The 57671-nt window shown below is 38.8% G+C and carries 46 protein-coding genes and 1 pseudogene (2 of these 47 cut by a window edge); 16 read left to right on the top strand and 31 right to left on the bottom strand.

The genetic code is table 11. The annotated features are described in order from the left end of the window. From mrcB to H5087_RS00510, 4 genes are all read right to left on the bottom strand, one after another. Nucleotides 1-1896, bottom strand: the 5' portion of a protein-coding gene (gene mrcB, locus H5087_RS00525; RefSeq protein ID WP_039486782.1) for a penicillin-binding protein 1B. It extends 447 nt beyond the left edge of the window; only the first 1896 of its 2343 coding nucleotides appear in the window; its start codon is at nucleotides 1894-1896; its stop codon lies beyond the left edge, outside the window. 150 nt (nucleotides 1897-2046) lie between these two features. Next, on the bottom strand, nucleotides 2047-3276 hold the full coding sequence (locus H5087_RS00520) for an ammonium transporter (RefSeq protein WP_182670816.1): 1230 nt from the start codon (nucleotides 3274-3276) through the stop codon (nucleotides 2047-2049). Between the two features lie 9 nt (nucleotides 3277-3285). Next, entirely contained in the window at nucleotides 3286-3624 is a 339-nt protein-coding gene (locus H5087_RS00515; protein ID WP_004587162.1) for a P-II family nitrogen regulator, read from the bottom strand. A 211-nt stretch (nucleotides 3625-3835) separates the two neighbouring features. Next, entirely contained in the window at nucleotides 3836-5059 is a 1224-nt protein-coding gene (locus H5087_RS00510) for a diguanylate cyclase domain-containing protein (protein ID WP_182670815.1), read from the bottom strand. 364 nt (nucleotides 5060-5423) lie between these two features. On the opposite strand from H5087_RS00510, the gene H5087_RS00505 reads away from it, so the two are divergent. After that, nucleotides 5424-6941 (top strand): S10 family peptidase, encoded by a 1518-nt coding sequence (locus H5087_RS00505; protein WP_182670814.1) that lies wholly within the window; start codon nucleotides 5424-5426, stop codon nucleotides 6939-6941. Between the two features lie 39 nt (nucleotides 6942-6980). Here the strand turns inward: H5087_RS00505 and H5087_RS00500 are convergent, their stop codons facing one another. The 4 genes from H5087_RS00500 to H5087_RS00485 all read right to left on the bottom strand — a co-directional run bounded on the left by H5087_RS00500 (nucleotide 6981) and on the right by H5087_RS00485 (nucleotide 12285). Beyond that, complete coding sequence (locus H5087_RS00500; protein WP_182670813.1) at nucleotides 6981-9212, bottom strand: ATP-binding protein; 2232 nt, start codon at nucleotides 9210-9212, stop codon at nucleotides 6981-6983. After that, nucleotides 9199-10008: a phosphate/phosphite/phosphonate ABC transporter substrate-binding protein gene (locus H5087_RS00495; RefSeq protein ID WP_182670812.1), complete on the bottom strand. Its 810-nt coding sequence runs from the start codon at nucleotides 10006-10008 to the stop codon at nucleotides 9199-9201. Before H5087_RS00495 ends, H5087_RS00500 begins: the two co-directional genes overlap by 14 nt. Before the next feature lie 87 nt (nucleotides 10009-10095). Beyond that, nucleotides 10096-10761 (bottom strand): START domain-containing protein, encoded by a 666-nt coding sequence (locus H5087_RS00490; protein ID WP_182670811.1) that lies wholly within the window; start codon nucleotides 10759-10761, stop codon nucleotides 10096-10098. Beyond that, complete coding sequence (locus tag H5087_RS00485; protein WP_182670810.1) at nucleotides 10762-12285, bottom strand: CYTH and CHAD domain-containing protein; 1524 nt, start codon at nucleotides 12283-12285, stop codon at nucleotides 10762-10764. It abuts the gene before it with no gap. A gap of 307 nt (nucleotides 12286-12592) precedes the next feature. Here H5087_RS00485 and H5087_RS00480 point away from each other — a divergent pair, with 307 nt between their 5' ends. After that, nucleotides 12593-13198, top strand: coding sequence for a TIGR04211 family SH3 domain-containing protein (locus tag H5087_RS00480; protein ID WP_002958928.1), 606 nt, complete (start codon nucleotides 12593-12595; stop codon nucleotides 13196-13198). 32 nt (nucleotides 13199-13230) lie between these two features. On the opposite strand, the gene H5087_RS00475 is transcribed toward H5087_RS00480, so the two are convergent. The 5 genes from H5087_RS00475 to H5087_RS00455 all read right to left on the bottom strand — a co-directional run bounded on the left by H5087_RS00475 (nucleotide 13231) and on the right by H5087_RS00455 (nucleotide 19188). Then, nucleotides 13231-14292, bottom strand: a complete 1062-nt coding sequence (locus tag H5087_RS00475; protein ID WP_182670809.1) for a DUF21 domain-containing protein — start codon at nucleotides 14290-14292, stop codon at nucleotides 13231-13233. A 55-nt stretch (nucleotides 14293-14347) separates the two neighbouring features. Next, on the bottom strand, nucleotides 14348-15700 hold the full coding sequence (locus H5087_RS00470) for a magnesium transporter (protein ID WP_101164203.1): 1353 nt from the start codon (nucleotides 15698-15700) through the stop codon (nucleotides 14348-14350). Nucleotides 15701-16015: 315 nt separating this feature from the next. Beyond that, nucleotides 16016-16765, bottom strand: a complete 750-nt coding sequence (locus tag H5087_RS00465; RefSeq protein ID WP_182670808.1) for an RIO1 family regulatory kinase/ATPase — start codon at nucleotides 16763-16765, stop codon at nucleotides 16016-16018. Between the two features lie 133 nt (nucleotides 16766-16898). Beyond that, nucleotides 16899-17414 (bottom strand): MarR family winged helix-turn-helix transcriptional regulator, encoded by a 516-nt coding sequence (locus H5087_RS00460; RefSeq protein ID WP_231388420.1) that lies wholly within the window; start codon nucleotides 17412-17414, stop codon nucleotides 16899-16901. A 106-nt stretch (nucleotides 17415-17520) separates the two neighbouring features. After that, the gene (locus H5087_RS00455) at nucleotides 17521-19188 is read right to left on the bottom strand and encodes a methyl-accepting chemotaxis protein (RefSeq protein WP_182670807.1); all 1668 of its coding nucleotides are present in this window, start codon (nucleotides 19186-19188) and stop codon (nucleotides 17521-17523) included. A gap of 485 nt (nucleotides 19189-19673) precedes the next feature. Between H5087_RS00455 and H5087_RS00450 the strand changes: the two genes are divergently transcribed. From H5087_RS00450 to pelG, 7 genes are read left to right on the top strand one after another with little or no spacing between them, the layout of a single operon-like run. Beyond that, nucleotides 19674-22382 carry an endo alpha-1,4 polygalactosaminidase gene (locus H5087_RS00450; RefSeq protein WP_182670806.1) on the top strand — a complete coding sequence of 903 codons (2709 nt, stop codon included), beginning with the start codon at nucleotides 19674-19676 and terminating at the stop codon, nucleotides 22380-22382. Beyond that, entirely contained in the window at nucleotides 22382-25669 is a 3288-nt protein-coding gene (locus tag H5087_RS00445) for a tetratricopeptide repeat protein (protein WP_182670805.1), read from the top strand. Before H5087_RS00450 ends, H5087_RS00445 begins: the two co-directional genes overlap by 1 nt. A gap of 14 nt (nucleotides 25670-25683) precedes the next feature. Beyond that, nucleotides 25684-26199 carry a hypothetical protein gene (locus H5087_RS00440; protein ID WP_002958938.1) on the top strand — a complete coding sequence of 172 codons (516 nt, stop codon included), beginning with the start codon at nucleotides 25684-25686 and terminating at the stop codon, nucleotides 26197-26199. Next, nucleotides 26196-27494, top strand: a complete 1299-nt coding sequence (locus H5087_RS00435; protein WP_182670804.1) for a PelD GGDEF domain-containing protein — start codon at nucleotides 26196-26198, stop codon at nucleotides 27492-27494. Before H5087_RS00440 ends, H5087_RS00435 begins: the two co-directional genes overlap by 4 nt. Continuing rightward, nucleotides 27491-28474: a HEAT repeat domain-containing protein gene (locus H5087_RS00430; protein WP_033020714.1), complete on the top strand. Its 984-nt coding sequence runs from the start codon at nucleotides 27491-27493 to the stop codon at nucleotides 28472-28474. Before H5087_RS00435 ends, H5087_RS00430 begins: the two co-directional genes overlap by 4 nt. After that, nucleotides 28467-29984, top strand: a complete 1518-nt coding sequence (pelF, locus tag H5087_RS00425; protein WP_182670803.1) for a GT4 family glycosyltransferase PelF — start codon at nucleotides 28467-28469, stop codon at nucleotides 29982-29984. Before H5087_RS00430 ends, pelF begins: the two co-directional genes overlap by 8 nt. Then, nucleotides 29972-31336 carry an exopolysaccharide Pel transporter PelG gene (pelG, locus tag H5087_RS00420; protein WP_182670802.1) on the top strand — a complete coding sequence of 455 codons (1365 nt, stop codon included), beginning with the start codon at nucleotides 29972-29974 and terminating at the stop codon, nucleotides 31334-31336. The genes pelF and pelG overlap by 13 nt, the downstream gene beginning before the upstream one ends. Nucleotides 31337-31611: 275 nt before the next feature. Here the strand turns inward: pelG and H5087_RS00415 are convergent, their stop codons facing one another. The 3 genes from H5087_RS00415 to H5087_RS00405 form a co-directional block, all read right to left on the bottom strand. Then, nucleotides 31612-32613, bottom strand: coding sequence for a D-Ala-D-Ala carboxypeptidase family metallohydrolase (locus H5087_RS00415; protein WP_182670801.1), 1002 nt, complete (start codon nucleotides 32611-32613; stop codon nucleotides 31612-31614). Nucleotides 32614-32624: 11 nt separating this feature from the next. Beyond that, complete coding sequence (locus H5087_RS00410) at nucleotides 32625-33950, bottom strand: murein L,D-transpeptidase (RefSeq protein WP_182670800.1); 1326 nt, start codon at nucleotides 33948-33950, stop codon at nucleotides 32625-32627. 210 nt (nucleotides 33951-34160) lie between these two features. Beyond that, the gene (locus H5087_RS00405) at nucleotides 34161-35138 is read right to left on the bottom strand and encodes a DNA topoisomerase IB (protein WP_002958945.1); all 978 of its coding nucleotides are present in this window, start codon (nucleotides 35136-35138) and stop codon (nucleotides 34161-34163) included. A gap of 313 nt (nucleotides 35139-35451) precedes the next feature. Here H5087_RS00405 and H5087_RS00400 point away from each other — a divergent pair, with 313 nt between their 5' ends. Together H5087_RS00400 and purU are read left to right on the top strand one after the other, a co-directional pair. After that, nucleotides 35452-37338, top strand: a complete 1887-nt coding sequence (locus H5087_RS00400; protein ID WP_182670799.1) for a hypothetical protein — start codon at nucleotides 35452-35454, stop codon at nucleotides 37336-37338. 205 nt (nucleotides 37339-37543) lie between these two features. Beyond that, nucleotides 37544-38374 carry a formyltetrahydrofolate deformylase gene (gene purU / locus H5087_RS00395; RefSeq protein WP_024597310.1) on the top strand — a complete coding sequence of 277 codons (831 nt, stop codon included), beginning with the start codon at nucleotides 37544-37546 and terminating at the stop codon, nucleotides 38372-38374. A 100-nt stretch (nucleotides 38375-38474) separates the two neighbouring features. Here purU and H5087_RS00390 read toward each other — a convergent pair whose 3' ends face one another. Next, nucleotides 38475-39125 (bottom strand): response regulator transcription factor, encoded by a 651-nt coding sequence (locus H5087_RS00390; RefSeq protein ID WP_002958948.1) that lies wholly within the window; start codon nucleotides 39123-39125, stop codon nucleotides 38475-38477. A 104-nt stretch (nucleotides 39126-39229) separates the two neighbouring features. Further along, nucleotides 39230-41170: an acetate--CoA ligase gene (acs, locus tag H5087_RS00385; RefSeq protein WP_182670798.1), complete on the bottom strand. Its 1941-nt coding sequence runs from the start codon at nucleotides 41168-41170 to the stop codon at nucleotides 39230-39232. Between the two features lie 442 nt (nucleotides 41171-41612). Between acs and H5087_RS00380 the strand changes: the two genes are divergently transcribed. Both H5087_RS00380 and H5087_RS00375 read left to right on the top strand, forming a co-directional pair. Continuing rightward, entirely contained in the window at nucleotides 41613-42779 is a 1167-nt protein-coding gene (locus H5087_RS00380; RefSeq protein ID WP_024600614.1) for a DcaP family trimeric outer membrane transporter, read from the top strand. Between the two features lie 219 nt (nucleotides 42780-42998). Next, nucleotides 42999-45122, top strand: a complete 2124-nt coding sequence (locus H5087_RS00375) for a TonB-dependent siderophore receptor (RefSeq protein WP_182670797.1) — start codon at nucleotides 42999-43001, stop codon at nucleotides 45120-45122. Between the two features lie 189 nt (nucleotides 45123-45311). Here the strand turns inward: H5087_RS00375 and recA are convergent, their stop codons facing one another. Together recA and H5087_RS00365 are read right to left on the bottom strand one after the other, a co-directional pair. Then, nucleotides 45312-46355, bottom strand: coding sequence for a recombinase RecA (recA, locus tag H5087_RS00370; protein WP_002958952.1), 1044 nt, complete (start codon nucleotides 46353-46355; stop codon nucleotides 45312-45314). A gap of 67 nt (nucleotides 46356-46422) precedes the next feature. Continuing rightward, the gene (locus H5087_RS00365; RefSeq protein ID WP_165743869.1) at nucleotides 46423-46911 is read right to left on the bottom strand and encodes a CinA family protein; all 489 of its coding nucleotides are present in this window, start codon (nucleotides 46909-46911) and stop codon (nucleotides 46423-46425) included. Between the two features lie 21 nt (nucleotides 46912-46932). Here H5087_RS00365 and mutS point away from each other — a divergent pair, with 21 nt between their 5' ends. Then, nucleotides 46933-49518 (top strand): DNA mismatch repair protein MutS, encoded by a 2586-nt coding sequence (mutS, locus tag H5087_RS00360; protein WP_182670796.1) that lies wholly within the window; start codon nucleotides 46933-46935, stop codon nucleotides 49516-49518. 91 nt (nucleotides 49519-49609) lie between these two features. On the opposite strand, the gene rpoS is transcribed toward mutS, so the two are convergent. The 11 genes and pseudogenes from rpoS to H5087_RS00305 all read right to left on the bottom strand — a co-directional run bounded on the left by rpoS (nucleotide 49610) and on the right by H5087_RS00305 (nucleotide 57196). Continuing rightward, a complete protein-coding gene (gene rpoS / locus H5087_RS00355; protein WP_002958955.1) occupies nucleotides 49610-50584 on the bottom strand; it encodes an RNA polymerase sigma factor RpoS in 975 nt (324 codons plus the stop codon). 35 nt (nucleotides 50585-50619) lie between these two features. Continuing rightward, nucleotides 50620-51444: a peptidoglycan DD-metalloendopeptidase family protein gene (locus H5087_RS00350; protein ID WP_182670795.1), complete on the bottom strand. Its 825-nt coding sequence runs from the start codon at nucleotides 51442-51444 to the stop codon at nucleotides 50620-50622. Nucleotides 51445-51485: 41 nt separating this feature from the next. After that, nucleotides 51486-52064 carry a YqaA family protein gene (locus H5087_RS00345; protein WP_002958957.1) on the bottom strand — a complete coding sequence of 193 codons (579 nt, stop codon included), beginning with the start codon at nucleotides 52062-52064 and terminating at the stop codon, nucleotides 51486-51488. A 9-nt stretch (nucleotides 52065-52073) separates the two neighbouring features. Beyond that, on the bottom strand, nucleotides 52074-52712 hold the full coding sequence (locus tag H5087_RS00340) for a protein-L-isoaspartate(D-aspartate) O-methyltransferase (RefSeq protein ID WP_182670794.1): 639 nt from the start codon (nucleotides 52710-52712) through the stop codon (nucleotides 52074-52076). Further along, the gene (gene surE / locus H5087_RS00335) at nucleotides 52702-53466 is read right to left on the bottom strand and encodes a 5'/3'-nucleotidase SurE (protein ID WP_024600608.1); all 765 of its coding nucleotides are present in this window, start codon (nucleotides 53464-53466) and stop codon (nucleotides 52702-52704) included. Before surE ends, H5087_RS00340 begins: the two co-directional genes overlap by 11 nt. Beyond that, nucleotides 53447-54499 (bottom strand): tRNA pseudouridine(13) synthase TruD, encoded by a 1053-nt coding sequence (gene truD / locus H5087_RS00330; protein WP_149594142.1) that lies wholly within the window; start codon nucleotides 54497-54499, stop codon nucleotides 53447-53449. The genes surE and truD overlap by 20 nt, the downstream gene beginning before the upstream one ends. Then, complete coding sequence (gene ispF / locus H5087_RS00325) at nucleotides 54496-54993, bottom strand: 2-C-methyl-D-erythritol 2,4-cyclodiphosphate synthase (RefSeq protein WP_024604077.1); 498 nt, start codon at nucleotides 54991-54993, stop codon at nucleotides 54496-54498. Before ispF ends, truD begins: the two co-directional genes overlap by 4 nt. Then, on the bottom strand, nucleotides 54990-55691 hold the full coding sequence (gene ispD / locus H5087_RS00320; protein ID WP_149603095.1) for a 2-C-methyl-D-erythritol 4-phosphate cytidylyltransferase: 702 nt from the start codon (nucleotides 55689-55691) through the stop codon (nucleotides 54990-54992). The genes ispF and ispD overlap by 4 nt, the downstream gene beginning before the upstream one ends. Continuing rightward, nucleotides 55681-55968, bottom strand: coding sequence for a cell division protein FtsB (gene ftsB, locus H5087_RS00315; RefSeq protein WP_002958963.1), 288 nt, complete (start codon nucleotides 55966-55968; stop codon nucleotides 55681-55683). Before ftsB ends, ispD begins: the two co-directional genes overlap by 11 nt. Before the next feature lie 37 nt (nucleotides 55969-56005). Continuing rightward, a pseudogene (locus H5087_RS00310) lies at nucleotides 56006-56641 on the bottom strand (hypothetical protein). A gap of 75 nt (nucleotides 56642-56716) precedes the next feature. Further along, nucleotides 56717-57196, bottom strand: a complete 480-nt coding sequence (locus H5087_RS00305; protein WP_182670793.1) for a DUF2947 domain-containing protein — start codon at nucleotides 57194-57196, stop codon at nucleotides 56717-56719. A gap of 60 nt (nucleotides 57197-57256) precedes the next feature. Between H5087_RS00305 and H5087_RS00300 the strand changes: the two genes are divergently transcribed. Together H5087_RS00300 and H5087_RS00295 are read left to right on the top strand one after the other, a co-directional pair. Beyond that, nucleotides 57257-57496: a DUF1653 domain-containing protein gene (locus H5087_RS00300; RefSeq protein ID WP_182670792.1), complete on the top strand. Its 240-nt coding sequence runs from the start codon at nucleotides 57257-57259 to the stop codon at nucleotides 57494-57496. Between the two features lie 52 nt (nucleotides 57497-57548). After that, nucleotides 57549-57671, top strand: partial view of a MoxR family ATPase gene (locus H5087_RS00295; protein WP_008135298.1) — the 5' portion only. 726 nt of this gene lie beyond the right edge of the window; only the first 123 of its 849 coding nucleotides appear in the window; its start codon is at nucleotides 57549-57551; the stop codon falls past the right edge of the window.

Here is a 57671-nt window from a genome sequence, read left to right as displayed (position 1 = left end):
CTTATAAAGTACTTTACCAACCGAGTCAGTTAATGCCGAAATTGCAGTGAGCTTTTTATATTCGCCATCTGCAGCAATTGTTGTATAAAGCTGAGCCACTTCAAAACTCGACATTTCAACAGCCCCTAGAAGCAGCGATGGGTATTCGTCTATCGCTCCTGTTGCGCCTAAACCTTTCAATGTATTTACTACTTTATCAACACCTACATCGAGGCCTAAATTAACCGCTGGGATATTTATACTGTTACTAAATGCTTTATAAAGAGGGATTGCACCACGGTATTGGTGGTCAAAATTTTCTGGTTGCCATACTTTACCTTGCTCATTTGTGACCTGTACTGGCGAGTCATCAAGCAAAGTAGCTAAATTATAATGTGGCAATTGCAGTGCGGTTAAATACACGGCAGGTTTTACAAGCGAGCCTATATTACGTTTTGTGTCTAAAACACGGTTAAATCCTGAATAGCGAACATCGCGACCAGCAATAAGTGCAGAAACACCGCCTTTTTCTACATTAACAGAGATCATGGCTGCTTCTAGTTTTTCAGTTCTAGGGCGATTTTCCAAGTACGGTAAACTCTTTTCAATCGACTCTTCCATTGCTGTTTGCTTTTGCAAGTCAAAATAAGTAAATACTCTTACGCCTGCATCAAGTGTTTGCTGATCAGGTAATAATTCATTTAACTCTCTGTTTACTAGCTCTAAATAGCCTGGGTATGATTTTTGTAAACTGGCTTTCATTGGCGCAATATCAATTGGGCGATTAAGCGATGCACGGTACTCTTTTGTGCTAAGTAACTTATTTTCGACCATTAGACGTAGCACTAAGTCCCTGCGCTCCATTGTGCGCTCTTTATAACGACGTGGGTTGTAATAAGACGGGCCTTTAACCATTGCCACCAGCAGAGCAATTTGATCGTACTCAAGCTCGTCTACAGGCTTTGAAAAGTAAAAGTCAGAAGCAAGCCCCATACCATGGATACCTTGGTTGTATGACTGCCCTAGGTATACCTCATTTAAGTAAGCTTCTAATATCTGATCTTTTGAATAGCGATAATCTAAAATAAGGGCAATAAAGGCCTCATTTATTTTTCGTACTAAAGAACGCTCACGCGTGAGGTATATATTTTTAGCTAATTGCTGAGTAAGCGTACTGCCACCTTGAACGGTGCGTCCCGCTTTAATATTTGAATAAAGCGCACGTAAAATAGAAAACACCGACACACCATGGTGATCATAAAAATCACGGTCTTCAACTACCAGTAGCGTATCTTTAAGCATGGCTGGGAACTTATCTAGCGGTACAAATTCTCTATCTTGTTTAGAGTCGTTGCCAATTCGCGCTATTTGCACAGGTTCTAGGCGAGCAGAGTTTAAACGTCTGCCGAACTTATCTTTAATGGTCGCAACTTTTTGCCCTGCAAAACGAAGTTCAATAATATGTGATTCTTCAAGGCCATCATAAAATTCAAAATCACGGCGATAAATCTTGATGCTATCTGCTGTTTTAACAAACTGCCCTGTTCTGCTTAATCTATTAACAGATGAATAATGTAAACGCTCTAATTCAAACACAACTTCTTGGCTTGATAAAAATTGCCCCGGATAAAACTCCATGGAACGAGCATACACTTGCGCTGGAAGTTGCCATTTATTACCTTCAAATATACGTGTAGTTTTTGAATCTAAATAAATGAAATACATTGCCATTGCAATAAAAACAGCCAAGCTGAATTTCCAAAACACTGACCATGTTTTTCTCATAAAAGAGCGTTTTACAGTGGGCTTCACTGTTTTTTTACTGCCCTTTGATGTGCTTTTTTTTGTCGTGCTTGACGATTTACTAGCACGTTTAGCTGCAGGCTTGCTGGTAGGTGTTTTTTTATTGTCGGCCATTTAAGTGTAATTTGTTCCAAGGGTTATTCACGAGTGTGAGCTTAGCATATTGGGCATATCCTAACATCCGAAAAGTTAACCCCCCCTGAAACAAAAAAAGCCCTACCGAAGTAGGGCTTTGTGTAAACACACTATTATTTAAATAAACTATTAGCTATTTCGAACAGAAACAAACTCTGGGTAGGCTTCAATACCACAATCGTGTTGATCCATACCGTTTAGTTCTTCCTCTTCAGTTACTCGTATACCCATTGTTTTGTTAAGCACAGTCCAAACAATAAATGATGCTACAAATACAAAGGCAAGAATACAAAGTAGGCCAATTAACTGATTAACAAAGCTTGCATCACCATTGGTTAGCGGTACTAACATAATACCTAATGCACCACACACACCGTGTACAGAGATAGCACCTACTGGATCGTCAATCTTAACTTTATCAAGTGCTATAATGCTAAACACAACTAATGAGCCACCAAGTAAACCTAGTAAACATGCCATTAATGGAGAAGGTGAAAGTGGGTCAGCAGTAATTACAACTAAACCTGCTAATGCACCGTTTAATACCATGGTTAAATCTGATTTGCCCCAAAGTATCTTACATACAAACAGTGCAGCAATAGCACCCATTGCAGCAGCTGCATTAGTATTAAGTAATATTTGACCTACCGCTGTTGCGTTTTCTTTATCCGAAAGTAGTAATTGAGAACCACCGTTAAAGCCAAACCAACCCATCCATAAAATAAATGTACCTAGTGTAGCAAGTGGTAAGTTTGAACCTGGAATTGGGTATATTTCACCGTTTTTACCATATTTTCCTTTACGAGCACCTAGGATTAACACACCCGCTAGTGCAGCAGCTGCACCTGCGCCATGTACAATTGCAGAACCTGCAAAATCTACAAAGCCCATTTCAGATAAGAAACCACCACCCCATGTCCAGTAACCTTCAATAGGGTAAATAAAACCAGTTAGTACTACAGCAAAGCCAAGGAAAGCCCATAGCTTCATACGCTCAGCAACTGCACCCGATACAATCGACATAGCCGTTGCAACAAATACTACTTGGAAGAAAAAATCAGATTCTAAAGAATGGTCAGCATCAGCAGCTTGTGTGCCAATTAAAGCGCCTATTGAAGGAATAAAACCACCTTCGGCATTGTCTACATACATAATGTTGTAGCCAACTAATAAAAACATCGTACATGCAATTGAATACAGCGCGACATTTTTAGTTAAAATTTCAGCTGTGTTTTTAGAACGAACTAAGCCCGCTTCTAACATGGCAAAACCTGCTGCCATCCACATTACTAATATACCTGATATTAAAAAATAGAAGGTATCGAGTGAAAACTTTAGTTCTATTATTGTATTTTCCATGAGACCCCCTTAAATTGCTTCTTCGTCAAGTTCGCCAGTACGGATACGAACAATTTGATCTAAGTCGTACACGAAAATTTTCCCGTCACCGATTTTACCTGTTGATGCAATTTTAGTAATTGCTTCAACAACGCGTTGACAATTTTCAGTACGAGTTGCAATTTCAAGTTTGATCTTAGGAATAAAATCTACTTGGTATTCTGCACCACGATATAACTCAGTATGACCTCGTTGACGTCCAAAACCTTTAACATCAACTACTGTCATCCCCTCAATTCCTAAATCAGCGAGTGCTTCACGCACGTCGTCTAATTTAAATGGTTTTATGATTGCACTAATCATTTTCATAGCGGCCCCCTCGGACTCTTTATTGTTATCCTGTTGGGTTAAACAATCCAACCTTTGTGCCACTATTTTTATATTTTTTAAAACAATAAGTTAGTGAAAAACAGAAACTAAATAACAAAAAAAACGCACCAATTAGGTGCGTTAATTTAACAAGTTATCTACATTGGTGCGTGCAATATATTAATTGCATGCTTAGCTTTATATAACAGAGCTATACCACGCAGTTTCTACCTTGGTTTTTAGCTTCGTATAATGCTTTGTCAGCAACACGCATTGCCTGCGTCAAGCTAGTGTCTTGAAAGTCTGCCAAGCCTATACTTGTAGTAATTTTAATTGATTTATCGCTGATAGAAAAATCGTAACTAGCCAGCTTTTTTCTAAATGCTTCAAGGTATTCACGACCACGTTCAAGCTCTATCTCAGGTAATATTATGGCAAACTCTTCTCCACCAACCCGTGCAACTGTAAACTTTGAAAACGTAGTACGGATTAATGAACCAACCTGCTTTAAAGCCTGATCGCCACCCTCATGGCCTAATGTATCGTTAATATTTTTGAAAAAATCGATATCTAACAATGCGAGAGTATTTTTCTGGTTTTTACTTTTAAGGAGCTTTTCTGCATATTGATAAAAATAGCGTCGATTATGAAGCCCTGTTAAATGATCCCTATGCGCGCTTTCTTTAATATCTGAAATTAACGATAGTTGCTCCATTGTTTGAAGTACTCGACAATGAAACTCCTCATTCATAAATGGCTTTGTTAAAAAGTCATTGGCGCCATATTTAATAAATCGCGCTGATAGGCCATGTTTCCCCGCGCCCGACAAGCCAATAATTGCTAAGTCGTCTCGGCCTCTAAAGTTACGTACCGCTTTTACAAGTTCAAAGCCATCCATAGAAGGCATAGCGTAGTCGGTCATAAGTAGCTTTATATCAGGATTAGCTTTTAATATTTCGAGTGCTTGTTGTCCATCGTGGGCATCTGTCACATCAAACAATTGCTTTTCAAGCATTTGCTTCATTAACGAGCGGCTCAGTAATGAATCATCTGCTACTAATGCTTTACAACCTTGGTTTCTTAGCAATTGCGCAACGAGTTTAACGGCGTAATGGTAAGAGTCGCGATTATCTTTAATAACATAATCAACTACACCTAATTCAAGCATTTGTTGGCGCTTGTACTCATCTATTTTTGAGGTTAAAACAACCGTAGGAATCTTTTTAGATAAAGTATATTTTGCGACTTCACCGTGAGGAGCATCTGGCAAGGTTAAATCAACTAACGCAAGCGTGTAGTCGTATTTTTCTACGTAAGTGGCACATTCAGCTAAAGACCAAGCAAAATCGATTGCCACATCAAGGTATTGTGCAGTTAAGTGGCGAAGTACCTGCTGCACTACTTTACTGTCTTCAACCACTAATACTCTTTGCATAAAGCTTCTCTTTACCTTTAATTAGTTTTACCACAAAACGACAAATACCACGCAATTACTGCAATAGCATTAGTCATAAACATCCGGTGTAGAGTGCACTTATGTGCTTGAAAGCGTAATCCGTTAGATTTTTTTGGTGATAGCCTGTATAAAAAATCAATACAAGTAGGCCGCAATATACCTGAATTTTGCAATTAACTAAATAAAGAAAGTAAATCCAAAATAACTATAAAAGCGATTAATACGCGTCTTTCAATATATTAATACCTTACTTAACCAGTATTATCGGCCACTAGTCTCAATACTTTTGTTATTTAACTCATTTTTATCTTTAATGATGTATCAACAATAATAAGGACACCTAATGAAGCTTAGTCGTATTATCAGTTTACCGATAACCGTTATTGCATTAATAATTAGTACAAGCACGCTTGCCGATAACCAACGTCGTATTGATGTAGACAGCAAAGTAGTTACCCAACATAAGGCTAAAATTAATGGCCAGCGTTTTAGTTATACCGTAGCTACAGGCACACAACCTGTATGGGATGATAAAGGTGACGCGGTTGCTACACTACAATACACCTACTACACACGCGACAAAGTTGACGACAGAACAACTCGCCCATTACTTATTTCATTTAATGGCGGGCCGGGTTCGGCTTCTGTATGGATGCATCTTGCTTATACTGGCCCTCGCGTATTAAAAATTGATGACGAAGGCTATCCAATTCAACCTTATGGCGTAAAAGACAATCCATATTCTGTACTTGATATTGCCGATATTGTTTACGTAAACCCGGTAAATACTGGCTACTCACGCGTACTTGAAAACGAAAAAGGCGAACTGCCTTCTAAAGCAAAACAAAAAGAGCTATTTTTTGGTGTTAATGCCGATATTAAATACCTTGCTGAGTGGTTAAATACTTTTGTAAATAGAGCCCAGCGCTGGCGCTCGCCTAAATTTTTAATTGGTGAAAGCTACGGTACAACACGTGTGTCTGGACTCGCTCATGAGCTTCAAAACAGTCAGTGGATGTACATAAACGGTGTTGTTCTCGTATCACCTACCGATATTGGTATTAAGCGCGACGGTCCGATTAAAGCCGCTAACCGCCTACCTTACTTTGCAGCGACTGCTTGGTATCACAAAGCACTTAACGCCGATTTACAAGTTAAAGATCTTGATGAGTTATTACCTGAAGTTGAAGAATTTACTGTAAACGAGTTAATCCCTGCGCTTGCTAAGGGTGGCTTTATTAATGCTGATGAAAAGCGACGCATAATTACAAAAATGGCGCACTACGCTGGCTTATCAGAAAAATTTGTTGAGCAAAATAACTTAGATATTCCAACTCAGTTTTTCTGGAAAGAGCTACTACGTGAACGTGGTCAAACTGTGGGTCGCTTAGATTCTCGTTATTTAGGAATAGATAAACGCGACGCAGGTGAGTCCCCAGACTACTGGGCTGAACTTACCTCTTGGTTACACTCTTTCACTCCTGCAATTAATCACTACTTACGTGAAGAGTTAAACTATAAAACTGATGTAAAATATAACTTATTTGGTAATGTCCATCCATGGGATAGAACCGGTAATAATACAGGCGAAAATCTACGTTTAGCAATGGCGCAAAACCCTTACTTAAACGTGATGATCCAATCAGGATACTTTGATGGCGCAACCAATTACTTTGACGCTAAATATACGTTATGGCAATTAGACCCAAGCGGTAAAATGAAAGACCGTTTGAGCTTTAAAGGCTACAGAAGCGGACACATGATGTACCTTCGCCACGCTGATTTAGAAAGCTCTAATAACGATTTACGTGACTTTATACAGCACGCTTTACCCAAAAAAGGGCAAGCGGCTAAATACTAATATACCTAAAACAAAAAATGGCTCTTTAAGAGCCATTTTTTATGTGCGTTTTTCATATCGTAAACAATAGCTTTTAAGTTGTGTGACTACATCGTTAAAGCGCTCTTCCAGCTGCTGTATATATTCATTTTTGACTGTTTCGTTTTCTGCCTGTGTTTCTATCTGCTGGCATATATTTGCCAACTCAATAGCCCCCACAGACTTTGAAGACGACTTTAATGCATGAGCCTGAAAAGCCAAATCAACATAATTTTTACTCTTAGCATACGCATTAGCTAATTTAATTTGCTCCCCTGCCGTTTGTAAAAACGCATTAAACACCATACAGTGCACAGTAGGATCATCACCAAGCATTGCTTTTAATAATGTGATATCTAGTTGATCAAAACTATCTGAAGCTATATTTTCACCATCTGATTTTTCTGAACGTGTATTGACCATAGTTTGAGAATGCTCCATCAATAACGACTTTAATTTAACAAGCTCAATGGGCTTTGTTAAAAAGCCATTCATTCCACAAGCATAACAATTATCTATGTTGTTTTTGGTAATGTTGGCCGTAATTGCAATTATAATCAGTTCATCAAAATGAGTGTTTTCGCGTATTTTTTTGGCTAACCCTAACCCATCGAGTAAGGGCATTTGAATGTCGGTTAGTAAAATATCAAAGCGTTTATTTTGTATGGCCTCCCAAGCTTGCTCACCGTTACTTACAAAAGTAGAGCACACTCCAAGCATAGTTAATTGCTGTTTTAACACTTGCTGATTTGTAACTTGATCTTCTGCCACTAAAACCTCAAGCGTAGGAAGCGTTACCGCATTTAAGCTTTGCTGTGTTATTTGAGGGGCTTGCACTTGTGCTGGCAAGTCAGTTTGATCAAAACTGTAAAAGTTTAGCGTAAAACAAGAACCTTTGTGCTGCTCGCTTTGTGCGCTCAAAGACCCTTGCATACGCTCTACCAGCTGCTTAGTTATCACTAAACCAATACCGGTTCCATTTACTTTACTGGTTTCAGCGCCTAAGCGGTCAAAAGGTTTAAATAGGCGAGAAATGTCATCTGGAGAAAATCCACATCCGGTATCTATTACATCTATTTCGCATTGTTTATTACTTAACACCCGACAATTAATATTAATGCTGCCATTTGGTTTGTTGTATTTAATCGCATTTGAAAGCAAGTTAAGCATCACTTGTTTAAAGCGGCGCTGATCAATATAAATACTCAACCCTTCTAAGGACTCAAAACCGTGAGTTTGCAGTGTTATTGATTGCCCTTTAATAAGCTCAGTGACAAGCTCTACTGACTCTTCTAATATGCTTTTAATAGGCACATAAGAAAAACTAAACTGCATATTACCTGACTCAATAGCCGTTAAATCAAGCACATCGTCTATGAGTAATAGTAAATGCTCTCCAGCTTGATAAATGCTTTTCGCGTTTTCTTTTTGTACTTTATTAGCACTCTCATCATATCCATACAGCTGGGCTAAGCCTAAAATTGCATTTAATGGAGTTCTTAATTCGTGGCTCATACTAGCCATAAAATCTGACTTTGCTTTACTTGCAGACTCAGCTTGAATTCGTAATGCATTTAATTTTTGATGGTTATTCGCAACCTCATCAACCATATTATTAAATGCATTTATTACACTGCCCACTTCATTTTGTTGTTGTTTATCTATATGGCAATCAAAGTCGCCTTTGGCTAAACGTGAAAACCCAAGTTTTAGCGTCCTCAAAGGCGATGTAACCCTGTAATCCACCAGCCAAGCTAAACCTATAAAAACGATAACTAAAATAATAAATTGTATATATATTAAGGTGTAATGAAGTTTTGAAGATTCGTTAATTTCATTCGTAAAATTAACAACCAAGCTAATATTAGCCAGCGGTTTGTCTAAAAATACCACCTGTTGAGATAACAGCATGTCGCCGTTTTCATTTGCTCCAACCCAATTATCAAGCGGATACAATTGGTTTTTTGAATCAACATCAACAATTTTAATACTTTTCCAATTAGGGCGAGTTTGAAGTTGACTGTCTATCTCTTCATATAGCTCTGCATATTGCCTAGTTAATAACGGAGTCGTTATAGAAGTCGATAACTGCGCTAAAGAACGCTGAGCAGCCTTTGAAAGGCCATCGTTTACCCAACGCGCTTGTTCCGGTAAGGCGTAAAACATAAAAAGACAGGCCATAAGCAAGCCACAAAGCAATACCACAATAAAGCTTTGCGCCCTTAGGCTACGAAACCCTCTAATTTTCAACATAAAAAGAGCGTAAGCCCCACTGAGTTAACTGCTGATACTCAGCTAAAGTTGCAATACTAGGTTTAATAATTGGGATACCTGCAAGTAAATGTTTATGCTCTGCGCTTTGCCCTATATCTAAAATAGCTTGTTGCACTTTTAACTGTATTGCAGCATCAACCCTTGGGTGGGCGACAATTGGGTGGCGACTAATTTCACGCGTTTTATAAAGAATTTTGAGTTTGTTTTGTAAGCTTTCTGGTTGTTGTTTAAATGTGCCCATTACACCACCGCCCGCCATTGTTGAGTGCAGTGCAACATTTAAATACACCGATGGATGAGTTTGGACATATACAGGCTTTATTGTTAGCCCGTATAACAATGCTAAATCAGCTCTCATTAATAATGACGCACCTAATGCGTTAGGTGCAGGGAATGCTATTTCAGCGCCCTCTAGTTGGCTTAAATTATCAATATCACTGTCTTTGTTTACGAGTAAAATACCTTGCAGCTTTCGCCCTGCATCTTTTATTAGTGGTAAATATCCCTGTTTTTCGTATGCTACAACACTATGCCATGGGTTCATGTATGCAAAGTCGTACTCGCCATTAGCAAAGGCTTTTTCAAATACAGGAATAGACTCAACTGTAATTAGCTTTATTGTTACTCCTGTTTGCTTACTTACTTGCTTTAACAAAGGTTGCCAAATAGTATTTAGCTTTTGCGGCTCGTATTGCGGCACTACACCAAAGGTATATTCTTGAGCTAATAAGAATGAGCTGTGTATCAAACATAATATAGCCACTAAATACTTCATCAATTCTCCAAATAATAGCGTGTCATTATTGCTTAAGCGTAGTTAAAGACTACTCAACACACCATTAAATTATTATATATTCGATATTTAGCATTGACCTGCTTTGATTACAGGTAGTTTTGGAGTGTATTTCTTATCTGTGAGCATATGATGCAAGTTTATAAATGTGGTGTAAGTACTTTTCAATCCGACCTTATTGCTTAGCCAAGTAGGTATTGCCCCATCAAGCAAAGCATATACTTGGTACTCAATATCAAGGCGGCCTTTGTCCTCGCTCAGTAGCCAGCGTGCATTTAAAGTAGTAATTCTTATAACGCCATTATTTTTGGGCTGCTTATTAGGGCGAGCACTAATAAGCAATTGGCTTGTATTTGCAGTTAACTGTGAATAACAAGAATAAGTAATGCTATCTCTATCTCTAATAGGCCAAGGAGAATTAAAATAACTGTACACTAAATTTTCTGATGGGCTTATGTGCTTAATAACCTTTACCTGAGATATATTTTCGAGCCATTGGGGTGCGGCATCGGTATCACTAAGTAATTCTAAAAACTCATTGGTGGATACGCCTTTCACGCTCATCTGCGCTTTTACTTCAAAGGTATTATCACTGTGGCTTTGATAATACACACTTACGCCATTTTTGTTTTTATACAAATGCCATATGGGCTCAGCGTAAGTGTTAAAACTAACTAATAAAAGAATAACGAATAAGCACTTTTGCAACTGAATTTTATTACAAAAGCGCATCATTTATTTTTGCCAGTAAGGTTCTATGTCTAGTGAAGCAAGGCGACTTTGCTCCATGGCACTGACCAAATATTCAGACTTTTGTTCAAGCCATGACTGGATTTTAGCAAGCTGTTCGTCTTCTTGCCCTGCACATAATTGCTTTAAATACTCAAGCGTACTTAATTCATAAATACCATGAGAAATATCAAGCCAAGGCAATCTAAACTCTAGGCGTTCTTCTTTATCAAATAACGATCCTAAACAGTTACCGCTCAGTAGGCTATTTTCAAGCTGAGTTCGCAGGTTTAAATACGAAGCGACATCGAGTGCTTGCTCCTTTGGAAGCAACTCGTGCAGGTTTTTCCAGTCTTTGTTAAAAAGCCTATTGGCAATAGACGATACATTTTGCTCAGCCGCTTGAAGCTCTGCTTGCCCCCAGTCTTTACGCCATTGCTTATCGATTAACCAGGTAGTTAACGACAGTAATAAACGATTATAACGTGCGCTGTGAAACAGTGCATTTATATCGTCAATGCTTGGCTGTAACTCTTTTAAGTCGCCAATGACTTGAGCAAGTGCTGGCGCCGCATTAATTTTTTTATAAAAAGCATGGCGTTTAGACGTGTACGTTTTTAATTGAATCGCGTTTTCTACCCACGCTAACTCACTTAATAACCATTTAAGTTCGGTACGTAAGTGCTCTGTACTTTCTTTAGATACTATATCGTCGTATAGCCAAAAAGTATGGCGGATTAAACTGATGCCGTCAGTTACGCGTTTAAGTGTTTTTAAACTTGGCTTATCGAAATAGCACTGCTCGTGCTTTTGTACAAAGCGAATACCAAAGTTCATGGCTTCAACTAAAGCACGCTCTTGAGTAGTCGACTTTGGTAATTGTACAAAACCAATAGATTTGCTTGGCATTAAAGGTTTTTCATCAGCAAGTCGATAACCACGCGCGGCCTTAGAATACAAACCTAAGCGTATGCAGTTTTGGCTAACTAGTATATCTGCAAATGCAAACAGCTCATTACGACTGCCCTCAACAAGCTCAATTTCTAGCTCGCTAATAATTTCAATTTTACCCGAAGCCGCAATTTCACCTTTATCGAGTACGACTTCAATTTTAGCGCCACTTTCGGTTTCAATTAACCAAGTACGACGAATAAAGTTAGTACTAAATATTGGATACAGGTTTTTTGAGATGGCGCTTATTTGCATGCCATGAGGCCAAATATCAGCATCAAACGCCATTAAATTAGGGCGGCTTGATTCAATTGGTAAATTGTACTCTGGACGTTGGTGTAAACCACCTACCACTTCACCTGCAAGCTTTATAGTTTGCTCGCATTCGCTGTCAGAACAACGCGTTCTAAAGCCTATATCAAGCGCTCTAAGCTCTCTGCTTGGCGTATCGTAGTATGCATTTTGTAAGCTGCGAGACGGTTTATTCTTCACCGTTTTTGCAAATTGAGTAATTAACGAGGGGATCAGTGGAATAACGGCATCTGATACCAAAAATTTCAGTTCTATCTCAGTATCCATTCGGTTTGCGGATTACCTTTAAAATAAATAAGTGCTCAAAATAAACAAAGCGCCTTAACAATGCAAATTTTTTAACCTTATTTTAGGGCCTGATGACCTTTGTGGATTAAATTTCGTTCTATCTAGGAGTAATTTAATCACAGCGTGAGGCTTGTAACCTAGTGGACTCGATAACTACTCCTGCGTTACCGTACCGGGTTACAATATCAGTCTTGCTATTGATCTATTTAATCCATACTATCTAACTACTTATGTGAAATAAAAATCACGTTCATAACGGACGCAGTTAGATCAACAAGGTAGATAAATGCTAAAACATTGTTTATTAGGGCTACTTTTAACAGCCACCACATTCATGAGTTATGCACAAGAAGCACAACCTGCAAATTCAACGAATGCAAACACCGCTTATATTATCGATAATCTATACACTTTTATGCGCTCTGGGGCGAGTAAAAATTATCGACTACTCGGCTCTGTAGATGCTGGAACAAAGTTAACCTTGTTATCAAATGAAGAAAACGGCTTTATAAAAATTAAAGATGATAAAGACCGCGAAGGCTGGATAGAAACTAAGTTTATTACTAAAACAGCTGGTTTACACCAACAGTACAAAACACTAAGTAGCGAAATGAGCACTATGCAAGAAAAGCTACGTCAAGCTCAAATAGAACTTCCACAGCTACAAGAACAAAATCAAACTTTAACAGATCAAAATCTGCAGTTATCTGCTCAAATTACTAAGCTTAAAACAACGCTAGAGCAAGAGCGCACTCAAAAAGAAGCTGCTAGCTCAAAAGAGAAACGCCAGCTACTGACTTACGGTGGTGCTATTGCGTTTTTAGGCCTGTTTTTAGGTATTATATTAACGATAGTGCTGTCACGTCGTAAGCGCTACGAAGGTTGGGCGTAAAGCTCCATCCAACTAAATACAAAAAAGCCGCTTTATAGCGGCTTTTTATTCTCTGTATTTTCATGCAGTTCGAGTTTTGGTGCACTCATACCTTTGAGTAACCGACCAAATATATCAGCGCCGGTAACAATGCGTTTCACGTCGCTCCACACTAATACCACATCGTGATCAATGGCCCCATCAAACGATTTATCTAAAGAATGATTAGCTCGTATTTTTAAAATCACTTCACTCAAACGCATCGCTTCATCAGCAACAATTATAGGTCTGTGACAATAATGATAAGGGTCAAACGTATCTGGCTCAAATAACGCTGATCTTAAAAAACCGTCAGCATCTACCACTAATAAAGGCCAACCGTCTTCATTGGTAATGATCACCCAATTATAACCTGATTTATGTAGTTTGCGTAAAAACTCATTATCAGTTGTTAATGTAAGGTCTGGGAAAATAGGTAAATCAAGCTTAGTAGGCAAAGCAATAATAGAGTCTGGATCAATTACCTCACCCTCTTTGGTTACGCTTATTTCATCTAAGCTAAAAAAGTTAAGCGCGCCTATTCCCTCAACGTGTTGAACATCAGCTTCTTCAGCCTCTATGTGTTTGCGAATAATACCTCTGAGCTCACTTTCAGCAAAGTACGTAATCCCCTCTTTGCCTAACCATGCATCGAGTATTAAAGCCGTTGGCTTAGCAACTATATAAAACAGAATCTGATAAAACTTAATTAACGGCGAAAGTAGGCTTGCCATTTTTAACGCATTACGCGAAAAATAAGCCTGCGGTGTTATTTCACCAATAATAGTAATTGCGATAGTTGAGAATAAAAACGAACTTGCGCCCATTAATACCGAATCTGAAAGTAGTGTAAGTAGTACGTTAATACCTACGTTACCCCACAAAATAGTCGACAATAAAAAGTTAGAGTCGTTTCGAAGGGCCATTACTTTTATGGCCGCCTCGTTCCCTTTTGCACTTTCCATTTCAAGCTGAAGCCTACTTAGTGAAAAAAACGCTAAGTTTAAGCCCGAAAATATTGCCGATTGTGAAATACACAAAGCAATTGCACACCAAATCATGACTTCAAAGGTCATTGTATTTTCCTGTTAGTAATCCCAATTCACTTAATTAAGCGAATTGGTATAAGGCTTATAAAAGCAATAAACTGCCTAAACCTAAAAAGGTAACAAACCCAACAATATCGGTAACGGTAGTTAAAATTACCGAACCAGATAACGCAGGATCAATTTTCATTTTGTCTAAAATAGACGGAATAACAACACCTGCTAGTGACGCGGCCACTAAATTCAATAATATGGCTACCGTAATCGTAATACTAAGCATTAAGTCGTTAAACCATAAAAAGGTTAGTAGGCCTATTACAAACGCCCATACCAAGCCATTTACAGCGCCAACACGCAGCTCTTTTTTAAGCAACGCATTACGGTTTGAATCTGTAACTTGTCCAAGCGCTAAACCTCGCACAATAACGGTTAATGTTTGACTACCTGCAATTCCCCCCATAGAAGCGACCACTGGCATTAATACAGCTAGTGCTACAACTTGTTCTATCGTTGCGCCAAATAAACCGATAAACCACGACGCTAAAAAGGCAGTAGCTAAATTAATACCTAACCAAATGCCACGGTTTTTAGCACTTTTTCGCACACTTGCGAACAGGTCTTCGTCTTCACGTAAACCACCGGCTTTAGCGGCTGCTTCATCAGCAACTTCTTGTCGTAATTCATAAGCAGAGGCAATGGTTAATCGCCCAAGTAATTTGTTATCAGCATTAACCACTGGCAGTGCCATTTTTTCACTGTGGATCACCACCTCTGCCGCTTCATATAAATCATCATCAGCATGGAGCAATGAAAAGTCATGATTTGCCAATGTCATTAAATTATCGGTGTCGCTGGCTTTTATTAAATCATTTACCGCAACCTCACCTATTAAACTACCCTTGCGGCTTACTAAATAAATAACTTCACTGTATTGCGGTAAACCTTTATGTAGCAATTTTTTAGCACCACCGGCTGTTAGCTTCTCCGATACTTTTAAAAAGTCAAAACCTAACCAGTGACCTAATTGCTCTGGCGGGTATTGCTGCGCTAAATCATATTGTTTGGTTTGCGCTTCATCGAGTTGCTTTTTTGCATACTCAACAAATCGCTCTGGTATAACTTCTTCAAGTTCCAGTAGCTCTTCTACATTAACTTCATCAAGAAGTTTAAAAGCCTCAGTGTCTTCTAGCGTTTGTAGCAACCACAAACAACTATCTTCACTTAAATTAACAAAAATTTCGTGTTGCGTGTCTTCATCAAGCAACTGCCAAATTTCAAGTCGTTGTTCTTTTGGTATCGCCTCAAAAAGTAATGACAGGTGCTCTGTTGAAAGCGTTAACTGCGCATCTGCTAATAATTTATTTTTGCGTTCTGTTGTATCGCATTGCAATAAATCATTTATGAGCTGTGGAAGTTGGTCTACCGGATACTCAATCATCTTAAAACCTTAAAATTTAAAAGCGCACATTATTTATAGTCTACTTGAACAATAAAAAATTGCAGAAAAAACGTGAACTTATTAAGCATGCGCAAGCTATTTTTGCGCATTGTATGGGCAAACTAAATGCAGTACTAATATTTATTTTAAAAAATTAAAAAAACAGTAAAAGGAATTATTTTTGAGGGATTAAACAACAAGTAAGCAAACTAAAGGGATTACTTATAATAAAAAAAAATCCCATATTAGCTAGGCTAATATGGGCAAAATCACACAATGAATTAGGTGTTTTTAAATTACGGTTTATGCTTTAAATTAAAGTCTATCAGTAATATTTCGTACTAAGTCAGAATCTACAAATTGAGTAATAAGTGCAGCGCCCCACGCATAGCCTCGCTGTATTGGATAACCTTTAAAAATCCAGCGTTTACGCACGTGATTAAAGCGCTCTAAATAGTCTTGCTTTTTTTGTGGCAGAGGCTGCTCACCCAATTTATTCCATGCTTTATATACGCCTGACATGTCAGATCCTCGCATAAAGCGTTGCAACCAACGTGGAAAACGAGAAAAGCTAATAGTGGACTGAAAATCAATAAAGTAAGGTTTACCGTCTGCGCCACATAAAATATTACCCATATTACGCAAGTCTAAATGCACGATGCCTTTGCGATGCATTTTTGCTACTTGACGCTCAAGCTCACTAAAAAAGTTAACAGGTAGTGTTTTGTCTTCATGAATTAAAGCGCGCAGTGGCGTGCCTTCAATATAGTTATAAGCAACCGCTATCGGCGACAATCTACAAAAGCGGTTAGCAACTGCATCAAGCTCTGCTAAACGGCTCAACCCTTTATACTCTTGATTTACCGACATTCGTGCAAATGTTTTGCGGATAAACCAGGGGCTTTGGCTAAAATCTTTAACGATTAAATCAAATTCATTATCTTTATATCGATACACAATCGCGTTAGCAAAACGTCCCCTATGGACAACACTTAAGTGATGTTGCATAAAAGTATGTTCTGGAAATTGCTGTTGTAATTGTACTAACAAATTATTTTCAATCATAACAAACCTAACAAGATGATAACTTTAATTGCCTAGGCAACTATATTATCAAAGTTAGATTCTGCGCACAATCAGATCAACTAATTAGCACGCTAACTTTCTATTGAAACAGTATCGCTATTTTATTGATAATCTACTTTTGGGGGGAGTCTGGCAGTGAATCAAGATTATTTATAGCTTTGAAAAGTAAGTCGATTATTTGGTTTTTTTCTGGCTCTGAAAAACCACTTAATGCTTGCGCATAGACTTCGTTCACTACAGGCATAATTTCAGGGCAAAGAGCTTTACCTTTTTCACTTAAACACAAAATAGTTGAGCGCTTATCAAGCTCACATTGCGTTTTAATAATGAGTCCTTTTTCTTCAAGTCGGTTTAGTAAGCGGCTCATAGCGCCACGATCATAAACCATATACTCGCAAAGTCCTGCAAGCGTATTAACCGACTCTCTCGCAAGTAGTACAACCACAATATATTGCGCAGAAGTTAAGTCCATAGGAAGTAACTTGGCATCAACATGAATGGCTAATCTCGAACGTAAAAAAGAGACTAAACGCCCCAAATCTTGCTCTGGCGCTAACTCTTCTCGAGTACAACGTTTAATTGATGGCATGTTTTGCATAGTTATTCCACTGTATAAGTATATTTGCATGCTGATAGACCTTAACGCATACAAAAAATTCAATAATTTTTATAAAAAATCGCCTACAAAAATAAAGCCGCTATTAGCGGCTTTTAGTGTAGGGCTTTGAGCTTTGTTAAATCTTAAACTGGCCAACTAAGTGTCCTAAGCTTTCACCACGCCCAGCTAAATGCTGACCTACCGAAGAGGTAGTTTTACTTGAAATAGTTAGCTCATTAACTATTTCTTGAATAGCAAATACATTACGGTTTATTTCTTCTGTAACACTACTTTGCTCCAGCGCCGCTGTCGCAATTTGCGTACTCATATCGTTAATTGATCTAACTGAGCTTGTTACCGCGCCTAAACTTTCTGAAATAGCACGAGAGGATTCAACAGAGCGATTACAACTACTTTGGCTTGCTTGCATTGCTGCAACTGCATCTGATACTAAGTTATGTAGCTCACTCAACATTTCACTAATCTCTAATGTGCTAACTTGAGTACGACTTGCTAGGCTTCTTACTTCATCAGCAACAACTGCAAACCCTCTGCCTTGCTCACCTGCTCGCGCAGCTTCTATTGCAGCATTAAGTGCAAGTAAGTTTGTTTGCTCAGCAATTCCACCAATTACACTTAGTACGCTATTAATCTTTTTAGATTGATCACTGAGTGAATCAACCTGTTCAGCAGCTAAGTTAATTTCGCCCATTAAGTTTGAAACCTCACAGAGTGAAATATCAACACACTCTTGAGCTTTAGCAACTTCTTGCGTTGCCGCTTGAGTTGACTCTGCCACTTGGTTTGTATTTTGAGCCACCTCATGAGAAGTAGCCGACATTTCGGTAATAGCCGTTGCAACAAGGTCTGTTTCATGATTGTGATTAAGTAACTTGTCTTCAATTAATCGTGTTTGTGTATTTATGTCACCAGAAGCTGTTTTTACGTCGTGTGTTACATCAACCACATTAGCAATAATGCCATTTAGCTTACTTACAAACATATTAAATGCTTCGCCAAGTTGACCTATTTCATCATTAGTATCAATGTCTAGACGCTTAGTTAAATCGCCCTCACCTTTTGCAATATCGTCAAGGCTTTGCGCCATGCGCTGTATTGGTTTTACCATTGTGTTTGCGGCAACTAACGCACATATAATTGTTAAAACAACCCAAAATAAAGCAATTAATAATAAGGTCATTACCTTATCATTCATGTGCTCTTGCATTGCTGTTTGGTATTTAAGTAGCTCTGCGTCTATATCATCCATATATGCGCCAGTACCAATCATCCAGTTTGTGCCTGGTATCATTGCTGCATAGCCCATCTTTTCAACTAAGCCTGTGGTATTTGGTTTTTGAAAATGATAGTTAAAAGCGCCACCGCCTTTTCTAGCTTGCTCTAATAAGCCCACTATTATTTTTTTACCGTTAGGGTCAGTCATCCCTATTTTGTTTTGCCCCTCAATAGCATCACCTAGTAATGCATGAAAAACACTAATGCCATTGGTGTCGTATATAAAAAAGTAACCACCTTGACCAAATGTTAAGCCTCTTAAAGCGTTTTTAGCATCTTGCTCAGAGCCATTTGCTAATTGATAGCGAACAATTTTGCTAGCAATTTCAATTTCGGTACTTAGTAACGTTTGCTTGTCACTTATTAACTTAGTTTGAAATGCTTCAAAATTTTGTTGCTGATTTTTATTCTCTAAATAATAAGAACTCAGCATTAAGCTGATCAAAAGTAGCATTAGCGGTAAAATAGCTAGTAACAGCAATTTGTTTTTCAAGCTTAAATTACTCATTTTCTCTCCGGGGTGTATAAATGCATATATAACGACAATTGCCAAAGTTATATTACGACTGTTTACTATGTTTTATTGGGTTTAAAACATAGTAAATAAAAAATTTGGTGGGAGTATACTCATACCATGCTCTGCGTGCTGATATTATAGTCACAAGGGAGGTATTTGAACACTAAAAACACTGCGACCTTTGTATTAATCAATATATTATTTACCACCCTTTTTGTTATATTCAAAATTCTAACGGCTGTATTGATCTAAAATTAATTTGATAGCGTATTGAGCGGCCCAATTGCTTCGTATGTAATGAGTTAAGTCATTAGCCATGTTAATATTGGTTTTAGGTTCATATAAATAATGAATATATAGATATCAAACTTCCATTAACATATAATAGTCCTATATTCCTAATACCAAACAACTAGATAAAAATTGGAACACATCACTTTGAGTCACAGTTATAATCAAATAAAAATGAATTATTAATGAAGTATATTTTATACCTTGCACTTTTAGTGTCGGCTCACGCATTCGCAACGCCTGTAAATAATAGTATCGCTTTTTACTACTCAGCGCCGATGCCATTAGCCGAAATGACCTTTTATTCTCGCGTTGTAGTTCAGCCTGACCTTGTGACTGAGCACGAACTCAATTGGTTTAAAAAACGAAACATTGCTGTTTACGCTTATTTAAGTGTGGGTGAGTCGTTTATTGAAAGTGAGTCTTCACTCGCAGTTAACCCTAACTGGAATAGTCACATTGCCGATTTAACATCTAAGCATTGGCAACAACGTGTGCAAAATAACGCAGCTACTTTAAAAGCACGGGGCTTCAGTGGCTTGTTTTTAGATACCCTAGACAGCTATCAGCTTTTAGATGACAAGCATAGTAAATCAGATCAACAAAATGGCTTAGTCGCAATTATAAAGAGTCTGTCTGACACGTTTAATAAACACCTTATCCTCAACCGAGGCTTTGAGTTACTACCTAGACTTACTGGTTTAGCCAGTGATTTAGTGGCTGAAGGTTTATATAGCCATTACAACCCAATCAATAATAGCTACAAATTAACCACCGAGAACGATCAAGCTTGGCTAAGTGCACAATTAAAAACGGCACAAAAGCTTGGTTTTAAAGTACAAGTTATTGATTATGCACAGCCTGACAACCGTCTTGCTATGGCGCAAAAAATAAAACAGGCAGGTTTTATTCCCTGGGTAACTGATGGGCACTTACAAACATGGGGTACATCAACTATATCACCAGTACCAAGACGCATCCTCATTCCGTACAACAGTAACGTAAAGCCACTCATTTACACTACCGTACATTTAAAACTAGCGACCATGATTGAGTATTTGGGATATATACCTGACTACATAGATATGGCAAAGCGCGACTTACCTTTGGTTGATCCTAGCTTGCATGCAGGTATTATCTCGTGGACCACAAGCGATACGTTTTACACACCAACACTAAACAATTGGCTTGAAGCTAATTTAGGTGTTGTACCAGAACTCATTTTAGGCGAGTTACCACAATCAACTAAATTATTATTAAGCTTAGGTATTGAGTCGTTAAACACATTACCTGAAGGTCCATATAAACAAGATAGCTTTGCACCTTGGCTCAAAGGGGAGTCAACAACACCTCCCCCTATTGTTAAACCATACTTACTTAAATTAGCAACTGATGCGACTCCTCTAATAACAATAAAGTCTGCTAATAATATAAGTATTTTACAAGCGGCTAAAACTAAATATGGTGCAGTCGTGGCCGCTCCTTGGTTAATCGACACATTTCCGATGGAAGGCAGCAAATGGGTTATTGATCCGCGTACATTGCTTACTCAAGCAATGGGGTTACCACCTATATTAGTGCCAGATACAACCACCGAAAGCGGCAGGCGAATGCTTACTTTGCATATCGATGGAGATGGATTTACAAGTATTGCCCACTACGCAGGTAAGCCTTATTCAGCAGAAGTAATTCGAGATGAAATAATTAAACACTACAAACTACCGTTAACGTCATCAGTGATCCAAGCTGATATTGAAGAAGGCGGTATTCATTCTAAACAAAGTGCCAAACTCGAAGGCATTGCGCGTAGTATTTTTAACCTGCCTTACGTAGAAGTTGCTTCACACACTTATAGTCATCCCTATTTTTGGACAGCACTATCTGGGCGAAAAAAAATAGATGAAGACGACACAGATTACGGTTTTCATCTAGACGTGCCTGGCTACAACACAATTAGCCTTAAAAAAGAAATTACCGACTCGATAAAGTACATTAATGACAAGCTCGCACCTAAAAATAAAAAAACAGTAATGATGCTATGGTCAGGGGACGCAACACCTGGCCCAAAAGCACTTGAACTTGCTCGTGACGCTGGTGTGTTAAATGTCAATGGCGGTAATACTGATGTAAATGCTGATAACCCAAGCCTTTCTCACATCTCCCCTATCGGTCGCCCTGAAAGAGATTTGCTGTATCAAATTTACGCCCCCATATTAAATGAAAATGTTTACACAAACTTATGGCATGGCCCTTATTACGGCTTTAGACGCTTAACCGAAACATTCGAAATAACAGAAAAGCCATATAGGTTAAAACCTTACACTATTTATTATCACTTTTATTCAGGTGAAGTTCTTGCGGGCTTAGACGCTCTTAAACACAACATTGATTATGTTTTAGCAAGGCCAAATACACCGGTGCATTTAAGCCACTATGCAAAAGTAGCAAAAGATTTTTACTTTTCTGCACTTGCTAAAAACAGTAATAATGAATGGTTATTTAGCTCAAAGTACATTCGTACTCTGCGCATACCTAGCGATTTTGATGTGCCAAACATAGCTCAAAGTGAAGGAGTATCTGGTGTAACTGAAAAAGGTGACTACATACATATTATAAATAACATAGCTCGCCTTAGCTTTGATCATAGCCAAAATAGTGAAAAACCTTATTTAGCATCTGCAAATGTTGTTATTGATAACTGGCAAGTTAACGGACCGGTTAGTTTTAAAGCATGGGTGCCCGCTTCACTTGATTTAATTAATGCACGTTCTTGCGAATTTGTATCTAATTTGGGTGAGCGCTTCAAAGGTATTAATCGGGGTAAAATAACACATTTTAAAATACCTACAGGTGACTTTTATGGTTACCTTAACTGCAACGGATCTGCTCTATAATGAATACTAAAAAGCGCCCTCAGTTAATTTCTATAAAAACAATATTAGCGATACTAGCTGTAAGTTGTTTTGCACTTTATGCGTTATTTCCCCATACCTTATTTTTTGAAGATGATGCACTTTCACAAGATTATACCTTTGAGAAATCTTACCTTAATGCAGCGCTCAATACAGAGCCCGACAACGAAAAGCTTCGCGCTAAATTGGTTGAGCTACATATAGGGCTTAGTGAGTATTCACAAGCCACTAACGAGCTTGAAAAGCTACCTAGAGGCGAGCGCAAAGCAACACTTGAAATAAAGTTGCTTTACTCATTATGGCTAGCAAGTGGTGCTAAAGTTGACGACCGCTTTGAAGAGCTATCATTAAAAATAGGAGCTCATAAAAATTGGAACGAACAAATACTGACAATTGCAAAAGCCGTTGGGTTAAACGCAAAAGTTGCTCAGTATTATCAAAAAAATAAACAGCCACTCCTTGCAGCCGATTACTGGTTAAGCGCAGGGGAACCTGACAAAGCATTCGCTATTTATAAAACAAATATAAATGCTGACATTGCAGCTAAAGCGATTGAAACTGCACTTGGCGCAAATAATCCGATTCAAGCTTATGCATGGTGGAGCACCTACGGTGACAAAGCCGATGTTAAACGCACCCTTTATTTAGCAAACTTGGCTGGCAACACAGAAGATGCAGCTCAAGCTATTGAAAGCTTATTAAAGACCTATCCAAATAACAGCGAGTACTTAACACAAGCAATGCACCTGCGTTTAGCAAATGCAAATGCAAAAGGGGCTGAGCAATTACTTGCAAAGCTATTACTACAAAGCCCAGATGACAAAGAGCTACATTTATTAAATTGGAAGATAAAGCGCTGGCAAAACAAGCCTAAAGAGGCACTCCGAGAGTTTAAATGGCTAATGTCTAACAAAGCCGTAACCGCTGCGATGCTTACCGATAGTATTAACGATGCCACCGCTTTATATTTATACCAAGATGCTAATGATATATACGAATATAAAGCCCAAAATAGAAATCTAAAAGGAAATGGCTTTGCTAATTGGATGCAAGCTAACGAATTTATTGGTAACACAAAGCAAGAGTTAAATAATATTGAACGCTTTGAGCAAATAAATGGTAAAAGTGCGTTATCACAATATTGGAAAGCAAAAGTACTTCACGATACTGGTAATTTAAAAGCATTAAGAGCTTTGTGGCCTACATATAAAGGGCCTAAAAATGAAGAAGATTTACTTTGGATTGCCCGCGCATTTTGGCTAGAAGATGACTTTTCTACAGCTCTGCAAGTACTAAAAAACAAACATGAAAGTTCTGACGATGAGTTTTGGAGTGCCAATGTAGACATGGCAATGCGAGTCCAAGACAAAGCTCATGAGCTATATGCATTAGAGCAGTTACAACAAATAAGCCCTTTAAGCGTAGGCGACATGCTGCACTACCAACAATTGCGCTTTGAAGGTAGGCCTCAGGAGCTTCTTGATTATTTATGGAAAAGTGAGTCGCAAACTGACCGTCAATTGATTCAAATTGCATTATTAAGCACACAAGTAAATGATGCTAAATCAGTTGCACGTATTCATGCTGAACTTGATAAACAACGATATAATAAAGCTCTCTATCCTGCTTGGTTAATTCTTTCTAATTGGTATCAAAACCAAAGTGATTTAAATTCAGCTTATACAACTTTAAACCGCGCTGCTAAATTAAGCGAATATGACTCTGATGTTGTGCTTGCACAAGGTTGGTTAGCGCTGCAAATGCATGACACTGTAATGATTGGCCGCATTTTAACGCGCTATTCTCAAAGCGACACTTCCCATGCGTGGACGCAGCTCTTAGCTAGCCTATCTATTCACGAAAAGTCATATAACAGTGCCTACTTTTATTTGCGTAAATTGGCCATTGCAGATCCAAGTGACTTAACAACACTGGTTAACTTAGCCGATGTAATGAAACAACTTGGATATTATGCAAATGCTGCTGAACTTAATCACTATTTACTGCAACACTTACCTAAAGATAAATATGCATACAGAGGCTTAATGTTTCGCTGGGCGGGCGCGATGGCTGTTCCTCATTTAATGCAATTAAACACAATGGAAGAACTTGCCCCCGACACTATTGGTGAGCCCCAAACAAACTGGTGGTTAGCACGCCGAGCTGCACAAAAATTAGAGCCATGGCAAAAACTACAACTTTATATGACCAACGGCGAATTTAATAAAGCGAAACAGCTTATAGCTGAAGGTTCACTAAGCAAACTAGATGAGCTAAACGCCCTACTCTATTTAAAACAACCCTATGCCACCATGCAACGTTGGTACGAAGAACTCACTGGCGAGGCAAATGAATCGCAATTGAGTTTACTCAGAAATGCACGCGCATCCTATTTTAGAGCGCTTGAAATAAACCTATCGCCAGAGGCTGGTTTAAACAGTAGCCAGTACGATGTAAACGTTTATTTTCCTTATGCTAATGGGCAATGGAAATTAAGTTTAAGTAATCAGCAAAACCTTGATAACAACGGATTACTGTTTGCGATAGAAGATAAAATGACATTTGGTCGTTGGTATTTTGATGCAAAAATAGATTCGCACCAAGGCAGCTTAGTTAGCCGCCAAGGTCTTAGCATAGACTCTCGTTATCAATGGGATTCACGAACACAGGTAGGTTTAAAGCTTGAATATAATGTTGAAAACCGCCAATCAGAAGCACTACTTAGCTATGCTCAGCTAGATAAAGCCACGGCCTATGTTAATTACAATATTGATGGTAGACAAAACGTACAGCTATCAGCAGCAGCGATGTCTTTTTCTCGAAGAAGCGATGGCAGCTCACTAATAAACGGCCAAGAATATAATGCTCGTTACCAATACAGCATTTTAAAAGACCGCCCAATTTGGAACGCTTATTTTAGTGCGCAATGGCAAGACTTTGAACGTGTTAATGCATTAATAAATACAGATTCAAGCAGAAGACCGCTAAGAGTTGACCTTCAACCATTTAGACGTTTTGCACTAGGGACCTCATTTGCTTCAACTGGTTCATTAGAACCTCCTTATTTAGGCGCAAGCCCTTCGTGGTTATTTGATATAAGTACTGGCTATCAAACACTTAACGATACAGTAGATGTATCAGTTTCAAGTGGCGCAGGTTGGTCTGTACTGGGCGATGATTTATTTAAATTACAGCTGGGTTACCAAAGTAGTAATAAAGTGGGTAACTCAGATACACAATTACAATTAGGTTATTACGTACATTTTTAATGTTAGGAGAGAGTATGTTTCGTTTAATTATACCGTGTTTGGTATTACTATTATCAGCATGTACCACCAGCAGAGTTGCTGATGATATAGAGCTTAGCCCTTCAAAAACAGTGGCACTAATGCCGCTTGTTAATCATGCTCAAACACCGCTTGCCGGTGAGCGTGCTGAAGATATTTTAGCCAGCATTTGGCAACAAAATAAATTACCAACTCTAATACGTGCACCTCGCGTAAACAGCAAAGAGCTTCCACCGCTGGATGATCAATACCGTTTAGACAATGCTATGCAATGGTTAAGCACTCAACAAGCTGACTATGTACTAACAGGCAGCATTGAAGAGTGGCGTTATAAAGCAGGGCTTGATGGCGAACCTGTTGTTGCACTTACATTATCACTCACTGTAAATGGACAAACCACACCAGTTTGGACAGGTACTATTGCTAAAAGTGGCTGGGGCCGCGATAGCATTGCAGCAACAGCACAAGATGTGATTGCCGATTTAATTTCTTATATAGAGGTTAGTGAGTGAAAACACATTTCCTTAGACCAAGAGACGTTCCTGAGCTACAAATATGGGCTGAGGTATTTATATTTACCGCGCTTGCTTTAGGGCTGCCTGTATTATTTAACGCACAGGACCCATTTTGGACTGAGGGAGGGTTTTCGTGGCCTGTACTTGGCCCACTTTTGGTTTCTTTACGCTATGGCTTTTCAAAAGGCTTTATTAGTATTTTATGTTTGCTTGTTGGCCAACTTTTTTTACTTCAAGCAAATATTTTATCACCGCAAAGCGACTTCAATATTAACGCTATGATTGGCTACATCATTGTAATTATGATCACTGGCGAATTTAGAGATGTGTGGGAGCGTACTAATCAGCAGCAAAGTATTCAGCTTGAGTACGTAACTGATCGTCTTGAAACATTTACTCGTCAGTATCATTTAATTAATTCATCTCACGATAGAATTGAGCAAATGCTAGCTGGCCATACGTTAAGTTTACGTGAATCGCTACAAGCAGTAAGAACCTCTATCGGGCTATTAAAAGAAAGAAGACTTGATAGCGCAGCGCAAAAAATAATCGACTTGTTTGTTGAGTACGGTTCGCTAGAAAGAGCGGGGTTATATAAAGTTGAAAACGACAGTGTTTTAGAGCCACCACTTGCCTCTATAGGTAAAATGAGTCCAATAGCTAAAAACGATCCTCTTATATTAGCAATGATCGAAGAAAAAGAATTAGTATCGGTAAAAGACGAAAAAGCATCATCGGGTATAAGTAAATACCATATGGCAATCCCACTTATCGACGTAAACAATACTATTTACGGCGCTATTTTGGTTGAAAGAATACAATTTTTTGCGCTTAAAAATACAACTCTAACATTACTTGCTGTAATGGCTGGGCATATAGGCGATTTACTTCGTCATGAAATAACAAACCCAGTAATGACGTATGAAGAGTCTCCATACTTTATTCGCCAAGTTAAGCGCGCAAATAAAGAAGCAAAACGATACAACATTCCATCGCAGCTACTAAAAATAAAAGCCAACAATATTACTGATAAATCGACTCAACTTATGAGTTATTTAAGTGAAGCCCGTCGTGGTTTAGACATTTATTTATATGATGATAAAAATCAGATATTACTGTTATTAATGCCATTAGCTGATGAACTTGAAAAAGCAGGCTTTATTGCCCGAATGAACACTTGGTGTAAAGAGCGCACTGGTAGCACTTTAGCTGAGCTTGATATTGTTATTGAGCAACAACTTGCACTACCAATAAGCTCAGATGACATAAAGAGATTGGTTTCACTTTCATGATTATAATTATTGTAGCGGCTATTTTAGGGTGTATTTGTCAGTACTTTGCACTAATAGAAGTACTGGAAACACCTGATTGGTTTTTAGCTATACTATTGCATGCTATTGCTAGCATTCTTTTTGCTTTTGTTAGCTATTTCCTGATACCTAAAAAATACAAAACGACTCCTTATAGCTCTTTACTACTCATGTTTTTATTGTTGTTTACATTGCCTGTACTTGGAATTATAGGCGTTGTAGTAGCGCTTACGTTTGCTCTGTGTAAACCACTCAAAAACGATGACATAGAAATTGAAGAGCATAAAATACCTGAGCTTCCTTTTGAAGCCAGAGCAATATCAGCAAACCCGACCTATTCTATGGGCGGACTTAAAGCAATTTTGAAGCATGCTAGTGAACCAAATAAACGTCTAAGTGCCGTAATGGCGGCTCGTCACATGAGTGACTCACAAGCTATTCCTATTTTAAAGCTAGCACTTAAAGATTTAGAAGATGATATTCGCCTACTCGCCTACTCAACCCTTGATGGTAAAGAAACCAAACTCAACGAAAAAATCAGTTTGTACCAGCAAGAAATAGCCATTACGACTAAGCAGCCAAAGTTAAGTAATTTACAAAAACAACTAGCCGAACTTTATTGGGAACTTAGCTACTTAGGTTTAGCACAAGGTGCGCTTCGTAAATACGTTTTAGAAAAAGCCGAAGCACTTGCACAGCAAAGTATTGAGCACGTAAAAACACCTGCAACCTTTATATTTTTAGGGCGTATATCTTTAGCCTTAAACAAATACGAAATAGCCCATGAGTACCTACTCAAAGCAACTGAGTCGGGCATGGCAAGGCGTCATGTTCTCCCTTATAAAGCCGAAGTTGCCTTTTGTATGAACAAGTTTGACGACTGTAAACGCTACTTAAAAGAACTCCCAGAACAACCTAAGGGCAGTGAATTACGTCATTTACAGGAGTATTGGCATGAGTAACAAAAATGCAGACATTTTACTGCTTTTAGAAGGTACTTACCCTTATGTGCGTGGTGGCGTATCTAGCTGGGTCCATCAAATAATTGAAGGGTTACCTCATTATAACTTTGAGCTTGTTTTTATAGGTGGAGCGCCAGAGCATTATGGCGAGATTCAATATACCTTGCCTGAAAACGTTACCAAGCTGCATGTTCATTACTTAGTACAAAATGATACCTCTGAAATAAAAGCTAAGCACGGGGTTAAATATAAAAAAGAACTCTTTGATTTTTGGCAGCAACTACAAAAATATTTTAGAGATTGTAACGAGCCAATCCCGACTGAATTATTAAAGTTTGCATTTGAAACTTTAGCTAAAAAAGACGGTATTAACGAAGCTGACTTTTTATATAGTGAATCGTCATGGCAAGTACTCACTAATTATTATTCAACTTTTTGTGATGAATCCTCTTTTATTGACTTTTTTTGGTCATATCGCAATTTATATAAACCGCTATTTAAAATAGCCGAAATTGCACGTGGACTTCCAAAAGTTAAACTTATTCACTCAATATCTACCGGGTATGCTGGTATTTTAGGATCTGGTGCCAGTGTTATAAGCGATACTCCCTTTTTGTTGACCGAACATGGTATTTACACCAAAGAGAGAAAAATAGATCTTATTCAAGCCAGTTGGATCAAAGAGTCTGAACAAAGCCTAGGTAAAAACTTAAATACCGAGATGGGCTTTATTCGCCGAATGTGGATCAGCTTTTTTGAGCAAATAGGCCGAACAACATACCAAGAAGCAGATAAGATCATTTCGCTATACGACGGTAACAGACAGCGCCAAATAAAAGATGGCGCAGCGCCTGAAAAAGCATTTGTTGTACCTAATGGCATTAAATCAGTACGCTTTATTGAAGCGCTTGATCAGCGTCCAAAACAGATACCGCCGGTTGTTGGGTTAATTGGACGTGTAGTGCCTATAAAAGATATTAAAACCTTTACACGTGCGATTAAAGAAGCGCAATCGATATTACCAGAGGTCGAAGGCTGGATCATCGGCCCTTATGAAGAAGATCCGCAATATTACAAAGAGTGTGAACTACTTGTAGGCAGCCTTGATTTACAAAACAGTGTTAAGTTTTTAGGTATGCAAGATATTACCAAAATTTTGCCTAAGCTCGGAATTGTTGCTTTAACCTCGATTTCCGAAGCGCAGCCTTTAGTACTTTTAGAAGCAATGGCGGCCGGTGTGCCTGTACTGGCTAGTGATGTTGGCTCGTGCCGCGAAATAATCGAAGGCGGAACCGATGAAGATAAAGCATTAGGTAAAGCAGGTGAAGTTGTCTCAATTGCTTCTCCTAGCGAAACAGCACAACAAATATCAAATATGCTAACAAATGAGCAAGCTTGGCTTGAGTATCAAAAAAGTGGTTTAGACCGCGTACAAAAATTTTATGACGAGAGCCACATGTTTGCCCGTTACGATAAACTTTATAAGGATACAATGGCATGGCCGGAATAGGTTTTGAGATACGAAAAATTCTCAAAAAAAATACCCTGCTCTCAGTTTTTGAAGCATACGGCTACGCAGGTTTAATAGGCTCAGGGCCTTGGTTGCTCTCTATTGTAGCGTTAATGCTTATTGGTATTTTAAGTTTAGGAATTGTATTACCTAAAGTACTTATTATTCAATTTTTAACGCTTGTTACCTACATGATGGCCGCCTCACTTATTTTAACGGGTGGTTTGCAGTTATTACTAACTCGATTTATTGCCGATTTATTTTTTCAAAAAGAAGAGGCAAAGGTACTGCCTAATTTACTTGGTGCGCAACTTATAACAACAATAGCCGCGCTATTGGTAGGCTTGGCTGTATGGCCTATGCTCCCTATACCTGTTGTTACTAAGATTATAATTTTAGGTGCCTTTGTAAGCTTATGTAATCAGTGGCTTGGCGCTATTTTTCTATCAGGTATGAAAGAATACCGGTTAATTTTAATAACTATGCTAAGTGGTTACGCCTTTATGGTATTGCTTGCATATTTATTAAGAGATTGGCAGTTAGACGGCTTATTTTTTGCGTTTTTTGCAGGCGAAGCTCTGCTCTTTTTTAGCTTTTTGTTTATGATTATTCGCCGCTACCCAGGTGAAAAACTTATAAGCTTTGACTTTTTAAGCAATAAAAAAGTGTATTACAGCCTATTCTTTTGTGGTCTGTTTTATAACATTGGTGTATGGGCTGATAAAATCATTTTTTGGTATTCGCCAAGCACATCAATTCAGATTATTGGCACGTTACGAGCCAGCCCAATTTACGACTTACCTATATTTTTAGCCTATTTGTCTATTATTCCCGGTATGGCAGTATTTTTAGTAAAAATGGAAACCGACTTTGTAGAAGAATACGACCGTTTTTACACAGCTATTCGAGAGGGTTCATCGTTAGAAGAGATTTACTATTTAAAAGACAATATGATCCAAACTGCACGTGCCGGTTTATACGATATATTTAAAATTCAAGGTATTACCGTTGCCTGCTTATTATTATGGGGCGAGCAAATACTTACCTTTATTGGTATTGATCCAAACTATAAAACGCTTTTATTTATTGATGTAGTTGGTGTAGGTGTACAAGTTATATTTTTGTCTATTTTAAATATTTTGTTTTATTTAGATAAACGCTCAACCGTCCTATTTTTAGCGGGGCTATTTTTGGTAATAAACGTTGTTTTAACTTTGCTATCGATCGCTTTTGGGCCGCAATTTTATGGTTACGGCTTTGCTCTCTCAACTATTGTTACCTCTGTTGTTGGGTTATTTTGGCTTTCTAAACAATTTGAAAATTTAGAATACGAAACGTTTATGCTGCAATAACATAATATAAAGGCTGCTTATGCAGCCTTTATATTTAAAGCTTTTCATACAAAATTAAAATAATTAATTATTGGAAAGCGGCTGATACACACCATGTTTATAGCTCATATAAGCGCCTCAGTTTAAAGCAAAAAAGACTAGCTCAGTAAATGGATAAAATGTTTATAAAACAAAGGGCTTATAAAAACCAAGCTCCCCTACCTTGGCTTAGCTAATCTCTTGTACAATTAGACTTAGCTAGTTTAGCTTTATGCTAAATGAGGTAGCCGTTGCCATTACTCACTCACCCAACGCGCTTTAAAACCACGCGTATCAACATGTATAAATGCGCCTCTGTGCGACTTAGGCCCATAAATACCTAAACCACCTAGTAAACCTTTAAATGATTCACGTCTAGCTAACGACTCCACTATATCGGCCATCGCTTTAGCGTCACCAATTGAATGCTTACCGTCATTATTAATATCATCCATACGGTAGTTGCCATCGTTATCTATAAAAATATCGGCAGCATCACCAAATACATGTCGGCTAAGTTTTACATTGCCAATTGATTTGTTGTAGTACGGAGTTCTATAACCGCTCATAATCACCATATTACTAACCGGTATACCTTCTAAAATCAGTTCTTTGCGTATTTTTTCTAGTTTAAGTAACAACTTATTTTGTAAAAATAAATACTTTGGGTACTTACTTCGCTGCTTACTAACAAATTCTTTTAGTGAAAAGTGAGGTGATATTTTTACGTTTTCATTTTCAGGCGTTACCTTAACAAAGCCATCGGGCACTATGTAGTGTGAAGCGTCTTTAATCTGTGAAGGTTTAGGATAGTGCCCAATGTGGTAATACTTGAGCTTTCCTCCTTCAACATTGTCTGCCGGTACTTTTACAAATACGTTGATTTTCATACGCTGTTTTTTATCGGGCGACTCAATAATTACCGTTGTTAAACCGGGCTCTTTGGGTGCTTGCCATTGCCAACGGTTGGTGTCTGTAAGCTTAGATTTCCCCTGAGTGTTAATTAGCGTGTAAGCATTTTTTGATTGCGCAAAAAGCACTTCAAACTCAACTTGCTCTTTGGGCATTACAAATACTGAAAACACCGAATATGGCATAACTATATCGTTAATTTTTAGGCTAAATTCTGCATCTTCAAAGTTGGCTTTGTTTTTTATATCAACTACCTGATGCGCAGGCTTTGTAGGCGCGGCAGCAAATACACTATTGCTAAATATAATTGTAAATATGGCGATAGAAATATAATGAATAAATTGCATAAACCCTCTCATTATTTATTTTTTGACAAAGCGGCAATCACCGACTGTTCATCAGTTTTTAATAGTGCTTTTTTATCGCGTTTATATATGTCATCTCTAAAGTTAACCAGCTTATTTTCGTCAACCCATGCAGTCCAATAAACTAAATGAATAGGAAGAGGCTCATCTAAATAAAACGTCTGAGTACTGTTTTGAGCAAGTGCGCTGTCCATATTATTGAGTGTTTGCGCTTCTCCTTCGTACTTAATAATTTCACGCGCTAACGAAAAAGGCTTTTCTATTCTTATACAGCCATGCGATAAGGCTCGGTTTGCTTGGCTAAAGCGGTGCTTTGCTGGCGTATCGTGAACATAAATTGCTTCGGCATTGGGGAATAAATACTTAACTTCCCCTAGGGGGTTTTCTTCACCAGCACGTTTTACTAAAAAGTGATCAAATTGGTACGGCTTAATAGAATCCCAATCAATATTGCTTGGATTAACAATTTGTGAGTCTAGGTAGCTGTTTTTTCTAATTTCAATATTATTTTTTACAAGATAGTCAGGATCCTCGGCTACCTTTGGAGCAATTTCTTTGGTGGCAATTGAGGTGGGTATACGCCATTCAGGATTAACTACAAACTTTTCTATTTCGTCGCTAAATGCAGGTGTTTCCCAACTTGGTTTACCTACAATTACGTTATTTTTTAATTTTACATCGCCAGATTTTACAAATCGTAAGCTGTATTCAGGAATATTTACATACACATACTGCTCATCACTTGCGCCTGCAAAGTTAGTTATTCTATAAAAGTTAAGTTTTAATTTATCGAGTTTTTGCTGTGCGGGCACATTAAGCGATGCAAAAGTACGCTTGCCCACTCGTCCATCAACTTTTAAACCATGACGGCTTTGAAATTGCTTAACAGCTTGCTCTATATCTTTATCAAACGTGCATATAGCTTCGTCGCATACATTACTTTTTAAGTCACGCTCTTGATATAAACGCTGTGCAAGTAAGCTCACCTGCTTATTATTACTGCCCAGTTCAAGCAATTCGTCGTTATATAAGTATGTAAAACCACCGTTGTTAACTATTTCTTGATACCAATTAATGGCTTTTTCTGTACGCTCAATTAGCTGCGCTGAATATTGGTCAAAGTAGTAGGTGTCATCAGCTTGCATGTACTTTTGTGAATTGTAAGTAGTTAGTGAAGAGTTAGCGAGTACCACACTCTCAAGCTCATTGGCAGCAAAAGTGGGTGCTGAGCATAAGCCGCTCATGCCAATAAACAATGCAGTTTTTAATGTAAAACCCTTTGCTTTAGTAAGCGCTTGATTTGAAAATGACCCCTTCACTGTGTACCTCCTCGCTAAATATCGTTGATAAATGCTTTTGTACTTACCACTAAGTAGTACTTTGGAGGTGCAACGGTAATGCCAAATTAAAGTTTTAAAATAAACAATTGAAATTTAATGACTTTTTAAAAACCCTTATTCTAAACGTTAATAAATTAAACTAGAGAATATGTAATTAATATGCTCAAGTGTGTAAAGTTGCTATGGCAATTAATCTTTTAAAAAAGCTAAAAAACCACGTTCATAACGACTCAAGTACTTTGTTTTTCGTGGTAATGAGAGGGACTCTCTCCACGCAGTTTGAGTATCTTCATCTTCTTTACACAGGGTAATTAAATCGGGATGCACATAAGATTTGCGTGCTATAGCGGGAGTATTACCAAGTTGCTCAGATACGCTATCAAGCATGCTTTTTAAGCTAAGCGCCCCTTTAGCTTTAGCTAATTGTTTGAATGCAATAACGCTTGCTCGCCAAGTTCTAAAGTGTTTTGCACTAAACTCCTCGCCCATTATTTGCTGAATGTATTGATTTATTTCACTTGATGTTACATTTGTGCGCTCACCTTCATTTATATACTGAAATAAATGCTGCCCGGGTAAATCTTGTAAGTCTTTTATAACATGGCTAAGCACCCTGTCGGTTATGTTTACTTCACGCTCCTTGCCTGATTTAGCACGGTACTTTAGCTGGATATTTTTACCCGTGAGTTTTGCATGGCGTGTGCGTAGTGTTGTAGCGCCAAAACTTTTATTTTGCTTTACGTTACGCTCGTTACCTACCCTCAATGCTCCTAAATCCATAAGTCTTACAACTGCCGCTAAAGTGCGCTCAATATTAAGCTCATCGCCTTGTAAGTCTGTTTCTAAGCGCGCTCTTAACAAAGGGAGTTTATTACCAAATACTCCACATGCTTGGTATTTTTTTGCTTCTTGTTGCGCCCTAAATTCGGGGTGGTAGCGGTATTGCTTTCGCCCCTTACTATCAAATCCTGTCGCTAAAATATGTCCGTTTTCTTCTGGGCAAAACCAGGCGTTTTTATAGGCAGGCGGAAATGCCAATCCATTCAAACGATCAATCACATTTTGCTCTTTTATTTGCTTACCGATTGGATCAAAGTAAAGCCAACTTTTATGTTTAAGTTTACGAGTGATCCCTGGTAAATTATCGTCTACATAAATTAGCTTCATTAACCCTCCAGTTATATTTAAGCATGCATCGAGCTTTAAAATGTATCACTTTAAAATAACCTTAAACTGAACAAGACTATTGATATATAATAAAAAACCAACAACAATTATAAATACTTAATATATATTAATAATTCTATTTAGGTTTTCGTAAAAGTAGGTCGAACTTACGCGCCAGCAACAAGTCTATTACGATTAAACTCAATGCACTTAGCGCTAAAAAAAAGCTACTTGAGATAGATTTATTATCCTAAGTTCAGATTAATTACACTTTGTCCCCCGCAATTGGGGTGCTGTTTAAATGGAGAATTCAATGGCTTTTGATTATGGATCGATTGATCTTGGACTAAAAAACCCCTTCAAACTGGAAGGTAAAGTAACAGCATTAAGAGGACTCATTGAGTCTATAGCTGGTATTAGTTTACTTGTTATTGCTGCGGGCTCTGTGAAAGAAGATACAACCGCAGGTTGGATTTTAATGATATTTGGCATGTTTATATTAGCGCTTGGCATTCGCTCATTATCATCGGGTATATACGCAACCCTCAAGTATTTTGTTGGCAGAAACCACCCTACATCTTTAGCTTATAACTTTAGTAAATCGGAAACATCGACCGCCCAAGAGGAAAAAAAGGAAGTGGCCTATACAGCTAATTCTCTTGAAGAAATGCTGGTTGGTCGTAAAAACAGTACGTTTAAAGAGCCTAATGGCTTTTTATCTCGCTTGTTACACAGCTTAATCCCTAAGCTTTTATTTTTACCTTATCCTATTCGTAATGTTGCTCAGCGCTTATTTGGCTCATGGGTCAGCACACTTGTTGCTCTTATAGCTTATGCACTTGTAGCATTCGTGTCTTTATCAGGCTTTACTGGCGAAGCCGGCGAATTAGCATTTCCGGTTTATAGTGCAATATTAATGTTTTATGTGCTTTTTTCTTGGCGCTCTTCAGGCAAACCTATTTCACGTAATGCAGAAAAAAACATCGAAGCTTTAGGTACTGGCGCACTTGCTAAAATTATTTCTTTATCATTTATTTTACCTATTGTTATTGGCCTTTCTATGTCGTGGTTAATGAAAGAGCAACGCATTAGTAAAGCGCAAATAGATAGCTGGCTTGAGCAATTACCTAGCCTACATGCTGGAATGTACTTAATTGCAATTATTATATTAGCAACTCTAAGCTGTGTGCTTGCTTTTATCATGATTAAAGCGCGTTTAAATTCGGTAACGCCTACTGCTGAGGTTTCTGAACTACGTGAGAATTGGCAAGAGTCTGTTCATCCAGACGAGATTTTCATAAACCTCGATAACCTAGTAATGGCTAATCGTCGTTATAAAGAAGTACCTAACAGAGTTTACAGAGAATTAGACCCTAAGCTTCAAGAACAAATAGAAGGTAAAGGCGGTTTTAAAGGTGAAATGATTCAAGAGATTCAGCCTAAACTGCACTCAATGGACTTAGGTAAAAACTTTACACTCGCGAGATTACTTGCTTTGGTGAGCGGTAACTTACTTTATATTGTAGCGTTAGCATTTACTGTATTTTTAGCGTATTCGTTTATTAATATTTACCATTACATTGATGCGGCAAATATTAATAGTTTTAAACAGGCATTTAATAACCAACATGTTATTCAATTTAGTGAGCTATTAATGACAAGCTTTCACTTATTGCTAATAGGCATACTTATTAAAGCATTTGCGCAATTACTTGCAAACACAGCGCATCTATTTTTTGCAGAAATGCAATTTGAGTCACTGCTTGTGTACTTTAAATGTGAAGGCACTTTTACTGAGTCTAAAATATCAACAGGTACTGGTATTCACGATAGCACCCGCTCAGAAAATACTTTAGTACGCAGTAGCATAACGCCTTGGATTATTGTTTCTCGTGTTATCTCTACTACGTTTGCTGCAACAGGTATGAAAAACCTTGAACATCCTCGCCACATTATGGAAATGCATAAAGACGAAGGACAATTACAAGCAATCAAAAAAGACGTTATTGCATTCTTAAAAGACCGCGAATCTATCGCCTCAATCACCAGTGAACGTGATTTAGGTAATGCGTCACAAATACATCAACTAAACCAACAAACGCGCGCTATACCTACTCAGCAAGCGATAGCAAAAGACGACGAGGAAGCTGCTGGGTATTTAAGACAAGAAGAAAACTTATCTCCCGAGCCCAAGGGTTAATTAACCTCAAACCTAGATAATTTTTATTAATGCCACCTTGTTAACTTAGGTGGCATTTTTTTAACCTCTATTCAATACTTTTTAACTTTATTACCTCTTTTGCATTCAACAACATGATTAATATTGGATTAGTTCACAAAGCCCTTGCTTTATGTGCCAAAACACAAATAATGAAAGGATTAATTACAGGGTAAGAATGAGGACAATGAGCTATATACTAACCACCCAATGTGCTGATGATGTAGGCTTAATAGCTAAAATTACAGGGCTTTGCCATAAAAATAATTTAAACATTACGCGTAACAACGAATTTGTAGATAAAGACGCGCAGCGATTTTTTATGCGTACAGAGCTTACAGGCGAGCCACAAAGTGACTTTTTAGATCAACTACGCGCACTGTTGCCACAAGGCGCTAAACTTGCGCTACATTGCGGCGCAAAAACTAAAGTAGTTTTATTGGCAACTAAAGAAGCTCATTGTTTAGGTGGTATGCTGTTAAAGCAATTTGAACAAACTCTTAATATTGAAGTACTCGCTGTAATTGCTAACTATGCTGATTTAGAGCCGCTAGCTAAAGGGTTTGGTGTGCCATTTCATGTTGTATCGCACGAAGGATTAACCCGTAGCGAGCATGATAAAAAGGTAGGCGATTTAATTGCCAGTTACAATCCTGACATTATTGGCCTTGCTAAATACATGCGTATTTTAAGTCCTGAATTTGTGGGTCGATTTGAAGGTAAAATAATTAATATTCATCACTCATTTTTGCCTGCATTTATAGGTGCTAAACCTTATCATCAAGCATTTGAGCGCGGCGTAAAAATTATTGGTGCTACCGCTCACTTTGTTAATAATGAGCTTGATGAAGGGCCTATTATTTTGCAAGATGTAACCAGCGTTACACATGCTAATACCGCCGAAATGATGGCTAAAATGGGCAAAGATGTTGAAAAGACTGTGTTTTGTAAAGCACTTCAACTTGCCTCAGAGCATAAGCTATTTATTAATGGTAATAAAACCGTGGTATTTTCTTAGCATTAATCCAACTGCTTAATTATTCTACATATAAAAAATGCCAGCATTGTTGCTGGCATTTTTTTGCTCATAAATAAGCTAATAACTTTTTAAATGTAAATTATGCCTGCTCTATTGGTTCGAGCTTTAATTTAGCGGCAATTAAAACGGCTTGGGTACGATTGTACACACCGAGTTTTCTAAATATGGCTGTAATGTGTGCTTTTACTGTCGCTTCTGATATGTGTAGTTCATAAGCAATTTGCTTATTAAGTAAACCTTCGTGCAGATATTGCAGCACTCGGTATTGTTGAGGCGTTAATGAGGCAACTTGCGCTGCTATTTCTCTATCTTCACCTTCAATTTCAGCTACTTTGTTTTTTAACTCTTTTGGTAGCCATGTATCGCCTTCAAGTATTTGGTTAATTGCACTGGCAATATCATCAGACGATGATGATTTAGGAATAAAACCCATAGCACCGTAACCCATTACTTTAGAAACGATATTCACATCTTCACTACCCGAAACAACGGCAATAGGTAAGCTTGGGTATTCTTCTCGAATACGAATAAGACCATATAAATCACCATTACCTGGCATGTGAAGGTCTAGCAGTAATATATCAAGATCCTCTTGCTCGCTTAACACTTGCAATGTGCTGTCAAAATCGGAAGATTCAAAAACCTCTAAACCCTCAAATTTTGCGCTCAGTGCGCCCTTTAGTGCTTCACGAAATAACGGATGATCGTCCGCTATTAAAAACTGACTCATGGTTCACTCCTAATAAATTCGGCTGCCAGTTAGGTTTAAAACCTTTACTGACAGCCGATATACTACGTTTAGAATCAACTTGTAATCAAGTTTTTAACGCACATTTAACGATTTAATCTGTTCTCGATTAGTTCATCGACAACTGAAGGGTCTGCAAGCGTTGACGTATCACCGAGTTGTTGGTGCTCATTTGCAGCGATTTTACGTAAAATACGACGCATAATCTTGCCTGAACGTGTTTTTGGCAAACCCGGTGACCATTGAATCATATCTGGAGATGCGATTGGGCTGAGCTCTTTACGAACCCAATTACGTACCTCTTTAGTTAATTCATCGCTTACTGTTATACCTTCGTTAGGCGTAATGTAAACATAAATACCTTGGCCTTTAATATCATGCGGGTAACCTACAACAGCAGCTTCTGCTACCGCTTCATGCGCAACTAACGCACTTTCAATTTCGGCAGTACCAAGGCGGTGCCCAGACACATTAAGTACATCGTCCACACGACCGGTGATCCAGTAATAACCATCTTCATCACGACGACAACCATCGCCTGTAAAGTAAACTCCTGGGTAGGCGCTAAAATAAGTTTGTTCAAAACGTTCATGGTCGCCATAAACAGTTCGAGCTTGCGATGGCCAACTATCTAAAATAACTAAATTACCATCTACGGCACCTTCGAGTGTATTACCTTCAGCATCAAATAATGCAGGGGCAATACCAAAAAATGGATGTGTTGCAGAACCTGGTTTTGTATCAGTAGCGCCCGGAAGTGGTGTGATCATAATGCCACCGGTTTCTGTTTGCCACCATGTATCAACAATCGGGCAATTAGATTTACCAATACTCTCGTAATACCATGTCCACGCTTCTGGATTTATTGGCTCACCTACTGAACCTAAAATACGTAAACTATCGCGATGTGACGAAGCTGTAGGCTCATCACCTTTAGCCATTAGTGCTCTAATTGCTGTAGGGGCGGTATATAAAATAGTAACACCGTGTTTATCAACTACTTCGCCCATACGCCCTACAGTTGGATAAGTGGGTACACCTTCAAATAAAACCTGAGTACAACCGTTTACTAATGGCCCGTACGCAATGTAACTGTGGCCTGTGATCCAACCTACATCGGCACTACACCAATACACATCATCTTCTTTTAAATCAAATACGTATTCATGTGTCATTGATGAGTAAACTAAGTAGCCACCTGTAGTATGTACAACACCTTTAGGCTGACCAGTAGAACCTGATGTATACAATATAAACAAAGGATCTTCAGCATTCATTGGCTCTGGCTCACACTGTGCTGGTAAGTCAGCAACTAGCTCGTGCCACCAAATATCATGGTCATTCCAATCAACTTCACCGCCTGTTAATTGGTGCACAATAACGTGTTCAATTGTGGTTACAGTTTCTTGCGCTACCGCTTCATCTACATTTGCTTTTAATGGAACACAATTTCCTGCTCTGCGTCCCTCATCAGAAGTTATAACAACCTTAGCGCCAGAATCTCTAATACGATCAGCAATAGCCGATGGTGAAAAACCACCAAATACAACAGAATGAATAGCACCGATACGTGCACAAGCTTGCATTGCATACACCGCTTGTGGGGTCATTGGCATATAAATAGCTACGCGGTCACCTTTTTGTACACCCAGTTTTTTTAAACCATTGGCAAATTTAGCCACTTCGTCATGAAGTTTTTGATAAGTAATGTTCTCACTTTGAGAAGGATCATCACCTTCCCAAATAAGCGCAATTTTTTCTGCTTTCGTTTTTAAGTGGCGGTCAATACAGTTGTAAGACGCATTTAAATAGCCATCTTCATACCATTTAATACTGATGTGGCCTTTATCAAAAGAGGTGTTTTTAACTTTAGTGTAAGGAGTAGACCAATCGAGGCGTTTGCCATGCTCACGCCAAAAACTTTCAGGGTCATCAATAGATTGCTTATAAAGCGTATTATATTTATTTTTATCAATGAGAGTCGCATCTTTAATATGCGCAGGAACTGGATAGATACTTTGTGACATCTTCGTCTCCATTTAAATTACTTGCCTTAAGCTTTTATCAAGGATTACTCAGCAGTACTTTATTAAGTATTAGACCTTAGTTGTACTCTACTCCAATTTACTCATTTGTAGTTTATAATCCACCTGCTTTCAATTTTTTTACATAAATAATACAACGCGTTAAATGTAAGTAAATGCAAACTAATCAACTCTAAAACCTTAGTCTTATAGACCAATAGGTAATTGAGTAAATATTGCACATATTCAAAAGTGTTTGTGCACTTTAATAAAGATATTTGCGGTATTACTTGCTAAAGCTTTATTTAACGAATGAAAACAACATGTGTATTGAGAAGCCAAACTAACACCCTTTTTTATTCGTATGTAATACTAGTAGCAAGTAATACAACCTTACATGAAAAAAAAAGCAACAAACAACAAGTAGCCTACAAAGGACACCACAATGAAATTTACCCCATTAAAAACATTAGCAGCAAGCGCTGTATTATGTGCACTATCAAGCACTGCTTATGCAGCGACTGCCGCAAAAATTGGTGATACGGAATTTACTTACGGTGGATACATTAAACTCGACTCTATGTGGAGTGATTATTCAGCGGGTGCGCCTGCAGGCTCAAACGTAGGTCGTGACTTTTACGTACCAAGTACGTTAACAGTTGGCGATGATAACAGCTCAGATGCTGTATTTGATATGCATGCTCGTGAGTCACGTTTTAATTTTGGCACAGCCACTGTTATGGATAACGGTAAAACCGTTAATACTAAAATTGAAATTGACTTTTTGGCCTCGGCTGCTGGCGGTAATGAGCGAGTTTCAAATTCTTACGCCCCGCGTATTCGCCATGCCTTTGTGACTTACGATGGTTGGTTATTTGGTCAAACATGGTCTAACTTCCAAAACGTGGGGGCGCTTGCTGAAACGCTTGATTTTGTAGGCCCTGCTGAGGGCACTGTGTTTGTGCGTCAATCGCAAATTAAATACACCACTGGCGCATGGTCGTTTTCATTAGAAAACCCGGAAAGTACAATTTCTACTACTAGCGGTATGGTAGTAACTGATGATGCATCATTGCCTGACTTTACAGCTCGTTACACACACAAAGCCGATTGGGGTAACATTGTGGTTGCAGCGCTTGCTCGCCAACTTACTTATAAAGTAGGCAGTGTTGATGCAGATGAAACTTCTTTTGGTATTAGTGCATCGGGTAAAATAAACCTTGGTGAAGACAACCTTAAATTTATGCTTACTCAAGGTAAAGGCTTAGGCCGTTACGTAGGCTTAAACGTTGCTCACGGTGCAGTACTTAATGGCGATGAACTAGATGCAATTGATTCGACTTCTGGTTTTGTTGCTTACCAGCACAAGTGGACAAGCCAATGGCGTTCAACGTTCTTATATTCATTCTTCAGTGCTGATAACAACACTGATTTATTAGCTATTTCTGGTGATCCGACTGAATCAAGCCAAAGCTATAGCGCTAACATTCTATACTCACCGGTTAAACGTCTAACTTTTGGTGCTGAGCTAAAGCATGCTGAGCGTGAAACTGAAAGCGGCGTTGATGGCGATTTAGACCGCTTACAGTTTTCTGTTAAATACTCTTTTTAATAGCTAAAAAGCTAACTACTTTAAAAAGCGGCCTAGGCCGCTTTTTTTATAAGCGAGATTGAGTTCTATATAATTCATCAATTCGTACCTAAAATCTTTATATGTGGCGCTAAAATCCAAAAAAATAGAATTATTATTGATAAAAACACTAAATACAATTGCAAATCGATATCATTTAGATTAAGTTACGCACTTCTTTTGAACTAACTGGAAAAACTTATGTCGTCCCCTCAAGTTTTGCGTTTATCTAAACTAAGCTTTGCTACTTCTTTAATTTTATCTGGTTATGCACTTGCTGATGAGGCAAATGTAAAATCTGAACCTCTCGAAAAAATTGCGGTATATGGTCAGCATCATAAAAACTACATTACTGAAGAAGCGCAATCGGCTACCAAACTAGGTTTAACAATTAAAGAAACACCACAATCAATCTCGGTAGTTTCACGCGCACTAATGGACGACTTTTCACTAGACGACATAAACTCAGTACTTGAAAGCACGCCAGGCGTAACAGTAGAGCAAATAGAAACAGATCGTACTTACTTTAAGGCCCGTGGTTTTGAAATTACGAACTTTCAAGTTGATGGCTTAGGGATCCCACAAAGCTCAGGCTCTATTCAAGGTAGTCTTGATACATCAATTTATGACCGTGTAGAGATAGTTCGCGGTGCTAATGGTTTAATGACTGGCGCTGGTAATCCTTCTGCAACTGTTAACATGGTTTTAAAAAAGCCAACTTATACAACACAGGCAAATGCATCAGCATCGTATGGCTCATGGAATAAAAAACGTTTAGATTTAGATGTATCTACACCAATAAATGAAGACCACGCTGTACGCGCTGTATTTACAAAGCAAAAAGCTGACTCATATTTAGATCGCTACGAAACAGATAAAACCATTGTTTACTTAGCCTACGAAGGCAAATTAACAGACAACACATTATTAAGCGTTAACTACGTTAACCAACAAAAAGACGCAGATAGCCCGCTGTGGGGTGCACTACCTCTTTATTATACAGACGGAACACCAACCGATTACGACGAATCAACCAGCACCGCTGCTGACTGGTCTTACTGGGATAACAGTGCTGAGCAAGTATATGTAACACTTGAACAAAACTTATCGGCAACATGGGTAGCTAGAGCACGTTATGCTCACATCGAAAACGAACAAGACTCAGAGTTGTTCTACGTATACGGCACCCCTGATAAAGATACTGAACTTGGTTTAACAGGTTATGCTAGCCGTTATGATTACGAAGATAAGCATGACTTATTTGATTTATATGCCAGTGGTAAGTTTAATTTATTTGGCCAAGAGCACGACCTATCATTTGGTGTTAGCCAAGCTAAAATGGATTACAACGAGCAGTCTCTTTACGATTACACTACAGGCAATGGTTTTCCAGATATGCCATCACTTAAAACGTGGGATGGTGTAGTACCAGAGGCAACACTTGCTGATGGCTTAGATGGTAGTGATATTACTAACGAGCAAAAATCAGCTTACATATCTACTCGCATTAAATTAAGTGAGCCTTTAAGTGTGCTCGCTGGTGTGCGTTATACCGACTGGAAAACAAAAGGGAGTGCTTACGGTGTTGAACAAACAAGAAGCGACTCTGAAGTTATTCCTTATATTGGCACGGTGTACGACTTTAACGAGTCTCTATCAGCTTATGCAAGCTACACAGAAACATTTGTACCGCAAAAAGAGCTTGATATTAATGCCAACCAATTAGCTCCCGTAATAGGTAAAAGTAGTGAAGTTGGTATAAAAGCACAGTTACTTGATGACCAAATTTTCGTAACTTTTGCTTACTTCGATGCAAAGCAGGAAGGGCTTGCCATAGCTTTACCCGACTCATTACCTAGTGATACGCGTTATTATGCAGCAGATGGTATTAACAGCAACGGCTTTGAAGTTGAACTAAGTGGTCGAATAACAGATGATTTAAGCGCAAGTGTAAGTTTTAGTAACCTAACTATTGATGGTGATGATTTAGTTAAAGATTACACACCTGAAAATCAACTTAAGCTGGCCGCAACCTACCAAGTACCTTTAGTTGATGGTTTATCATTTGGTGCAAACTATCGCTGGCAGGATTCAACTAGCCGAGTCCAAGTCGAAGATACAAATGGTATTGCAAGCGTCACTACTCACCAAGATGCATACGGGTTACTTGATTTAATGGCCACTTACGAAATTACAGATAACGTAGGAGTCACTTTCAATGTAAATAACACCACCGGTGAAAAATATTTGCACAGCCTGTACTGGGCACAAGGTTACTACGGTGCACCTCGTAACTACGCCCTATCTGTAAACTGGCAATTATAAATATATTTGATTAATTAAAGACTCTAGATTTTTTTCTATTGAATTAAAAAACGACACATTTTTAATGTGTCGTTTTTATTTTATCTAACCTGATGTAAGTTTTTAATAACAAAAAAGCGCTAATCATTACTGATTAGCGCTTTTCAAAGCTCGGGTCAAATCAAGCTTAAAAACTCATTTGGGTGCAGTTTAAAGGTCTGGATCGTCGCCTAACTTATCTTCACCGTCTTCAGGTTCAATAGTTGCTTTTAGTAAAAGCATTTCGCGTAACTTACCTTCGATCTCATCTGCAATTTCTGGGTTTTCTTTCAAAAACTTAATTGAGTTAGATTTACCTTGGCCAACCTTGTTGCCACTATAACTGTACCAAGCACCTGCTTTTTCAACAATTTTATGCTTAACACCTAAATCAATTAACTCGCCTTGCTTAGAAATACCTTCGCCATACATGATGATAAATTCAGCTTGTTTAAATGGCGGCGCTACTTTGTTTTTAACAATTTTAACGCGGGTTTCGTTACCAACAACTTCATCACCTTCTTTCACCGAACCAATACGACGAATATCAATACGTACCGATGCGTAAAACTTAAGTGCATTACCACCCGTTGTTGTTTCTGGGTTACCAAACATAACACCAATTTTCATACGGATTTGGTTAATGAAAATACATAACGTGTTAGAGCGTTTAATATTACCAGTAAGCTTACGTAATGCTTGTGACATTAAACGTGCTTGCAAGCCCATGTGCGAGTCGCCCATGTCGCCTTCAATCTCAGCTTTTGGTGTAAGTGCAGCAACCGAGTCAATAATAACAACGTCTACTGCGCTTGAACGTACTAACATGTCACAAATTTCTAGTGCTTGCTCACCTGTATCAGGTTGAGATACAAAAAGGTCATCAATATTTACACCTAGTTTTTGTGCATATACAGGATCTAGAGCATGCTCAGCATCAATAAAGGCACATGTTTTACCTTCTTTTTGAGCTTCTGCGATAACTTGTAAAGTAAGCGTTGTTTTACCAGATGACTCAGGACCATACACTTCAACAATACGTCCCATAGGTAAGCCACCTATGCCTAAGGCAATATCAATACCTAGTGAACCTGTAGATACAGATTCAATGTTTAACGCTTTGTTGTCACCCAATTTCATAATTGAGCCTTTACCAAATTGACGTTCAATTTGTGATAGTGCTGCGTCTAACGCTTTTTGTTTGTTATCGTTCATTTTGTTCTCCAATCCAGCTAATGCGAACAAGTATACTGTATGAAATCACAGTATCAAGCTAATTTTTTCATTTTATCTCATCTATTACACTTTTTAATGCAAATACAATAGCTTGCAGTCTTACTTGAGCCCTATCACCAGTAAATATTTGTTTAAAGGTCAGTACTTTGTCATTAATTTGCATGCCAAACCATACAAGTCCAACAGGTTTACCTTCTGTTGCCCCACCAGGCCCTGCAATGCCCGATACAGCTATGGATATATTAGCATTTGTTGCTTTAATAGCACCTACTGCCATTTCATGGACTGTTTGCTCGCTCACAGCACCGTATTGATTTAATGTACTAGCACTAACATTGAGCAAATCTTGCTTTGCTTGGTTACTATAAGTGACAAATGCACGGTCGATATAAGCTGAACTTCCAGGTGTATCGGTAAGCGCATAACTCACTCCGCCACCAGTACATGACTCAGCAGTAGTGATCCATAAGCATTTATCCGTTAAAATAGCGCCTAATTGCGCAGCAAGTGTTTTAATCTCTTGATGTAATTCCATATTCAGCCTTTGGGTAAATACATGTCGTTTGATCTTTATGCACCACACACTATAAAACAACAAACCCCTATGATGCAGCAGTATCTAAAAATAAAATCAGAGCATCGCGATATTTTATTGTTTTATCGTATGGGCGATTTTTACGAACTTTTTTTTGATGACGCTAAACGCGCCGCTCAATTACTCGATATTTCGCAAACTCATCGTGGTAAAGCTGGCGGTGATCCTATCCCTATGGCGGGCGTACCCTACCATGCGGTAGAAAACTACTTAGCACGTCTAGTCCAAATGGGTGAGTCAGTCGCTATCTGCGAACAAGTGGGAGACCCTGCAACCAGTAAAGGCCCTGTTGATCGTAAAGTAGTGCGTATAGTTACACCCGGTACAATTTCTGATGAAGCGCTTTTACAAGAACGACAAGACAATCTCCTTACCAGCGTTTGGCAAAATAAAAAAGGCTTATACGGGATTGCTTATTTAGACATTAACTCTGGTCGTTTTAATATTGTCGAAGTAAATACCGACGAAGCCTTTAGCTCAACTATTCAGCGCCTATCACCAGCCGAACTTCTGTATAGCGAAAGCTTTGAAAACGTTCATTTAATTGAACATATAAAAGGTGCTCGCCGTCGCCCAGAGTGGGAATTCGACTTAGATACGGCTCAACACTTATTATGCGATCAGTTTGGTACTAAAGATTTAGTTGGCTTTGGTGTTGATAAAGCCCATAGCGCGCTTGTTGCTGCAGGTTGCCTAATGCAATACGTAAAAGATACACAACGTATTGCACTGCCACATATTCGTGCAATTACGCTTGAGCGCAACGAACACGCTGTTATTTTAGATGCCGCTACCCGTAAAAATTTAGAATTAACTGTTAATTTATCGGGCGGGTTTGAAAATACACTTGCTCAAGTACTTGATAAAACAGCAACGCCAATGGGTTCTCGCTTACTTAAGCGCCGTATTCATACACCAATTCGTAATAAAGACGAGCTAAATTCACGTTTAAATGCAATTAGCGCTATTTTAGATGCGCAGCTTTGCGGTGAATTACACGAATCATTAAAAGAGATTGGTGATGTAGAGCGTGTTATTGCACGCCTAGCTTTATGTACTGCACGCCCGCGTGATTTAACTCGCTTGCGCAGTGCGCTACAAGCACTTGCACCACTGCATACTTTGTTAGCTGACGCTAACGATCCTCGTATAGCAGGTATCATCAAGCACTCGCCTGAACTCCCTGATTTACAAGCGTTATTAGAACGAGCTGTGATAGAAAACCCACCGGTACTTATTCGTGACGGTGGCGTTATTGCTCCTGGTTACAATAGTGAGCTTGATGAGTGGCGTAACTTAAGTAAAGGTGCCACTGATGTCCTTGAGCAATTAGAACTGCGTGAACGCGAACGTACAGGCATTAGTACGCTTAAAATTGGTTATAACCGCGTACATGGCTTTTTTATTGAAGTAAGTAGAGCTAATGCGCACTTAGTGCCAGCCGACTACATTCGTCGTCAAACACTTAAAAATAACGAACGCTATATTATTCCTGAGCTTAAAGAGCACGAGGATAAAGTGCTCGGTAGCCAATCAAAAGCTCTCGCGCTTGAAAAACAACTATACGAGGAGCTGTTTAGATTTATTGCTCCACATATTGAGCAGTTGCAAATGATGGCAGCAGCATTGGCTGATTTAGACGTTTTAAACAATTTAGCTGAGCGTGCATTCGCACTCAATTATGCAAAACCAGAATTGTGCGATAACGACAATATAAGCATTAAGCAAGGTCGTCACCCTGTTGTTGAACAAGTAATGAAAGAACCGTTTATTGCTAACCCTGTTGAATTAAACAGCCAACGTAAAATGCTAATTATTACCGGTCCAAACATGGGCGGTAAATCAACCTATATGCGCCAAACGGCACTTATTGTTTTAATGGCTCACATTGGCAGTTATGTACCCGCTGACAGCGCTAAAATTGGTAATATCGACCGCATATTTACACGTATTGGTGCAAGCGATGATTTAGCATCAGGGCGTTCAACCTTCATGGTAGAAATGACCGAAACAGCAACGATTTTAAATAATGCAACTGCGCAGTCTTTAGTATTAATGGATGAGATTGGTCGCGGTACAAGTACTTACGATGGACTCTCTCTTGCGTATGCAACAGCCGATCATTTAGCATCAAAAATATCTGCTAAAACATTGTTTGCTACGCACTACTTTGAATTAACAGAACTTGCTGAGCAAACTACGGGCCTTGTAAACGTGCACCTTGATGCAATAGAGCATAACGACACGATTGCATTTATGCATACAGTTCTCGACGGTGCAGCAAGCAAAAGCTTTGGTTTACAAGTAGCCGCTCTTGCAGGTGTGCCAAAAGCTGTGATTGCACAAGCAAAGCAAAAACTTAAGTTGCTTGAAAATCATCAAAGCGTTACTGCACCAAATACAGAGCAACAAGCCTTTACTTTTAATAACGAAATTGCACAAAGTACACCTTCAGAAGTTGAAGAGCAGTTAAGCGCAATCGACCCTGATAATTTATCGCCACGCCAAGCGCACGATTTGTTATATAAACTAAAAGCATTGTTGTAATTTATATCACCTAATTTACAAGCATAAAAAAAGCCGAAGAATAAATTCTTCGGCTTTTTAACACACATAGTCTCTTATACTATTTAACTAGTTACGAAAACTGATTAAACAAGCTATCTGTACTTAAACCTTCTTGTTGCAAAATGTCTTTTAGACGACGTAATGCCTCTACCTGAATTTGTCTTACTCGCTCACGTGTTAAGCCTATTTCACGACCTACATCTTCAAGTGTAGATGGCTCATAGCCAAGCAGTCCAAATCGACGTGCTAACACTTCACGTTGTTTAGGGTTTAATTCTCCTAACCAATCTACAATATGTTTATTAATATCATTATTTTGTACTTCGCCTTCAGGACCAGCACTTTTTTCATCAGGGATGATATCAAGTAGTACACTGTCGTTTTCACCACCAATAGGCATGTCTACTGATGCAATTCTTTCGTTTAAACGTAGCATTTTAGTAACGTCTTCAACGGGTCTATCTAGGCAAGCTGCAATTTCGTCAGCTGTTGGCTCATGGTCAAGCTTTTGAGTTAACTCACGCGCTGTACGTAAATACACATTAAGCTCTTTAACTACATGAATAGGTAAGCGAATGGTACGCGTTTGGTTCATAATGGCACGTTCAATTGTTTGACGTATCCACCATGTAGCGTAAGTAGAGAATCTAAATCCACGCTCAGGGTCAAATTTTTCAACTGCGCGAATTAAGCCTAAGTTACCCTCTTCAATTAAATCAAGTAGAGCAAGGCCGCGATTATTGTAACGACGTGCTATTTTAACAACCAAACGTAAGTTACTTTCAATCATACGTTTACGTGAGGCTTCACACCCTCGAAGTGATTTGCGAGAAAAAAACACTTCTTCTTCAGCACTAAGCAAAGGAGAAAAACCAATTTCGCCTAAATAAAGTTGAGTTGCGTCAAGATTTTTAGTTACTTCTTCTTTAGCAAAGATTTCATCGTCGTCTACTTTATCTAGTAGAGCAGTGCTTTCATCAACATCGATGTCATCGAACTTTTCGTCAGTCGTAGTATGTTTGTCAAGTTTTGCTGCGCTAGCCATAAGCCTTCTCCCGAGCAATTATCAATACCTAAAAATTAGGGTAGGTATTTAGCAGGATTGACAGCTTGCCCTCGGTAGCGAATTTCAAAGCGAAGCGCGGTGACCGGAGATTCTGAATTACCAATTTCTGCTATTTTTTGTCCTGCCTTAACTTTCTGCTTTTCTTTAACAAGTAATTTCGAGTTATGTGCATAAGCACTTAGGTAATCATCATTATGTTTCAATATGATTAAACTACCATAACCTCGAAGGGCGTTACCCGCGTATACCACTGTTCCTTGTGCCGCAGCTAAGACTGAAGCCCCTTTGCGATTAGTAATCTGTAAACCTTTATAACCGTTTTCCTTATTAGAGAAGCGTTTGGTAATTTTGCCCTTTGCAGGCCAAAACCACTTAACTTTACTGCTCGACAAGCGTTTAGTATTACTAATTTTGTTACTGGCTTGTTTCTGAACATACTCTCGTTGTTTTGGGGGATCAAGCTCTTTCTTTAAAATTATGTTATTTTTTTGTGGTTTTTTTATAGACTTTTTACTCGAATTCGTATAATTTCCATCCCTTTTTGTTTTTTCGGGCTTGGGGATTAAGGAGATGTTTTGCCCAGGGAAAATTGTGTAAGGTGATGGAATTGAATTGTTTTTTGCAAGTAATCTAAAGTCTTGCCCAGCACTAAAGGCAATAGAGTAGAGCGTATCTCCTTTTTGTACTTTATAGCTAGCCCCATTAATGTTAACAGTATGACCTAAATCATTAACATTATTATTTAAGCTGCTAACAGGTGCAGGAACATGGCGAGAAGAGCAACCAAAGAGGAAAATACTAATAAATATAGTTACATACAGTAAACACTGTTTATTCATTGTATTTTTCCCCTAAATTAGAAAATTGATATTTTTAACGCTTAACGCAATAAAAAGTAAGCTAGCGCAATTAATACCACTAATCCCCAACCAAGTATTTCAATATACTGACGTAATTTTCGCTCCATTTGAGCTCCGCCCCACTTCATTAAGGCTGAAACTAAAAAGAATCGCGCACCGCGCCCAATGGCTGATGCTATTAAAAATGGCAAAAATGCCATTTGTAAAACACCTGCGCCAATCGTAAATACTTTATATGGTATAGGCGAAAAACCGGCTAAAAACACAACCCAAACACCGTAATCCTTAAACCAGTTTAGTGCTATATCAAACTTTTCTTGCCAGTGCATTTGTGCAATCAATGGCTCTACAACGGGTTCAAATAGCCAAAAACCAAGTAAGTAACCAACCACTCCACCAATAACCGATGCTATTGTGGCAAAGCTTGCAAATCGCCATGCTTTGTTTGGTTGCGCAAGTGACATAGGTGCAAGCATTACATCGGGTGGTATCGGGAAAAAAACTGATTCTGCAAAGCTCATAGCAGCTAAGTAACGTTCCGCATGACGGTGTTTTGCCCACACTAGGGCCATATCGTATAACTTGGTAAACAACTTCAAAATGAATTCCTATTCAATATCGCCAGGTACTAACGGCACAAATCTAACGGGAGCAATAACATGCTCTTTATAATTATCGCCTTTGCGGATAACCATTATTAATTTTTGATCGCTCTCACCAATTGGGGCTAATAACACGCCACCATCGGCCAACTGAGCAAGTAAATCTTGCGGAACTTTAGAGGCCGCAGCAGTCACTATAATACCATCAAACGGCGCTTGTGATTGCCAGCCTTGCCAACCATCGCCATGCTTCATGGTTACATTATATAAATCGAGTTGCTGCAAACGTCTTTTTGCCTGCCACTGAAGTGTTTTAATACGCTCTACCGAGTAAACCTTTGTAAACGTTTTGGCCAATATTGCAGTTTGATACCCAGATCCTGTACCTATTTCTAGCACTTTATTGCGCACACCAGCTAAACGAAGTAGCTCTGTCATACGCGCTACTATGTAAGGCTGAGAAATTGTTTGCCCTTGCCCAATAGGTAGCGCTGTATTTTCATAGGCTTTGTGTTTTAGCACATCATCTATAAAAATATGGCGCGGAATATCAGCTATAGCACTAAGTACTTGCGTATCTTCAACACCTTCACGCTTTAGTAAGTCAGAAAGCGCTTTAGCACTGCGGGTATAATTAGCGAGCACGATTAATCTCCAAATCGGCTAACCACTCTCCTACTGCCTTTAAGCTATCTTTAGCTGTCATATCAACACTCAGTGGCGTAACTGAGGCATAGCCATTATTGATTGCGTAAAAGTCGGTGCCTTCACCAGCATCGCTTTCGGTGCCAAGCGATCCGTACCAATAAATATCACGGCCCCAAGGATCGGTTTGTTTCGTCATCGTTTCGGCTTTATGACGAGCACCTAAACGTGTTACTTGCACCCCTTTTAATTCACTCAATGGAATATCTGGCACATTAATATTTATTATTTGATCTTTTGGAAGCGGATGCGAAGCCAAGCCTTTAATAATATTGACGGTAACTGCAGCGGCTGTTTCAAAATGATCGCCATTATGTGAGCAAAGCGATACCGCAATTGCAGGCAAACCTAAATGGCGACCTTCAGTTGCAGCGGCAACAGTACCGGAATAGAGCGTGTCATCACCCAAATTGGCACCATGGTTAATACCAGCAACAACTAGATCTGGCTTTTCATCAGCTAACTGATTTACACCTAAATGTACACAATCAGTGGGTGTGCCATTAACTGACATAAAACCATTTTCGAGTGTAGTCGCTCGTAGCGGGTTCATAAGTGTTAAAGAATTACTCGCGCCACTACAATTGCGATCAGGTGCAACAAGGGTTACATCTGCAATTTGTATAAGCGCCTGATATAAAACCGCAATGCCTTTGGCATTTACGCCATCATCGTTACTTAACAGTATCTTCATTTATGCCATTATCCTTTTCTTTGCGCTCTCGAGGGCTAGCATCAGTGTAATCCACCAGCTCACGTAATAATGCAGTTGCAAAACACCCTTTTGGCAAACCAAAGCTTAGTTTTAGTGTGGTTTCATCAAGTGTTTCAACGGTTAAGTTTTGTGGAATTAAGCGCAGCATTCGGCGCTCATTTTTAAGGCCTAACTCACCCAAGCCATCACACCATGTTTGGAAAGGTTCAAGCCATATTTTTTCTTGTTCGGTTAAGCCTTTTTCACTTTTACCCACCATAGGTGCCGACATCATAATATCGCCAGTGGCTAATCGCTCTATGTTTTCGTCATTAATTGCATCTTCAAAAAATGCATTACTGCCGCTGAGCATAAATACTTCACGGTGCATTGTTTTAGCTAAACCATGCTCTTTTACACGTAAGCTCACTAACTGATTAAACACATGCGATCGTGCTGCTGAAATAATAATACCGCGCAACTTTTTATCGCGAATACGCTCACCGGCAAACATTTTTTCAGCCATAACTAAGTTATGACCACCATGACCAAAGCGCTGTTCGCCAAAGTAATTAGGCACGCCTGCGCGCACGGCATTAATACGGCATAGAATATCAAGAGGCTTGGTTACATTACGAAGCGTAATAGTAAATTTATTACCTTTGTGGCAGCCCGTACGTAACTTACGGTCGTGGCGCTGTTGCGAAACAATAAAAATACTCTCACTATTTAAATCACTAAAATCGATAGGCTTTTTAATCGGTACTTTTACACTAAACCACTGCGAGCACACACCATGGCGATCTTTCATGCCTGCATAGCTTACGTCTCGCGGTGAGACACCCGCACGCTGTGCAATTAGCTTTGCAACGTATTGCGTATTTTCGCCTTTTTTAACCACCTGCAAACACACGTGTTCGCCACTGCCGGTAAATTCTATACCTAAGTCTTCATCAACCATAAAGTCTTCAGCTGTGGTTTTAAAATCAGCTTTAGAAAGCGGCGCACCGTATAAATAATTTAAATCGCTCATGCGTTTTTTGTACTCGCAAGCTCTTTACTCATAATAACCACCGCATGGCTAGAAATACCTTCTTTGCGCCCTTCAAAGCCTAGCTTTTCGGTAGTAGTGGCTTTAACGTTAATTTGGCTAAGGTCGCAATTTAAATCGCTGGCTAAATTAGCGCGCATAGCTTGAATATGAGGCAACATTTTTGGTGCCTGTGCAACAATAGTCACATCGCCATTGCCAAGTACATAACCTTGCTCTTTAGCTAAGCCCACCACATGGCGAAGTAAAATACGGCTATCGATATTTTCATACTCGCTTGCCGTATCTGGAAAGTGCTTACCAATATCACCCATTGCAAGAGAGCCTAAAATAGCATCGCATAATGCATGAATAGCAACATCACCATCTGAGTGCGCTAAAAAGCCCTGTGGGTAATCAATTTTTTCACCACAAATAGTTAGCGGGCCTTCGCCGCCAAATTTATGTACGTCAAAACCATGGCCAATTCGTATCATAATCCACTCTCGTTTTGTTGTTTATGTAATAAAAACCCAGCCAGGTCTAAATCCTCTGGCGTGGTTATTTTAATATTATCGCTGCGACCCGCTACAAGCTTAACCGGTTTACCCGCCCACTCAATTGCACTGGCTTCATCGGTAATAGTAGCCCCGCTTGCTAATGCATTTTGCAGTGCATTTTTAAGCTCGTCATATTTAAAAAACTGCGGGGTAAGGGCTTGCCATAAATCGTCTCGTGGCACAGTTTGTAGGGCATGAGTGTGGCCGCGTTTTATGGTGTCTTTTACTTTACTAGCTAAAATACCGCCTTCATCAGCGCGTATACATTCATCAATTAAACGTTCTATATCACTGATATTAACTAACGGGCGTGCAGCATCATGCACCAATACCCATGTTGGTGGGTTAGGCGCTAAAAAAAGCAAGCTGTTAAGCACCGAGTCGGCTCGCTCTTTTCCGCCACTGGCTCGCACAATGCGATTATCAAGCAGTGGGAGTTCGTCAAAATAGGGGTCGCTGTCGCTAAGGGCAACAACAATAGTGCGTAATTGAGGTAATTGAGAAAGTTTAGCTAAGGTGTGTTCTAAAATGGTTTTACCGGCTAATTGTATATATTGCTTAGGCGCATTGTGCTGCATTCTACTGCCAACACCCGCTGCAGGTACAATTGCTGCAATAGTCTGTTTATTTGTCATATTGTTTGCCCGGTAAAACACGAATAAATGTTTCGTCCGGTTTAATCATTCCCAATTCGTTGCGTGCACGCTCTTCAATGCCTTCTTGGCCAAGCTTTAAGTCTTCAATATCTGCTTTAAGTACTTTATTACGTTTAATGAGTTTTTCGTTGGTTTGATGATGCGACGTTACTGCACCTTTTAGTCGTGTGTAGTCTTGTAAACCATTATGACCAAACCATAACCTGTATTGTACAAACAGTGCTAAGCACAGTAAGCCAACTTGAAAAATACGCATTTAACACTCCTTATTTTAAATTCCAAATACCTTAACTTTAATACGCTAAGGGGCGCTTTAAATTGCGCCAATTAATACTACCCGCTAAAAGCATTTCGCGTAGTGATAAAACCCGTGGCATACAACGCTTCGAAAATTGCCACTGATGCCCGCAACATGCAGCGGTTAAACTCACTTTACTTGGCTTTATTAGCTGAGCATTTTACTGCTCTAGCCCATTTCCTAAAAAATCAAACCAACCAAGCTCGTTACAATGCAGCTTATTTTCGCCTAACTGATCGATACTGTCTATTCTAAGACGCACCTGATCGTAGCCATGCAATATAACGGGCACTATAAGCCCCACTTTGGCATACGTTTGATAAAAAAGTTCATTAGCTTGAACATTCACATCGGGTGGGGTCGGTTTTTGCTTTTCGAGCCACGTACCATTTTGTGCATCAAGCGTAAAAGGCGTGTCACCATTGGCAACTAACGTTGCCGCTCGCTCAATATAATAAGGTAGGCTTTTTAACTGGCGGCGCAGTTTATCGGCATTAGGCTCTGCAACTAATCGCTGAACCTCACGCTGATAAAACGCATTGCACAATTGTGCATACAACACTTTTTGTGCATCAGTTTGCCAAATTTCAACTTGCTGTTGAGCACCAAGTGACTGATTTTTAGCGACCAAAAGCTGTACTCAAAAATATTCAGGTAAATGTTTTATAACACAGTATTGAATGTTTTTTAAGCGCAGCGCACTATTTTAAGCGCTTGGCTTTTCACCTAATTTTGCTTTACCTGATTCTAAAAATTGCACAACCGTATTACGCTTTTTACCAATCAATAAACTGCCATCAGCTAAAAACATAAAGTTTTGCCAATTGCGTTTAAATACATTAAACGTCGTTTCGATAATATTATCGCGTGCCATACAAAAATAAACCGTGGTGTTAGCTTCCCAATCTAAAAACGTTAAGATTGCTTCTGGTGGTAACGCATCGCCATTTTCCCACGCATCTTGCCAATCTACTTCTTGGCTAAAGCTTTTTTCTTGACCACACCAATCGGTGTCTTCAAAAAAATCAGGGTGATCAAACTCACGGCTCACCATGGTTGTCCAAAGTACGGCTGCGCGTTCGTCGCTCATAGGCTTTATTTTTGCTGCGTCTTCATCAGATACAGGTAAATCTTTGTGGCGAAAAACCCACGCCTTTTTGTAATCATCTAAAGAAATATAGTTCATAGTATTGGCAAATTAGTTAACATTAAAAGTGCAAAGCCAAATTATACAAGAGATCAAAACATGACTACAGCAATAAAACCACTTTCCCTAAAACCAGGCATATACCAACACTACAAAGGCCCGCAATATAAAGTTATTCATGTTGCCACCCATAGCGAAACCGAGGAACAACTTGTGATTTACCAAGCACTTTATGGAGAATTTGGTATATGGGCGCGCCCATTAAGCATGTTTAACGAAACAATAGAAAAAGACGGTAAAACTATACAGCGTTTTGCTTATATTGGACCTGCTGCTTAACTATGGCATTATAACAAAATAACTTACTGCTCAGACCAGACAAGGGTACACCGTGCAATTTAATTCAACTGACAATTACATAGCGAGTAGCGCGCTTAAACAAGCTGTAAATGCTGCCATTATGCTCGAAAAACCACTTTTAATTAAAGGCGAACCTGGCACAGGTAAAACTATG

Origin of the sequence: Pseudoalteromonas sp. SR43-7, from assembly GCF_014163785.1 — a bacterium.
In the GTDB taxonomy this organism is placed as follows: domain Bacteria; phylum Pseudomonadota; class Gammaproteobacteria; order Enterobacterales; family Alteromonadaceae; genus Pseudoalteromonas; species Pseudoalteromonas distincta.
The sequence above is the reverse complement of the archived record's forward strand: the minus strand, read 5'-3'. Positions and strand labels throughout refer to the sequence as shown.

What these genes read in the sequence shown, in the direction of transcription:
- H5087_RS00500 (WP_182670813.1), bottom strand. Translation starts at nt 9,212, where the DNA reads ATGTTGAAAATTAGAGGGTTTCGTAGCCTAAGGGCGCAAAGCTTTATT.
- H5087_RS00455 (WP_182670807.1), bottom strand. Translation starts at nt 19,188, where the DNA reads ATGAGTAATTTAAGCTTGAAAAACAAATTGCTGTTACTAGCTATTTTA.
- H5087_RS00350 (WP_182670795.1), bottom strand. Translation starts at nt 51,444, where the DNA reads ATGAATAAACAGTGTTTACTGTATGTAACTATATTTATTAGTATTTTC.
- H5087_RS00520 (WP_182670816.1), bottom strand. Translation starts at nt 3,276, where the DNA reads ATGGAAAATACAATAATAGAACTAAAGTTTTCACTCGATACCTTCTAT.
- H5087_RS00415 (WP_182670801.1), bottom strand. Translation starts at nt 32,613, where the DNA reads ATGCAATTTATTCATTATATTTCTATCGCCATATTTACAATTATATTT.
- H5087_RS00515 (WP_004587162.1), bottom strand. Translation starts at nt 3,624, where the DNA reads ATGAAAATGATTAGTGCAATCATAAAACCATTTAAATTAGACGACGTG.
- ispF (WP_024604077.1), bottom strand. Translation starts at nt 54,993, where the DNA reads ATGATACGAATTGGCCATGGTTTTGACGTACATAAATTTGGCGGCGAA.
- H5087_RS00380 (WP_024600614.1), top strand. Translation starts at nt 41,613, where the DNA reads ATGAAATTTACCCCATTAAAAACATTAGCAGCAAGCGCTGTATTATGT.
- H5087_RS00440 (WP_002958938.1), top strand. Translation starts at nt 25,684, where the DNA reads ATGTTTCGTTTAATTATACCGTGTTTGGTATTACTATTATCAGCATGT.
- H5087_RS00400 (WP_182670799.1), top strand. Translation starts at nt 35,452, where the DNA reads ATGGCTTTTGATTATGGATCGATTGATCTTGGACTAAAAAACCCCTTC.
- recA (WP_002958952.1), bottom strand. Translation starts at nt 46,355, where the DNA reads ATGAACGATAACAAACAAAAAGCGTTAGACGCAGCACTATCACAAATT.
- mutS (WP_182670796.1), top strand. Translation starts at nt 46,933, where the DNA reads ATGTCGTTTGATCTTTATGCACCACACACTATAAAACAACAAACCCCT.
- surE (WP_024600608.1), bottom strand. Translation starts at nt 53,466, where the DNA reads ATGAAGATACTGTTAAGTAACGATGATGGCGTAAATGCCAAAGGCATT.
- H5087_RS00300 (WP_182670792.1), top strand. Translation starts at nt 57,257, where the DNA reads ATGACTACAGCAATAAAACCACTTTCCCTAAAACCAGGCATATACCAA.
- H5087_RS00445 (WP_182670805.1), top strand. Translation starts at nt 22,382, where the DNA reads ATGAATACTAAAAAGCGCCCTCAGTTAATTTCTATAAAAACAATATTA.
- truD (WP_149594142.1), bottom strand. Translation starts at nt 54,499, where the DNA reads ATGAGCGATTTAAATTATTTATACGGTGCGCCGCTTTCTAAAGCTGAT.
- H5087_RS00430 (WP_033020714.1), top strand. Translation starts at nt 27,491, where the DNA reads ATGATTATAATTATTGTAGCGGCTATTTTAGGGTGTATTTGTCAGTAC.
- acs (WP_182670798.1), bottom strand. Translation starts at nt 41,170, where the DNA reads ATGTCACAAAGTATCTATCCAGTTCCTGCGCATATTAAAGATGCGACT.
- H5087_RS00405 (WP_002958945.1), bottom strand. Translation starts at nt 35,138, where the DNA reads ATGAAGCTAATTTATGTAGACGATAATTTACCAGGGATCACTCGTAAA.
- pelG (WP_182670802.1), top strand. Translation starts at nt 29,972, where the DNA reads ATGGCCGGAATAGGTTTTGAGATACGAAAAATTCTCAAAAAAAATACC.
- H5087_RS00485 (WP_182670810.1), bottom strand. Translation starts at nt 12,285, where the DNA reads ATGGATACTGAGATAGAACTGAAATTTTTGGTATCAGATGCCGTTATT.
- H5087_RS00505 (WP_182670814.1), top strand. Translation starts at nt 5,424, where the DNA reads ATGAAGCTTAGTCGTATTATCAGTTTACCGATAACCGTTATTGCATTA.
- H5087_RS00470 (WP_101164203.1), bottom strand. Translation starts at nt 15,700, where the DNA reads ATGATTGAGTATCCGGTAGACCAACTTCCACAGCTCATAAATGATTTA.
- purU (WP_024597310.1), top strand. Translation starts at nt 37,544, where the DNA reads ATGAGCTATATACTAACCACCCAATGTGCTGATGATGTAGGCTTAATA.
- H5087_RS00305 (WP_182670793.1), bottom strand. Translation starts at nt 57,196, where the DNA reads ATGAACTATATTTCTTTAGATGATTACAAAAAGGCGTGGGTTTTTCGC.
- H5087_RS00510 (WP_182670815.1), bottom strand. Translation starts at nt 5,059, where the DNA reads ATGCAAAGAGTATTAGTGGTTGAAGACAGTAAAGTAGTGCAGCAGGTA.
- H5087_RS00480 (WP_002958928.1), top strand. Translation starts at nt 12,593, where the DNA reads ATGCTAAAACATTGTTTATTAGGGCTACTTTTAACAGCCACCACATTC.
- pelF (WP_182670803.1), top strand. Translation starts at nt 28,467, where the DNA reads ATGAGTAACAAAAATGCAGACATTTTACTGCTTTTAGAAGGTACTTAC.
- H5087_RS00365 (WP_165743869.1), bottom strand. Translation starts at nt 46,911, where the DNA reads ATGGAATTACATCAAGAGATTAAAACACTTGCTGCGCAATTAGGCGCT.
- H5087_RS00475 (WP_182670809.1), bottom strand. Translation starts at nt 14,292, where the DNA reads ATGACCTTTGAAGTCATGATTTGGTGTGCAATTGCTTTGTGTATTTCA.
- rpoS (WP_002958955.1), bottom strand. Translation starts at nt 50,584, where the DNA reads ATGGCTAGCGCAGCAAAACTTGACAAACATACTACGACTGACGAAAAG.
- H5087_RS00390 (WP_002958948.1), bottom strand. Translation starts at nt 39,125, where the DNA reads ATGAGTCAGTTTTTAATAGCGGACGATCATCCGTTATTTCGTGAAGCA.
- ispD (WP_149603095.1), bottom strand. Translation starts at nt 55,691, where the DNA reads ATGACAAATAAACAGACTATTGCAGCAATTGTACCTGCAGCGGGTGTT.
- H5087_RS00465 (WP_182670808.1), bottom strand. Translation starts at nt 16,765, where the DNA reads ATGATTGAAAATAATTTGTTAGTACAATTACAACAGCAATTTCCAGAA.
- H5087_RS00450 (WP_182670806.1), top strand. Translation starts at nt 19,674, where the DNA reads ATGAAGTATATTTTATACCTTGCACTTTTAGTGTCGGCTCACGCATTC.
- H5087_RS00375 (WP_182670797.1), top strand. Translation starts at nt 42,999, where the DNA reads ATGTCGTCCCCTCAAGTTTTGCGTTTATCTAAACTAAGCTTTGCTACT.
- H5087_RS00495 (WP_182670812.1), bottom strand. Translation starts at nt 10,008, where the DNA reads ATGAAGTATTTAGTGGCTATATTATGTTTGATACACAGCTCATTCTTA.
- H5087_RS00490 (WP_182670811.1), bottom strand. Translation starts at nt 10,761, where the DNA reads ATGATGCGCTTTTGTAATAAAATTCAGTTGCAAAAGTGCTTATTCGTT.
- H5087_RS00460 (WP_231388420.1), bottom strand. Translation starts at nt 17,414, where the DNA reads ATGCAAATATACTTATACAGTGGAATAACTATGCAAAACATGCCATCA.
- ftsB (WP_002958963.1), bottom strand. Translation starts at nt 55,968, where the DNA reads ATGCGTATTTTTCAAGTTGGCTTACTGTGCTTAGCACTGTTTGTACAA.